The sequence below is a fragment of the Antricoccus suffuscus genome, assembly GCF_003003235.1.
GTDB lineage: Bacteria > Actinomycetota > Actinomycetes > Mycobacteriales > Antricoccaceae > Antricoccus > Antricoccus suffuscus.
Window position 1 is genome coordinate 57,672 of sequence record NZ_PVUE01000011.1, and the last position, 57,671, is coordinate 115,342.

51 protein-coding genes and 1 tRNA gene (2 of these 52 cut by a window edge) are annotated in these 57,671 nt (G+C 64.1%); 20 read left to right on the forward strand and 32 right to left on the reverse strand.

Translation table 11 applies throughout. The annotated features are described in order from the left end of the window. The 5 genes from CLV47_RS13380 to CLV47_RS13400 all read right to left on the reverse strand — a co-directional run. Positions 1–1,246, reverse strand: the 5' portion of a protein-coding gene (locus CLV47_RS13380; protein ID WP_106349555.1) for a formimidoylglutamate deiminase. Its footprint begins 77 nt before the window's first position; the window shows 1,246 of its 1,323 coding nt (coding positions 1–1,246); its start codon is at positions 1,244–1,246; its stop codon lies beyond the left edge, outside the window. Next, positions 1,243–2,469: an allantoate amidohydrolase gene (locus tag CLV47_RS13385; RefSeq protein ID WP_202862573.1), complete on the reverse strand. Its 1,227-nt coding sequence runs from the start codon at positions 2,467–2,469 to the stop codon at positions 1,243–1,245. The genes CLV47_RS13380 and CLV47_RS13385 overlap by 4 nt, the downstream gene beginning before the upstream one ends. 131 nt (positions 2,470–2,600) lie before the next feature. Next, positions 2,601–4,256, reverse strand: coding sequence for a urocanate hydratase (gene hutU, locus CLV47_RS13390; RefSeq protein WP_106349557.1), 1,656 nt, complete (start codon positions 4,254–4,256; stop codon positions 2,601–2,603). 28 nt (positions 4,257–4,284) lie between these two features. Continuing rightward, positions 4,285–5,844: a histidine ammonia-lyase gene (hutH, locus tag CLV47_RS13395; protein ID WP_106349558.1), complete on the reverse strand. Its 1,560-nt coding sequence runs from the start codon at positions 5,842–5,844 to the stop codon at positions 4,285–4,287. Positions 5,845–5,952: 108 nt separating this feature from the next. Continuing rightward, positions 5,953–6,393, reverse strand: a complete 441-nt coding sequence (locus CLV47_RS13400) for a MarR family winged helix-turn-helix transcriptional regulator (protein ID WP_106349559.1) — start codon at positions 6,391–6,393, stop codon at positions 5,953–5,955. 125 nt (positions 6,394–6,518) lie between these two features. On the opposite strand from CLV47_RS13400, the gene CLV47_RS13405 reads away from it, so the two are divergent. From CLV47_RS13405 to CLV47_RS13415, 3 genes are all read left to right on the forward strand, one after another. Beyond that, a complete protein-coding gene (locus CLV47_RS13405) occupies positions 6,519–7,127 on the forward strand; it encodes an NADPH-dependent F420 reductase (protein ID WP_146135385.1) in 609 nt (202 codons plus the stop codon). A gap of 40 nt (positions 7,128–7,167) precedes the next feature. After that, positions 7,168–8,484 (forward strand): FAD-binding oxidoreductase, encoded by a 1,317-nt coding sequence (locus CLV47_RS13410; RefSeq protein WP_202862574.1) that lies wholly within the window; start codon positions 7,168–7,170, stop codon positions 8,482–8,484. A 130-nt stretch (positions 8,485–8,614) separates the two neighbouring features. After that, the gene (locus CLV47_RS13415) at positions 8,615–9,376 is read left to right on the forward strand and encodes an IclR family transcriptional regulator (protein WP_106349631.1); all 762 of its coding nucleotides are present in this window, start codon (positions 8,615–8,617) and stop codon (positions 9,374–9,376) included. A gap of 26 nt (positions 9,377–9,402) precedes the next feature. On the opposite strand, the gene CLV47_RS13420 is transcribed toward CLV47_RS13415, so the two are convergent. Continuing rightward, a complete protein-coding gene (locus CLV47_RS13420; protein WP_202862575.1) occupies positions 9,403–10,557 on the reverse strand; it encodes an Lrp/AsnC family transcriptional regulator in 1,155 nt (384 codons plus the stop codon). Between the two features lie 51 nt (positions 10,558–10,608). Here CLV47_RS13420 and CLV47_RS13425 point away from each other — a divergent pair, with 51 nt between their 5' ends. The 5 genes from CLV47_RS13425 to CLV47_RS13445 all read left to right on the forward strand — a co-directional run bounded on the left by CLV47_RS13425 (position 10,609) and on the right by CLV47_RS13445 (position 16,986). Continuing rightward, the gene (locus CLV47_RS13425) at positions 10,609–11,817 is read left to right on the forward strand and encodes a M20 metallopeptidase family protein (protein ID WP_106349561.1); all 1,209 of its coding nucleotides are present in this window, start codon (positions 10,609–10,611) and stop codon (positions 11,815–11,817) included. Between the two features lie 64 nt (positions 11,818–11,881). Further along, entirely contained in the window at positions 11,882–13,468 is a 1,587-nt protein-coding gene (locus CLV47_RS13430; RefSeq protein ID WP_106349562.1) for an ABC transporter substrate-binding protein, read from the forward strand. A gap of 2 nt (positions 13,469–13,470) precedes the next feature. Next, complete coding sequence (locus CLV47_RS13435; RefSeq protein WP_202862576.1) at positions 13,471–14,493, forward strand: ABC transporter permease; 1,023 nt, start codon at positions 13,471–13,473, stop codon at positions 14,491–14,493. After that, positions 14,486–16,195 (forward strand): dipeptide/oligopeptide/nickel ABC transporter permease/ATP-binding protein, encoded by a 1,710-nt coding sequence (locus CLV47_RS13440; RefSeq protein ID WP_106349563.1) that lies wholly within the window; start codon positions 14,486–14,488, stop codon positions 16,193–16,195. The genes CLV47_RS13435 and CLV47_RS13440 overlap by 8 nt, the downstream gene beginning before the upstream one ends. Beyond that, a complete protein-coding gene (locus CLV47_RS13445; protein WP_202862577.1) occupies positions 16,192–16,986 on the forward strand; it encodes an ABC transporter ATP-binding protein in 795 nt (264 codons plus the stop codon). The genes CLV47_RS13440 and CLV47_RS13445 overlap by 4 nt, the downstream gene beginning before the upstream one ends. 100 nt (positions 16,987–17,086) lie before the next feature. Here CLV47_RS13445 and CLV47_RS13450 read toward each other — a convergent pair whose 3' ends face one another. The 11 genes from CLV47_RS13450 to CLV47_RS13500 all read right to left on the reverse strand — a co-directional run bounded on the left by CLV47_RS13450 (position 17,087) and on the right by CLV47_RS13500 (position 33,956). Continuing rightward, the gene (locus CLV47_RS13450; RefSeq protein WP_106349565.1) at positions 17,087–18,370 is read right to left on the reverse strand and encodes a cytochrome P450; all 1,284 of its coding nucleotides are present in this window, start codon (positions 18,368–18,370) and stop codon (positions 17,087–17,089) included. A gap of 81 nt (positions 18,371–18,451) precedes the next feature. Next, on the reverse strand, positions 18,452–19,618 hold the full coding sequence (locus CLV47_RS13455) for a CaiB/BaiF CoA transferase family protein (RefSeq protein WP_106349566.1): 1,167 nt from the start codon (positions 19,616–19,618) through the stop codon (positions 18,452–18,454). A 129-nt stretch (positions 19,619–19,747) separates the two neighbouring features. Then, positions 19,748–21,241: a sugar porter family MFS transporter gene (locus CLV47_RS13460; protein WP_106349567.1), complete on the reverse strand. Its 1,494-nt coding sequence runs from the start codon at positions 21,239–21,241 to the stop codon at positions 19,748–19,750. Between the two features lie 139 nt (positions 21,242–21,380). After that, a complete protein-coding gene (locus CLV47_RS13465; protein ID WP_106349568.1) occupies positions 21,381–22,700 on the reverse strand; it encodes a M23 family metallopeptidase in 1,320 nt (439 codons plus the stop codon). Positions 22,701–22,841: 141 nt separating this feature from the next. After that, entirely contained in the window at positions 22,842–23,363 is a 522-nt protein-coding gene (locus CLV47_RS13470; protein ID WP_106349569.1) for an O-acetyl-ADP-ribose deacetylase, read from the reverse strand. A 385-nt stretch (positions 23,364–23,748) separates the two neighbouring features. Continuing rightward, positions 23,749–23,979, reverse strand: a complete 231-nt coding sequence (locus CLV47_RS13475; protein WP_106349570.1) for a hypothetical protein — start codon at positions 23,977–23,979, stop codon at positions 23,749–23,751. Between the two features lie 44 nt (positions 23,980–24,023). Continuing rightward, positions 24,024–27,446: an ATP-binding protein gene (locus CLV47_RS13480; protein ID WP_106349571.1), complete on the reverse strand. Its 3,423-nt coding sequence runs from the start codon at positions 27,444–27,446 to the stop codon at positions 24,024–24,026. 152 nt (positions 27,447–27,598) lie between these two features. Then, on the reverse strand, positions 27,599–30,151 hold the full coding sequence (locus tag CLV47_RS13485; protein ID WP_106349572.1) for a DEAD/DEAH box helicase: 2,553 nt from the start codon (positions 30,149–30,151) through the stop codon (positions 27,599–27,601). Positions 30,152–30,198: 47 nt separating this feature from the next. After that, a complete protein-coding gene (locus tag CLV47_RS13490) occupies positions 30,199–31,146 on the reverse strand; it encodes a cyclase family protein (protein ID WP_106349634.1) in 948 nt (315 codons plus the stop codon). 85 nt (positions 31,147–31,231) lie between these two features. Next, the gene (locus CLV47_RS13495; RefSeq protein ID WP_106349635.1) at positions 31,232–32,386 is read right to left on the reverse strand and encodes a serine hydrolase domain-containing protein; all 1,155 of its coding nucleotides are present in this window, start codon (positions 32,384–32,386) and stop codon (positions 31,232–31,234) included. Between the two features lie 85 nt (positions 32,387–32,471). Then, on the reverse strand, positions 32,472–33,956 hold the full coding sequence (locus tag CLV47_RS13500) for an arylsulfotransferase family protein (protein ID WP_106349573.1): 1,485 nt from the start codon (positions 33,954–33,956) through the stop codon (positions 32,472–32,474). Positions 33,957–34,128: 172 nt separating this feature from the next. Here CLV47_RS13500 and CLV47_RS13505 point away from each other — a divergent pair, with 172 nt between their 5' ends. The 3 genes from CLV47_RS13505 to CLV47_RS22070 all read left to right on the forward strand — a co-directional run bounded on the left by CLV47_RS13505 (position 34,129) and on the right by CLV47_RS22070 (position 36,310). Further along, a complete protein-coding gene (locus tag CLV47_RS13505) occupies positions 34,129–34,845 on the forward strand; it encodes a FadR/GntR family transcriptional regulator (RefSeq protein ID WP_106349574.1) in 717 nt (238 codons plus the stop codon). Beyond that, entirely contained in the window at positions 34,845–36,053 is a 1,209-nt protein-coding gene (locus tag CLV47_RS13510) for an MFS transporter (protein WP_238145445.1), read from the forward strand. Before CLV47_RS13505 ends, CLV47_RS13510 begins: the two co-directional genes overlap by 1 nt. An 80-nt stretch (positions 36,054–36,133) precedes the next feature. Continuing rightward, on the forward strand, positions 36,134–36,310 hold the full coding sequence (locus CLV47_RS22070) for a hypothetical protein (protein WP_170111071.1): 177 nt from the start codon (positions 36,134–36,136) through the stop codon (positions 36,308–36,310). Here CLV47_RS22070 and CLV47_RS13515 read toward each other — a convergent pair. Beyond that, positions 36,275–36,841 (reverse strand): TetR/AcrR family transcriptional regulator, encoded by a 567-nt coding sequence (locus tag CLV47_RS13515; protein ID WP_202862579.1) that lies wholly within the window; start codon positions 36,839–36,841, stop codon positions 36,275–36,277. The genes CLV47_RS22070 and CLV47_RS13515 overlap by 36 nt on opposite strands. Before the next feature lie 86 nt (positions 36,842–36,927). Between CLV47_RS13515 and CLV47_RS13520 the strand changes: the two genes are divergently transcribed. After that, complete coding sequence (locus CLV47_RS13520) at positions 36,928–37,812, forward strand: aldo/keto reductase (protein WP_106349576.1); 885 nt, start codon at positions 36,928–36,930, stop codon at positions 37,810–37,812. Between the two features lies 1 nt (position 37,813). Here the strand turns inward: CLV47_RS13520 and CLV47_RS13525 are convergent, their stop codons facing one another. Both CLV47_RS13525 and CLV47_RS13530 read right to left on the reverse strand, forming a co-directional pair. Next, positions 37,814–38,989, reverse strand: coding sequence for a serine hydrolase domain-containing protein (locus CLV47_RS13525; protein ID WP_202862580.1), 1,176 nt, complete (start codon positions 38,987–38,989; stop codon positions 37,814–37,816). Positions 38,990–39,040: 51 nt separating this feature from the next. Continuing rightward, a complete protein-coding gene (locus tag CLV47_RS13530) occupies positions 39,041–40,330 on the reverse strand; it encodes an alpha/beta hydrolase family protein (protein ID WP_106349577.1) in 1,290 nt (429 codons plus the stop codon). Between the two features lie 294 nt (positions 40,331–40,624). Between CLV47_RS13530 and CLV47_RS13535 the strand changes: the two genes are divergently transcribed. Continuing rightward, the gene (locus CLV47_RS13535; RefSeq protein ID WP_106349578.1) at positions 40,625–42,382 is read left to right on the forward strand and encodes a sensor histidine kinase; all 1,758 of its coding nucleotides are present in this window, start codon (positions 40,625–40,627) and stop codon (positions 42,380–42,382) included. A gap of 31 nt (positions 42,383–42,413) precedes the next feature. Here the strand turns inward: CLV47_RS13535 and CLV47_RS13540 are convergent, their stop codons facing one another. From CLV47_RS13540 to CLV47_RS13550, 3 genes are all read right to left on the reverse strand, one after another. Next, positions 42,414–43,247, reverse strand: coding sequence for an SDR family oxidoreductase (locus CLV47_RS13540; RefSeq protein WP_106349579.1), 834 nt, complete (start codon positions 43,245–43,247; stop codon positions 42,414–42,416). 195 nt (positions 43,248–43,442) lie between these two features. Further along, positions 43,443–43,515, reverse strand: a tRNA-Arg gene (locus CLV47_RS13545). Positions 43,516–43,574: 59 nt separating this feature from the next. Further along, positions 43,575–44,597 carry a molybdopterin-dependent oxidoreductase gene (locus tag CLV47_RS13550; RefSeq protein ID WP_106349580.1) on the reverse strand — a complete coding sequence of 341 codons (1,023 nt, stop codon included), beginning with the start codon at positions 44,595–44,597 and terminating at the stop codon, positions 43,575–43,577. A gap of 263 nt (positions 44,598–44,860) precedes the next feature. Here CLV47_RS13550 and CLV47_RS13555 point away from each other — a divergent pair, with 263 nt between their 5' ends. From CLV47_RS13555 to CLV47_RS13565, 3 genes are all read left to right on the forward strand, one after another. Then, complete coding sequence (locus tag CLV47_RS13555; protein WP_106349581.1) at positions 44,861–45,649, forward strand: acyl-CoA thioesterase; 789 nt, start codon at positions 44,861–44,863, stop codon at positions 45,647–45,649. Positions 45,650–45,682: 33 nt separating this feature from the next. Continuing rightward, positions 45,683–46,057, forward strand: a complete 375-nt coding sequence (locus CLV47_RS13560) for a hypothetical protein (protein WP_106349582.1) — start codon at positions 45,683–45,685, stop codon at positions 46,055–46,057. Positions 46,058–46,296: 239 nt separating this feature from the next. After that, positions 46,297–46,770: an HNH endonuclease gene (locus CLV47_RS13565; protein WP_106349583.1), complete on the forward strand. Its 474-nt coding sequence runs from the start codon at positions 46,297–46,299 to the stop codon at positions 46,768–46,770. Positions 46,771–46,773: 3 nt separating this feature from the next. On the opposite strand, the gene CLV47_RS13570 is transcribed toward CLV47_RS13565, so the two are convergent. The 9 genes from CLV47_RS13570 to CLV47_RS13610 form a co-directional block, all read right to left on the reverse strand. After that, entirely contained in the window at positions 46,774–47,703 is a 930-nt protein-coding gene (locus tag CLV47_RS13570) for an ABC transporter substrate-binding protein (protein ID WP_106349584.1), read from the reverse strand. An 11-nt stretch (positions 47,704–47,714) separates the two neighbouring features. Beyond that, positions 47,715–48,461 (reverse strand): ABC transporter permease, encoded by a 747-nt coding sequence (locus CLV47_RS13575; RefSeq protein WP_106349585.1) that lies wholly within the window; start codon positions 48,459–48,461, stop codon positions 47,715–47,717. Further along, the gene (locus tag CLV47_RS13580; protein ID WP_106349586.1) at positions 48,458–49,141 is read right to left on the reverse strand and encodes an ABC transporter permease; all 684 of its coding nucleotides are present in this window, start codon (positions 49,139–49,141) and stop codon (positions 48,458–48,460) included. Before CLV47_RS13580 ends, CLV47_RS13575 begins: the two co-directional genes overlap by 4 nt. Before the next feature lie 5 nt (positions 49,142–49,146). After that, complete coding sequence (locus tag CLV47_RS13585; protein ID WP_106349587.1) at positions 49,147–50,238, reverse strand: ABC transporter ATP-binding protein; 1,092 nt, start codon at positions 50,236–50,238, stop codon at positions 49,147–49,149. Positions 50,239–50,426: 188 nt separating this feature from the next. Beyond that, entirely contained in the window at positions 50,427–50,690 is a 264-nt protein-coding gene (locus tag CLV47_RS13590) for an Rv0909 family putative TA system antitoxin (RefSeq protein WP_106349588.1), read from the reverse strand. Positions 50,691–51,158: 468 nt separating this feature from the next. Next, complete coding sequence (mscL, locus tag CLV47_RS13595; protein WP_106349589.1) at positions 51,159–51,536, reverse strand: large conductance mechanosensitive channel protein MscL; 378 nt, start codon at positions 51,534–51,536, stop codon at positions 51,159–51,161. A 35-nt stretch (positions 51,537–51,571) separates the two neighbouring features. After that, positions 51,572–52,312, reverse strand: a complete 741-nt coding sequence (locus CLV47_RS13600) for an SAF domain-containing protein (protein WP_106349590.1) — start codon at positions 52,310–52,312, stop codon at positions 51,572–51,574. 179 nt (positions 52,313–52,491) lie between these two features. Beyond that, entirely contained in the window at positions 52,492–52,842 is a 351-nt protein-coding gene (locus tag CLV47_RS13605) for an FmdB family zinc ribbon protein (protein WP_106349591.1), read from the reverse strand. 132 nt (positions 52,843–52,974) lie between these two features. Next, positions 52,975–53,562, reverse strand: a complete 588-nt coding sequence (locus tag CLV47_RS13610; protein WP_170111072.1) for a 5-formyltetrahydrofolate cyclo-ligase — start codon at positions 53,560–53,562, stop codon at positions 52,975–52,977. A 164-nt stretch (positions 53,563–53,726) separates the two neighbouring features. Between CLV47_RS13610 and CLV47_RS13615 the strand changes: the two genes are divergently transcribed. From CLV47_RS13615 to sepX, 4 genes are all read left to right on the forward strand, one after another. Then, the gene (locus tag CLV47_RS13615; RefSeq protein WP_106349593.1) at positions 53,727–54,692 is read left to right on the forward strand and encodes a UTP--glucose-1-phosphate uridylyltransferase; all 966 of its coding nucleotides are present in this window, start codon (positions 53,727–53,729) and stop codon (positions 54,690–54,692) included. Positions 54,693–54,757: 65 nt separating this feature from the next. Further along, positions 54,758–55,981, forward strand: coding sequence for a molybdotransferase-like divisome protein Glp (gene glp / locus CLV47_RS13620; RefSeq protein ID WP_106349594.1), 1,224 nt, complete (start codon positions 54,758–54,760; stop codon positions 55,979–55,981). A gap of 25 nt (positions 55,982–56,006) precedes the next feature. Further along, the gene (locus CLV47_RS13625; protein ID WP_106349595.1) at positions 56,007–56,609 is read left to right on the forward strand and encodes a GNAT family N-acetyltransferase; all 603 of its coding nucleotides are present in this window, start codon (positions 56,007–56,009) and stop codon (positions 56,607–56,609) included. Positions 56,610–56,830: 221 nt separating this feature from the next. Continuing rightward, positions 56,831–57,671, forward strand: the 5' portion of a protein-coding gene (gene sepX / locus CLV47_RS13630) for a divisome protein SepX/GlpR (protein ID WP_474863462.1). The gene runs 80 nt beyond the window's last position; only the first 841 of its 921 coding nucleotides appear in the window; the start codon lies at positions 56,831–56,833; its stop codon lies off the right edge, out of view.

The window sequence follows — 57,671 nt, forward strand, 5'->3', positions numbered from 1 at the left end:
TGGCCCGCCCGTCGACGAGTACGTCGGTGACATCCGCTGCGGAGGCGGCAAAGATGGCCGTCTCCAGCGCGCTGTCCGGTGCCGCGCCCGCCGTACGTACCGAGCCCAATGACAGCGCGACCAGGTCTGCGCGCGCACCGACCTCGATCGTGCCGGTGTCATGCCAACCTAGAGAGGCATGGCCGGCGCGGGTCGCGGCGCCGAGTAGTTCGGCCGCGGAGAAATGGCCGCGCTGCTGGGTGTCGAGCCGCGCGTTGAGCTCCACCGCGCGCGCCTCTTCGAGGATATCGATGACAGCGTGGCTGTCCGATCCCAGTGATAGCGGCGATCCCAGATCAAAGAGCGCCCTGGCCGGGCCGATACCATCGGCGAGGTCGCGTTCGGTGGTGGGGCAGAAGCATGCCGTCGTGTGGGTCGTGCCGAGAAGTCTGAGGTCCTCGGCTTGCAGATGTGTCGCGTGCACCGCGCTCGTGCGACTGCCGAGGGCGCCCGCTTCGTGCAGCACCTCGGTCGGAGTGTGTCCGTAGTGCGCGAGGCACTGGTCGTTTTCTGCGACCTGTTCGGACAGATGGACATGCAGCGGCGCGTCGTGGACGGTTGCCCACCGGGCGACCGTGGGGATCTGCTCGGCCGGTACGCCGCGCACGGAGTGCACAGCCGCACCAATGCGCGCGTAATCGTTGCCGCGCAGCGCATCCACGCGTAACGCCCACTGTTCGGCGTCGACATCGCTGAACCGCAGCTGAGTCCCTTCCAGTGGTACGCCGAACCCACCGGCGACGTAGCACGTGTCCAGCAGCGTGATCCGGATTCCGGCAGCGTGGGCAGCCTGAATCAGCGCCTTACCCATGGCATTCTCGTCGCCGTACGACGTGCCGTCGGGCAAATGGTGCAGATAGTGGAACTCGCCGACGCAGGTAATTCCGGCAAGCGCCATCTCCGCGAATGTCGCCGTAGCCAATGCCAAGTAGCTGTCTGGGTTGAGAGTGGCGGCGACGGCGTACATCTGCTCGCGCCAGGTCCAGAATGACCCGTGCCCGCGCTGGGTGCGCCCGCGCAACGCCCGGTGGAAGGCATGCGAATGGGCGTTGGCCAGTCCCGGTATGACCAGACCGTGGATATTCCGCGCGCCGGCGACCGTCGCGGAACCGACCGCGGTGATTGCGCCGTCGGCGTACTCGATGGTGACGTCATGAAGCACGCGGTCACCGATAACGGCGTGCTCGCAGCGCCACGCCCCGTTCACGACTGGGCCTGCGTGACGTAGTCGGTCATCACCGCGGCGAGCGCGTCGATGCCGGCGTGGCAGTCGTCGCGTTCGGCGAATTCGGCCGGATCGTGCGAGATCCCGGTGGGGTTGCGCACGTAGAGCATCCCGGTGGGTACGACGCTGCTGAGGATCCCGGCGTCGTGCCCGGCGCCGGTGCCGATGACGGGCGTGTCCGCGCCGAGCACGCTCCGCAGCCGCTGTTGTACGCCGGCGTCGAACTCGACCTTGCCGGTGTAGGACTCGCGGGTGACGCTCACCGTCACGTCATCGCGGCTGCCGCGCTCGTGCGCGCGAGTCTCGATCTCGTCGACGACGCGCAGGACCTCGGCCTCGTCGGCGCCGCGACTGTCCAACCATGCCGTCACTTCGGACGGGATCGCGTTGGTGCCGTTGGGCGTGACCGAGACGCGACCGAAGGTGGTTACCGTGCCGGCCAGCCGGGCCCGCTTGCGCGCGGACAGCACGGTTTCGGCGTACGTCAGCATGGGGTCGCGCCGGTCCTCGAGGCGCGTCGTGCCGGCGTGGTTGCCGGCGCCGTGAAAGTCGAACCTCCACCGTCCGTGCGGCCAGATCGAGGACCCGATCGCGATGGCGTGGCCCTGATCGACGAGGTTTCGGCCCTGCTCGACGTGCAGCTCGACGTAGACGCCGATCCGGGACAACACCTCGTCGTCACGGCCTAAATGCGCCGGATCGTGTCCGGCACTGCGCATCGCCTCGACGACCCCGATCCCGTCAGAGTCCTTGAGCGCCTTCGCCTTTTTGGCATCGAGCAGTCCGGCCGCCAACCGCGAACCCACGCACGCGAGCCCAAACCGGGCGCCCTCTTCATCGCCGAAGCAGGCCACTGCGACGGCCCGCTGTGGGGTGATGCCGTCGGCGCGCAGCTTGTCGACGGCGGCAAACGCGGTGATGACGCCGAGCGGCCCGTCGTACGCGCCGCCGCCGGGCACAGAGTCCAGATGCGAGCCGGTGACGAACGATCCTGGTCCCGGCGTACCCCACCATGCCCACAGGTTGCCGTTGCGGTCGATGTCGACCTCCATCGAACGGCGGGCGGCCTCGCCGGTGAACCATTCACGCAGTGTGTGGTCCTCTCGCGTCCAGGCAAAGCGGGAGTAGCCGCCGCGTGGGTCGCGTCCGACACCCTCGAGATCTGCCCACATCCGGTCGAACTCGGCGGTGTGCGATGCGGTCAAGATGCGCTCCTAGCTGTGGCGGGAGTGTTACTGACCCCGCTAACGTCCGGCAAGGTGGTCGTAATAACCACCACTTCGCCGGACGCTATCGCAAGTTGAGCGCTTGGGCGAGTGGCCATAGGCACGAATGACTAGGCCTCTCGCATTGGGATACGCACGTCGCGTTCGCGGGCGGTGTCGACGGCGAGGTCGTAGCCGGCGTCGACGTGCCGGATGACGCCGGTTCCCGGGTCGTTGGTCAGGACCCGCTCTAGTTTGGCGGCGGCGAGCTCGGTGCCGTCCGCGACGGAAACCTGGCCGGCGTGGATCGACCGGCCGATGCCGACTCCGCCCCCGTGATGAATTGACACCCAGGTGGCGCCGGAGGCCGTGTTAACCATGGCGTTGAGCAGTGGCCAGTCGGCGATCGCGTCCGAGCCGTCGATCATCGACTCGGTCTCGCGGTACGGCGAAGCGACCGAGCCGCAGTCGAGATGGTCACGGCCGATCGCGATCGGGGCGGTGATGGTGCCGTCCGCGACCAGCTCGTTGAACTTCAGACCGGCTTTGTCGCGTTCGCCGTATCCGAGCCAGCAGATGCGGGCCGGCAGCCCCTGGAAGTCGACGCGCTCGCCGGCCGCCTTGATCCAACGGCTCAAATGCTCATTCTCGGGGAACAGCTCGAGAATCGCCTTGTCGGTGGCGGCGATGTCCTTGGGGTCGCCGGACAGGGCGGCCCACCGGAAGGGGCCCTTCCCTTCGCAGAACAGCGGCCTGATGTACGCCGGAACGAACCCGGGGAACGAGAAAGCCTTGTCATAACCGCCTTTTCGGGCTTCGTCGCGGATCGAGTTGCCGTAGTCGAAGACCTCGGCGCCGGCGTCCTGGAAGCCGACCATCGCTTCGACATGGTGCGCCATCGAGGCCTGGGCGCGATCGGTGAACTCATCGGGCTTTTTGTCGGCGTAGTCGTGCCAGTCCCTGAAGTCGATGTCTTCGGGCAGGTAGGACAGTGGATCGTGGGCGGAAGTCTGGTCGGTGACGATGTCGATGGGTACGCCGCGTCGCAGCAACTCGGGGTAGACGAGTGCCGCGTTGCCGACCACACCGACCGACAGCGCCCGCTTCTTGTTTTTTGCGGCAAGGCATCGGTCCACCGCATCGTCTAGGGAGTCGGCGATCTCGTCGAGATACCGCTTGTCCACGCGGCGCTGCAGCCTGGTCCGGTCCACGTCCACAACCAGGCAGACTCCGTCGTTCATCGTGACCGCGAGCGGCTGCGCGCCACCCATTCCGCCGCAACCAGCGGTCAGGGTCAGTGTGCCCGCGAGGGTGCTATTGAACTTCTTTGCAGCTATAGCGGCAAACGTCTCGTACGTGCCTTGCAAGATGCCCTGGGTGCCGATATAGATCCACGACCCGGCCGTCATCTGCCCATACATCGTCAGGCCCAGTGACTCCAGGCGGCGGAACTCCGGCCAGGTCGCCCAGTCCGGCACTAGGTTGGAGTTGGCGATGAGCACCCGCGGCGCCCATTCGTGCGTACGCATGACTCCGACCGGGCGGCCGCTCTGCACGAGCATTGTCTCGTCCTCGCGCAGCGTGGTCAGGGTGCGGACCAGCGCATCGAAGCTGCGCCAGTCGCGAGCCGCGCGCCCGGTGCCGCCGTACACGACAAGGTCGTCTGGGCGTTCGGCGTTCTCCGGGTCGAGGTTGTTCATCAGCATCCGCATCGGTGCCTCGGTCTGCCAGGACCGTGCGGTGATCGTCGTACCTCGAGGTGATCTGACTGGGCGGGCGCCGTCCATGATGGGTTCTCCGTAACTGTCGGCGGGCTTAGTTGAGTGGGGTGATCGCGGCGGCTGCCTGGTTTGCGGCGCCGGATGCGACGTACTGCACGGCGCGCTCGATGTCGGCGCCGAGGAAACGGTCGGGTCCGGGACCTTGCACGCCGGCTTCGCGCAGGCCTTGTACGACGGCGGCGGTGGCCCCGGCAGGGGTGAGTGGTGTGCGTAGGTCGAGAGCCCGGGCCGCGGTCATCAGTTCGATGGACAGCACTCGCTGCAGGCCGTCGATCGCGCGGCGCAGCTTGCGGGCGGCGTTCCATCCCATCGAGACGTGGTCCTCTTGCATGGCGCTGCTGGGAATCGAGTCGACGCTGGCCGGCACGGCGAGTCGCTTGAGTTCGGAGACGATCGAGGCTTGCGTGTACTGCGCGATCATGAGCCCGGAGTCGACTCCAGGATCGTCGGCGAGGAACGGGTTGAGACCGTGACTGCGAGCGGTGTCCAGGAACCGGTCGGTACGCCGTTCGCTGATGCTGGCCAGATCAGCGATCGCGATCGCCAAGAAGTCGAGCACATAGCCGATCGGGGCGCCGTGGAAGTTACCGTTGGACTCGACTCGGCCATCCAGGGTGACCACGGGATTATCGACGGCGGATGCGAGCTCGGCGCCAGCGACGTTGCGCGCGTGCGACATCGTGTCGCGCACAGCCCCATGGACTTGTGGTGAGCAGCGCAGCGAGTATGCATCCTGCACGCGGGTGCACGCGCCGGGTTCGCGATGGCTCTGCATGATCGCCGATCCGTCGAGTAGGGCGCGTAAGTTGCTCGCGCTGAGCGCTTGTCCGACCTGGGGGCGCAGAGCCTGCAGGTCGGCGGCGAACACCGCATCGGTGCCGAGCTGGCCCTCGACGCTCATCGCGGCACTGATGTCGGCGGTGGTGACAAGCCGGTCCAGGTCCTTGAGCGCCAAGCACAGCATCCCGAGCATGCCGTCCGTGCCGTTGATCAACGCCAGGCCTTCCTTCTCTTGCAGGGTGATTGGCTGCACGCCCGCTTCCGCCAGCGCTTCCGCGGAGGGGCGGCGTACACCGTGCTCGTCGACGACTTCACCCTCGCCAAGTGCGGCCAAGGCGCAGTGCGCCAGCGGCGCCAGGTCACCGGAGCAGCCGAGTGATCCGTATTCATAGACCGCTGGCGTGATGTGTGCGTTGAGCATGTCGGCGTACATCTGCGCCGTCTCGCGGCGTACGCCGGTGCGCCCGGTCGCGAGCGTAGAGAGGCGCAGCAACATGAGTGCGCGCACGACCTCGGTCTCGACGAGTGCACCGGACCCCGCCGCGTGCGATCGGATCAGACCAAGCTGAAGCTGGCGTCGGCGATCAGCTGGGATGAACTTAGTCGCCAGGGCGCCAAACCCGGTCGAGACGCCGTAATGCGGCTCGGTGTCGTTAGCGAGCGACTCAATGATCCCGCGGCTGCGCTCGATCGCCTCGACGGAGGCGTCGGACAGCGACACTTTTGCGCCATCGCGGGCAACTGCCACAACTTGGTCGATGGAGAGTGGGCCGACGTCGATCGTGACGACGGAGGCGGAGGTCGAGATGTTCATAAGGACATTGCACGCCCCCGGCAAGCGCGAACGGAAGGGTGTGTGGTGATTTGTTATCTCGTATTCGAGACACACGGTGTCGGACCGGTTGCCGCCGAATAGTTACGGTCAGCGCAGGCCCGCGACGACCTTTTCGAGGGTCGTGCGAATGGTGGTGATCTCTTTCGGGCTGAGGAGGTCGAGGAACTTTTTGCGTACGAGCTCAACGTGTCCGGGAAATGTCTCGAGCACTCGGTCCCGACCACTCGAGGTTAGTCGCGCGACGACACCGCGGCTGTCGGACGGCGATGATTTCCGCGCGACGAAGCCGGCCTTCTCGAGCTGGGTTACCTGGTAGGTCAGACCGCTTCGCGACACGACGAGCGTGTCTGCGAGATCGCTCATTCGCAGCCCGTCGGGTGCATCGAGGAGTCGGGCGAGGACAGCGAACTGCAAAGGGGTCAACCCGTGCTCGGAGAACTGGGCCGACACCGCGCGTTGTACGAGGTCGCCGGCTGTGACGAGCGCGAAGTACGCATCTAGCTCGCCTCTAGTCAGTTCAGCCGCCATCTGATGCTCCTCTCCTTGACTGTCGAACAGTCTAATTTGATTCAAATTCGAACTAGTGCTATGGTCCAAGTAGTTCGAGTTTGAACGACAGTGTATCAGTGTCACATACCGATCGGAGCATCATCATGCGCATTGCAGTCCTCGGAACCGGCCACATGGCCACTACTCTTGCCAGCGGGTTCATCAGCGCGGGCCACACCGCTATTTTCGGGTCGCGCGACCCACAGGCACACCCGGAACTCGCCGCGCCGGTCATGGCAACCGCCGCGGCGATGCGCGATGCCGACCTGGTGGTGAATGCGCTCCAGGCATCGTTCTCGCTGGAGGCCCTGACGCCGCTCGCCGACGATCTCGCGGGCAAGGTGTTGCTCGACATCGGCAACGCAGTCTCGCCGGCCTTCGAGCTGCTCTACCCGAACGAGAGCCTCGGCGAACTGCTGCAGGCGGCCCTGCCGGCCACGAAGGTCGTCAAATCGCTCAACACGCTGCCGGGGACCCTGGCAGTCGCGCCGCATTCAATCTCGGAGGCGACGTCGGTGTTCCTTTCCGGCGATGACATCGAGGCCAAGGAGCTCGTCAGCGCTCTGCTCGCCGACCTCGGTTGGGGACCCGCCGCGCAGGTCGACCTGGGCGGCATCGCATCTGCCCGCGGCGCCGAACACTACTTTGTGCTCTTCGCCGCCATGATGCAGTCGTTCCGCGGAGCTCCATTCAACATTCGCGTCGTCCGCTGAACGACCCTCACGTCGATTCATAGATCGCTGAAGGAGCATCGTGATCATCTTCCCCCCGGGTTCGCCCGAATACGAGTCGGCGACGACTCCGCACAATGCCATCGCGTCGCAGCATCCCGCCGTCGTGGCGCGCCCCACGTCGACGGCCGAGGTCGCCGAGGTCGTCGCGTACGCGGCGGCTCGGGGCCTCGGCATCCTTCCCCAAGCGACCGGTCACGGCGCCGGCGGCGAGATCGGGGACGACGTTCTGATCCTCGACACCTCCGGTCTCGTCGAACTGACGATTGATCCCAAGGCGCGGACGGCCTCGGCCGGACCCGGTTTGACTTGGGGCGAGATCAATCCCCGGGTCGAGAAGTTCGGTCTCCTAGGCCTATTGGGCTCGTCGCCGTCCGTCGCAATCGGCGGTTACACATTCGGCGGCGGTTTCGGTTGGCTGACCCGACCTCACGGTGCTGCAAGCGCGGCGCTGCGCTCGGTCGAGTACGTCGACGGCACCGGACGGGTGCGGCTCGCCTCAGATGACGCCGTCGACGCCGTCGACCGGGACGCCGTCTGGGCCTTCCGCGGCGGCGGTGGAGTCGGGATCGCCACCCGGCTCGACTTCGATCTGAAACCGGCCCCTGATCTCTATGCCGGCTACTTCTTATGGCCGATCGATGACCTCGAAGCAGTGACGACCGCCTGGGCCGCAGCCCAGGCGCTCGTCGGTGAGGCGGTCGGCACGAGCATCTCCGTTTTACACACCCCGCCCGGCCCGCCGTTCCCGGACGACCTCCAGGGTGTCCCCGTGGTGCACTTGGCCGTCGCCTCCTCCCATGGAGAAGACGAAGCGCGACCTCTTCTCAACGCCGTTCGAGAGGCCGCTGCTCCCGTCGTCGACACGTGGGGGCCGGCGGATGCCGCGAAGCTGGCAACGATCCACCTCGACCCGCCGGCAGCCGTCCCCGCCCTGGGCGACGCGCGGTGGCTGTCGTCGGAAACCCCCGACAACGCAGTCGGGATCCTGGCGGTCGCAAGTGCTTCGCACTCACCGCTTGCGCTCATCGAGATACGCAGCTTTGCAAACAACGCTGCCACCCGCGACGGCGCCGCGACGATCACCTCGGGGCCGTTCGCACTGCACGCCGTAGGTGCCCTCGGCGACTCTTCGGACCGTCCCGTCATCGAAGCGGCGTTCAAGAAACTGCGTGCTGCCGCGGCCCCCGTCGATCTCGGACGGAGCATCGGGTCGTGGGTCGAGGGAGCATCCTCGGTGCCCGATGCGCTGGCTCCCGAAGTGCGCGAGCGGGTAGTGAGAATCGCGGATGCAGTGGATCCCGAAGGCAGGATCCGGCGCTCCCGCTACTTGCTTTGATCGAGCCTGGCGCCCGCTCCCGAACGAGACTCTGCGCGAGCCCTCGACGTCCGTCGCGATGACGCAACGTGAGGCGGCGGCGCCCGGCGAGCGATCAGGCTCTCTCGTATCCGAGACATATGATGCGGGGATGAGTCCGCAAGTGCCCGCTGTGTCACGAGCCGCGGCGATCCTTCGGTTTCTGTCCTCGTCGGCCGTGCCGGTCTCCGCGACCCGCATCGCTGAGGCGGTCGGTGCGCCGCGATCCTCGACGTACCACCTGTTGTCGGCGCTGCAGGCCGAAGGATTCGTGATGCACCTGCCCGACGAGCGGCGCTACCTGCTGGGACTGGGGGCAGCCGAGCTCGGGTCGACGTACTCGCAGCAGGCATCGCTGTCTCTTCAGGGGCACCCGTTGATGGCTCGGCTCGTGCGCAAGGTGCGGTATCCGGTGCATCTCGGGTTGCTGCACGGGCGTGAGGTCCTCTACATCGTGGAGCAGCGTCCGCCGCACAGCCAGCCGCTGGTCACCGAGCCGCAGGTCCAGCTGCCCGCGCACGTCACCGCGTCCGGTCGATCGATGCTCGCATTGCTGCCGCCGTCACAGGTCACCGCGCTCTTTAGCGCGCCGGCCGCGTTTGTCGGCCGGACAGGTGAGGGCCCCAAGTCGCTGCCCGCTCTGCGCCGGCTGCTCTCCGACGAACGAGCGCAGGGCTTCTCCTTCGAGCGAGAGGAAGTGACGCTCGGGATGAGCTCGATCGCCGTCGCCTGCCTCGACCGGCACGGCCGGCCGGCGGCGTCGGTCGCCATGACTTTTCCGGCCTCGCGACGTGAGTTCCCCGACGGCGCGCTGGAGGCGCTACGCCGTACGGCGTACCAGCTGTCGATCCGGATTGGTTTTCCCGGCGCCTAACGATCATGCCGCCGTCCGCCCGTGGGTTAGGTGGCCGGCGGCCAGACCGGCACGACCTCCCCGGTCGCCCGCCCGTCCGGGTCCAACTTCCACCCCATCCGCTTGCGGCACCGCAAAATCACGGACACGTCGTCGATCACGATGGACGGAACCTGCTCCTCGAGCCAACCTTGGATCCGCATGATCTCGTCCGGGGAGCGCGCCCACATCGTGACGACGAAGTTCGTCGGGCCGGTAAGCGAGGCGCATAGTCGCACCCTGGGCTGAGTGCGCAGCGCTTTGACGAGCGCGATACGCCGTTCCTCGGGCACCCGGCACCACCATGAGGCAATAATCGACCAACGGGTGCTGAGTTGGGCGACTTCGCAGCGGAAGGTGAGCGCGCGCGCTCGCAGTAGAGCCGTCAGTTGGCGTCGTACGGTCGACGCCGGGCGTCCTAGTGCGTGGGCGAGCTCCACGGCACTTGCGCGGCCATTCTTAGAAAGCTCATAGACGAGATCCATATGGCTGTCTGGGATCGCGCCGAGCAGTTGCGGTTCGCGGGTCGATCCCGGCGGCCATTCGACCCTAGAGAGTGCGCGCAGCTGGCGCCGGTCCAGCGCGTCGAGCCGCCATTTGGAGCCGTCGGTATAGAGCTGAGCGGCGATGTAGGTGCGAGTGGACACGATCCCAGGGACAGTCTGCAGGTCGTCGATCAACAGCCGGGACAGCTCAGGGAACGAGGTGGCAGCGACGGTGAGAGTCAGATCCCGGCCGCTGGCCGCCTGATCAATGATCATGACCCGGCGGTCGGCCTGCAGCGTCGTGCATACCTCGTCGAGGCGACCGCCCGCGCAGTCCACGTCGACCAGGGCGATCACCGAGTCCCCGTGCGCCGACCACGTCGGATAGGCGGTCACCCACGCGAGACCTTCGCTGGTGATGCGAGCCCACCGACGGGCGAGCGTGACCGGCGACGTACCTAGAGCTTCGGACAGTTGCGTCCAGGTTGCGCGGGGCCGGACCTGTAGCGCGTGGATGAGCGCAAAGTCCTCCTCGGCAAGCACCGGATCCTGATTTTGAGCAGAATCGCGTAGTTCTTGAGCGATTTCTACAGATTTTTCGACAGTGCGCACGTCGTCTTGATACTCGACGAACCCGTTGTCCGACAGCGGATCACGGCCAAAATGCCGATTTGGCACTCATTTCGTTACCGCCTCGACCGGGGCCGTGCCGATCAGAAAGGCTCATCTGTGAATCTCAAGGAAGACGCTCAGTCGCTGCAAGAGGATCTCGTCCAGGTCCGTCGAAGCCTGCACCGAGAACCGGAGATCGGGCTCCAGTTGCCGCGCACTCAGGAGCGCGTACTTAAGGAACTGCAGGGGCTGCCATTGGAAGTCTCCGTCGGCAAGGACACAACCTCGGTCACTGCGGTTCTACGCGGCGGCGCTCGGTCGGACGCGAACCCGACGACGGTTCTGCTTCGCGGTGACATGGACGCGCTTCCAGTAGACGAGCTGACCGGCCTCGACTTCGCCGCCGAGAACGGCGCAATGCATGCGTGCGGCCACGACCTGCACACCACCGCGCTCATCGGCGGTGCGCGGCTGCTCAGCCAGCACCGAGATGCGCTGAAGGGCGATGTGGTCTTCATGTTCCAGCCCGGTGAGGAAGGCCATGACGGTGCCGGCGTCATGATCGCTGAGGGTGTGCTGGATGCGGCCGGGAAGCGGGCCGACTTCGCATATGGGTTGCACGTGATCTCCAACCAGTCACCGCAAGGCGTGTTTGCCAGCCGCCCACAGACGGTGATGTCCGCCGCGCACAACCTGGACGTGACGGTCCTGGGCGCCGGTGGTCACGGCTCTGCACCGCATGGGGCTAAGGACCCGGTGCCAGCGGCGGCCGAGATGATTACGGCACTGCAGACAATGGTGACGCGGGTCTTCAACATCTTCGACCCCGTCGTCGTAACCGTCGGTTACCTGCGTGCCGGGTCGATCCGCAACGTTATCCCCGATACCGCGACCTTCCAGGCGACCGTGCGGGCGTTCTCGAACGACGCGTCGGAGAGGCTGCACGAAGTGATCCCGCCGCTCATCCGGGGTATCGCGGCGGCGCACGGGCTCGACGTCGACGTGCGATTCGAGGTGCAGTACCCGGCCACGATCAACGACGTAGATGAGGTCGCGTTCAGCCAGCAGCTGATTCAGGCGTTAATGGGGGAGGAGCGGTACGCCGAGCTGCCCCAGCCGGTCAGCGGCTCCGAGGACTTCTCCAGAGTCATCGCCGAGGTGCCGGGCGCGTTCATCTTCCTCGGCGCCTGCATGGCTGACGCAGATCCGCATAAAGCTGCGATGAACCACTCGCCACGTGCCCAGTTCGACGATCACGTCCTCGCCGACGCGGCGGCGGTCTACGCCGCGCTGGCCGTTGCCCGGCTGGATAAGGCCAGCCAGTAGCCCGTTTCGAGACTCACAACAGTTCACACCCGCTCAACTCGACGTACAGACAAGGAAGATACTCATGACGCTGAGACATCAACGTTTCGTTGCCGCCGGCGCCGGAGCCGTAGCGCTCGCCGTCGCGCTGGCCGGCTGCTCAGGCGGCTCCGGTAGCTCGGGCAGCGGCGGCACCGCGAAGTCCCGCACGATCTACACCGAGGCCACGACCAACCCGACGTCATTTGACCCGGCAACGGCGCACGCCGGTGATGACTACGTCGCCGACTCGCTGCTCTACGACACCGTGCTCCACCGGGACGACGACGGCTCGATCATCGGCGGCCTGGCGACCAAGTGGACGGCGGACTCGGCGTCCAAATACTCGTTCACCATCAGGAAGGACGCGACCTGTGCGGACGGTACGCCGATCACCGCGTCGGTGGTCGCCAACTCGCTGAACTACCTCGGCCAGAACAAGACCGGCGACCACGTCTTCGCGCCGCTGGTCTTCGGGGTCGGCGCGCCGACAATCACGGCTGACGACCAGACCTCTACGGTCACGATCGAGACGGCGGGGCCTTACGCGAACCTGCTGCCCGGCCTCACCGTCGCACAGTCTGCGATCGTCTGCCCGGCAGGCCTCGCCGATACCGAGGGGCTCAAGGCCGGCACGGTCAAGGGCGCCTTCTCCGGGCCCTACACGCTCGGCGAGGCGAAGCCGGGCGTGAGTTACACCTACGACCTGCGCAAGGACTACAAGTCGTGGCCCAAATACTCCAAGCCGCTCAAGGGCGTTCCTGCGTCGAAAATCGTCTTCGGCATCGCGACCGACCAGGCGACCACGGCCAACAAGCTGCTCAGCGGAGACCTCGACATCGGCAACATCGGTGGCGAGACGCTCAACCGGTTCAAGGGTAAGGACTACAACCAAGTCACGACCGTGATCGCGAACGTCTACGTGATGTTCAACGAGCGCGCCGGACACTATTTCGCCGACAAGCCCGATGCGCGGAAGGCCGTCGCGCAGGCGATCGACCGTTCGGCGTTCAACAAGGTCTTCTCGGCCGGCGTGAGCCCGCTGTTCAACTCGATCGTGCCAAAGACGTACGACTGCGCCAACACGGACAAGTCACTGATCGAGAAGTACGACAAGTCGGCGGCCGCCAAGGTCCTCACCGGCGCCAACATCAAGATGGTCGCCTCGACGGCCTTCGGAGACCAAGGTAAGGGCGCGGAGTACATCCAACAGGTGCTCAGCGACGCCGGCGCAAAGGTCGACCTGAAGAAGACCGACAACGCGACCTGGGCGACCGAGACGCAGAAGCCGGGCGGGGACTGGGATATCACGATCATGGGTGACATCAACGCCGCGAAACTGATCAGCTCGTCATTGGACCGCGTCATGGGCCCCTCGATCGAACAAGGCGGTCGCAATATCGGCGCTAATAACAATCCCGACGGTGCGGCGGCCCTGAAGGCGGCGCTCGCGACGACCGACAAGACCCAACAGTGCAAGGATTACCAGACCGCACAGAAGACCATGCTCGAGCGCGACGATGTCGTGCCACTGGGCGGGATCGTCTGGAACACGACCTCGCAGCCCGACGTGGTGGTGAAGGCGCCCGGTGGCACCTTGAACTACACCACGACGCGGATTGTCAGCAACTGATCATGACTGAGGTGACGTCGGTGTCCGACGCGCGCGCTGAGGCCGACGACCGGACTGCGACCCGCGGGATGTCCCCGTGGGCGCAGTTCGCCGTCAAACGCGCACTCGGGCTGGTAATGACGGTCGTCGTGCTGGTGCTCGTCACGTTTTTCATCGTTCGGCTGATTCCCGGCGACCCGGCGGTCAACGCCGCCGGGTCGGATGCGTCACCTCAGCAAATCGAGGTCATTCGCAGCCAGCTGGGCCTGGACGTGCCGCTGCCGCAGCAGTTCGTCAACTACGTCGGTGGACTGCTGCACGGCGACCTGGGTCAGTCCTTCTCGCTGCACGGCTCGGTCGTTTCGGTCGTCTTCGCGCGGTTGCCCTTCACTGCAGGCATTGCGTTCATCGCGATGGCCGTGGTGCTGGTCGTCGCCGTACCCGTCGGGATGGCGGTCGGCGTACTGACTCGGGGTGGCCGCAAGCGCTGGCTGGACACGGTGTTCGGGTTCGGCACGGGTCTCGTGGCCGCGATCCCGTCGTACGTCATGGCGACCTTCCTCGTGTTGATCTTCGCAGTCAGCCTGACGTTGTTTCCGCCGGCTTACTCGCGGGTGCATCCGGCCGCGTCCTTCGTGCTTCCGGTGTTAGGCCTGGCGATCGGGCCGGCGTGCATCGTTGCGCGCGTTGTACGCCGGGAGACAGCCGTCGTACTCGAGCAGGACTTCATGCGTACCGCGCGTGGGTGGCGCCTGCGAGGCGCTCGGCTCTATGGCAAGTACGCGTTGCCGGCCCTGCTGACGAGCACGCTCACCCTCAGCGGACTGATCCTGACCTCGATGCTCGGCAGCGCGATCGTGGTCGAGACCGTGTTTGGCTGGCCGGGGCTCGGGTTGGGCATCGTGCAAGCCATCGTCAACAAGGACTATCCAGTTATTCAAGGGATCATCCTGGTGCTCGGACTGCTTGCCGCGCTGCTGACCCTGTTCGTCGACATCATCCTGGGTCTGATCGACCCCCGGACCCTTGGTGGCAAACATGACTAACCCGGTCACCGTCCCCGACGAGACTCCAACGCAACGCGCGCGATCCTTCTACTGGACGTTCGGCTTGATCGCCGGGCTGGTGCTGTTCGGCATCATTTTGCTGATCGGGATCGTCGCCCCGCTGGTGATGTCGCACTCGGCGAACGCCTTGTCCTCGCACGCGAGTGCGCCGCCGTCCGCGAAACACTGGTTCGGCACGGACGAGTTCGGAAGAGACATGCTCGCGCGCTCACTGGTCGCGACCCGACTGACCCTGATCATGACCGCTGCGGCGACGGCTATCTCCGTCGTGATCGGCGTGCTGCTCGGTACCGGCATTTGGCTTGCGCCTCGTCGGGTCCGCGAGCTTGGTCTGCGCGCTGTCGAGGTCGCCGTGTCCTATCCGGGGCTGCTGGTCGCATTGATCATTACCTCGATCATCGGCGCCGGGGCGGTGGCCGTGGTGATCGGCATCGGGATCGCCGGCATACCCGCCTGGGGCCGACTTACCGCCAACCTGGCATCGGACGTGTCGCGGCGCGATTTCGTTGTCACTGCGCGGCTGCTCGGCGTACCTGGCCGTAAGGTCATCACCCGCCACCTGCTGCCCAACATGGCCGAGCCGATGCTCATCCTGGTCGCCTCCGGGTTTGCGGTTTCGCTGATTGAGCTGTCCGGACTGTCGTTTGTGGGGCTCGGCGTACAGTCGCCGAGCTACGACTACGGCAAGCTGCTGATCGATGCGCTGCCGGCGATCTACACCCGCCCGGCTCAGGTGTTCGGGCCGGCGTTGATGATCGTGCTGACGATCCTCAGCGTCATGCTGATCGGCGACGGACTGGCGGCGGCGGCCGATCCGCGCACGGCACAGCGGCGGCGCAAGCACATTCAGATCCCTTCCGCGGGCCGGGAGACGGAGGTGCGCTCGGACTCGTCGTTTGTCTCGGTCCAGGACCTTCGGGTCAGCACCGACCGTGGGACCGAACTGCTGCACGGGGTCTCGTTCACCATCGAACGTGGCGAGATCGTCGGTGTGGTGGGGGAGTCGGGCTCCGGGAAGTCCGTCACGGCGATGGCTTTGGCGAAGCTGCTCGCCGAGGGGCTCACCGCTTCCGCGTCTGAGGTACGTGTCGGCGAGATGGACATGCTCGGCAGAGTTTCCCGCCGCAAGCTGGCGACGACGGTAGCGCTGGTCTATCAAGATCCGGGTACGACGTTCAGCCCCGCGTTGCGGATGGGCAGTCAGCTCAGCGAAGTACTACGCACCCACGGCAACCAGTCGAAGAAGAAGGCCCGCGAGTTGGTGCTCGGCGCACTCACCACTGTTCACATGAGCTCGCCGGAGCGTCGCCTGCGTCAGCATCCGCACGAGTTGTCCGGTGGGATGCGTCAACGGGCGATGATCGCCGCGGCTCTCGCGGCGAAACCTGAGCTGATCATCGCGGACGAGCCGACTACGGCGCTTGACGTCACGGTGCAGGCGGAGATCCTCCGTGAATTCAAGAGGATAAACAAGGATCGGGCGGTATCGATGCTGTTCATCTCGCATGACATCGGCGTCGTGGAGGAGTTGTGCGACCGGGTACTGGTGATGAACGCCGGTGAGATTGTGGAGGAACTGTCATGGCGCCAGCTCGCCGAACGCGACGTGCGGCATCCGTACACGAAGAAGCTCATCGCGGCGACCCCGAGCCTGTCAGATCCGTTGCCGGTGCGCGCGTGAGCACCGAACGCCGGTCGTCGGCACTGACGATCGAAGACCTGACGGTTACCTTCGGACACGGCGCTAGCGCTGCAACGGTGCTGCACTCGATCAGCATGGAGTTGCCGGCCGGCCGCACGGTCGGCCTCGTGGGGGAGTCGGGGTCGGGGAAGTCCACGGTGGCCAAGGCGATTGTGGGGATTGTCGAACCGGTGGCCGGGTCGATCTCTCTCAATGGGACGGACCTCGCGACATTGTCGAAGCGCGACCGGTTGGACTTCCGCCGCAAGGTGCAGATGATTCCTCAGGACCCGTACTCGTCGCTGAACCCGCGTCGTACGGTCGGTCAGACAATGGCCGAGTCGATCGATCCGGCGCACGATGAGGTGCGTAAGCATCGGGACAGGATCGTGCACTGGCTTGAGCTAGTGCGCCTCGATGCCGACTCTATTGACCGCTACCCGCACGAGTTCTCTGGCGGACAGCGGCAGCGGATCGCTATTGCCCGTGCGTTGGTGATCGAGCCCGAGGTAATCATCGCCGACGAGATCACCTCTGCTTTGGATGTATCGGTGCAGGCGGAGATCCTGGCGTTGATCGCGCGGTTGCGCGCCGAACTGCAACTGACGATGTTGTTCATCTCGCACAACCTCGCCGTCGTACGCCACGTCAGTGACGACGTCGTCGTGCTCTATCGCGGCGATATCGTCGAACAGTCCAATAGCGAGGCGCTGTTTCGCGCGCCGCGGCACGATTACACGAAGGCGCTGTTGGCCGCCGTGCCGGGATCGCCGACCTTCAGCCTCGACTGAGGTGCCCTCTCGAGTCACGGCAGTCTCCTCCTTGTGCTGCCTATCAAGGCGTGACTGGGAGGAGGTTGCCGTGACCAGGGGTGGCGAGACGCGCAGGCGGTTACGGAATGTGTACCGGCAAGTGACGGACGCCGTGGATGAATTCGCTGCGCAGCATCTCCGGTTCGCCGATCTTCATGTCCGGGAGCTTGGTGAGGATCTGCGAGAACAGCGCGCGCAGCTGGGTCTTCGCAACACCGCTGCCAAGACAGAAGTGCACGCCTCCACCGCCGAAACCCACGTGTGGGTTACGCCCGCGATGCAGGTCGAACTTGCCGGGATTGTCGAACACCGACTCGTCTCGGTTGCCTGAGCAGTAGAAAATAACGACTTTGTCGCCGGCTTGTATGTGTTCGCCGCGAAGCTCGAGATCCTGCGTCGCGGTGCGGGCGAACTCAAGGACCGGTGATGCGTGCCGGATGAATTCGTCGATTGAACTCATGATCCGACCGTCGAAGTCTTCCATGAGCCATTCCCGCTGGTCGAGATTGTCCCAGAGCGTCATGACGGTGCGCGCGGTCGTCTGCTTCGTCGTGTCGTTGCCCGCCACGCTGAGCAGCAGCATGACCGCGCCCATCTCCGACTCGTTGAGCGGGTGACCGAAGATGTCATCGGCGTTGGCGAGCGCAGTCGCGATGTCGTCCTTGGGATCCTTCCGCCGCTGGGCTACCAGATCAAGGCCGATTCCGACGAGGGTGTTGATCTGATCCTGGACGAACTCCATTGGGTTGGCGCCGCCATTGATCTCCGGGTCGTTGGCGCCGATAAACCGATCACCCGCGAGAGCGAACGTCTCGACCAGGTGCTCCGGCACGCCGACCATGTCCGCGACCGTCATCATCGGCAGTTTGGCAGCAACCTCCTCGACGAAGTCGATATCGCCGGCGCCACGCACGCGATCGATGATTTGCTCGGCCCGGGTATTGATCTGATCCGCGAGGCGGCGGACGGCCTTGGGCGTGAACGCTGCGCTGATGGTCCGCCGGTATTTCGTGTGAAGCGGCGGGTCCATCTCCAGGAACGACGGTGACTGGATCATGTCCGGCACTCGCGGACGCAGCATGATGTTTGTTCGCTGCTGGTCAGAGCTAAAGAGCTCCTGGTTCTGGCTGACGTAGGTAATGTCCTCTGCCTTGACGACCGCCCAGAATCCCTTTTCTTTGTGGACCTCCGGTGGTACCGAGACGTCCTGAAGGGGATGGTGCCAACTCACCGGTGCGTTTTTTCGCAGCCACCCGAACGTCTTATCGCGCTCGTCGAAGGATTTCAACCAGAACTCCGGACTCGAAATGTCCTTGTCGGTGGTGAGTGGATGCTCGTGCGCGCTAGGCAAAACAATCGTCATATCGGCTCTCCGAAACCTCATCGCGTGGTTTCGGTCACTATATGGCAATCGTCGCGATTAGGGCATCGCGATCGTCGTGGGCTAGCCGAACTCGGCGCGGACTTCGTCGCTGTCCTGGCCAATGACGGCGGGCGAGGCATTCGTCTGTGCGTAGTCGAACGACGAGTAGCGCACCGGCGGCCGCACGGAGCGGACGGTCCGGTCGCCATCGCGGGACTCGAGCGCGAGGTCGTTGACCGAGAACTGCTCAGAGGCGGTGATGGCGGCGTAATCCTGCAGCCTGCCGTAGACCATCTCGCTTTCTTCGAAGATCTTGACCCACTCATCGGTCGTGTGCTGCCGCAGTATGTCCATGACGATCGGGACGAGCGTGTCTCGGTTGGCTGTGCGCAGATTCTGGGTCGCGTAGTCCTCGCCAGCCAACACTTCGGATCCGGTCACCTTGAGGAACGCGTCCCAATGTTTCACCGAATTTGCGGAGAAAACGATGTAGCCGTCTTTGGTCTGGTAGAGCCCCGACGGTGCGGACATGGCGGCCTGGTTGCCGTTTCGTGTCGGCGCGACACCGTGAGTCAGGTACTCCGAGAAATGATGTGTGTGCAGGCTGATGCCACAGTCGAATAGGCAAGTCTGGATGCACTCGCCGATGCCATGCCGCTCGCGGTTGAGCAGCGCCGCGAGGATGGCTTGAAACATGACGTGACCGGTCGTGACATCGACGACGTGCGTGCCGATCCGCTGGGGAGGGCCATCGGGCTCGCCGCAGAGCTCCAGCAGTCCGGTCTCTGCCTGTAGCGCGCCATCGAAGCCGGGCCGTGTGCGCCCCGGGCCGTCGGGACCGAACCCGCTGATCAGACCGTAGATAAGTCGCGGGTTCTCCGCGCGCAAAGCGTCATAGCCTAGGCCGAGCCGCTCCATGACCCCCGGCCGGAATGCTGAGACCACGACATCCGCCTTGCGGGCGATCTTCTTCGCGAGTGCAAGATCGTCCTCCTGGCGCAGATCGAGCACGATCGAGCGCTTCCCCCGGTTGAACGCGTCGTACACCGGGGAGGCGATGATGGAAGGATCACTGCTGCCGTAGGTGCGGCCGTTGTCGCCGGTGGGTGGTTCGACCTTGATCACCGTCGCACCGAGGTCCGCGCACATCATCGTGGACATGGGCCCGGCAATGACCTGCGTGAAATCGAGCACCAGCATGTCGTCCATCGGGCGTGGCGAAGCGGTGTGGGGGGCGGTGGTGGTCATGTGGGTCCAGGTCCTCTCATACGGCGTGCGATACGTCGGCGACCGGCGGTCTGTATCGACGTCACCGTTGCACTTTTCCACACCCCATATGGGCCGTGGCGGCCCGGTTCGGGTAGCCGTTCGACGCCGCTATGAGTGGCGAGCGCGGGACCTGCGAACAATCGGCTCGGCAAGTTTGCCGGTGCCCATCTCTTCCAGCTCAAGCCCACGAGTCTCGACCACCTTTGTCTTGACGAAGATGAACGAGAGTACGGCGCACAGCACGTAGAACCCATACGTGACGGGTAGACCTAATTTCTCACTCATGACGGGGAACGAGACCGTAATAAGGAAGTTGCATATCCACTGAGCCGCCGCAGCCACCGAAAGTGCCGCCGCGCGAATTTTGTTGGGGAACATCTCGCCGAGAAGAACCCAAACGACCGGACCCCAGGTCGCACCGAAGAAGACGACAAACATGTTCGCGCCGATGAGCGCAAGCAGGCCCCAAGGGTTCCCGAGATGGACGGCGCCCGAGGAATCAATTGAGGACTGGGTGAACGCCACGGTCGCCAGGCCGAGTGAGATCGCCATTCCGGCAGAGCCGATGAGTAGAAGCCTCTTGCGTCCGATCTTGTCGACCAGCGCGATCGCCACCAGGGTGACGAGGATATTGAGGACCGAGGTGAACACCGAGATGAGCGCCGAGTCTTCTTTGGAGAAGCCAACCGAACTCCACAATGTCGTGGAGTAGTAGAAGATGACGTTGATGCCGACCAGCTGCTGAAACGCGGACAGCGCGATGCCCACCCAGACAATCGGCATGAGTCCAAAGGCCGGGCCACGGATGTCCTTCATCGTGGGTTGGTGCTCGGTATCGAGGGTCTCCTTGATCTCGGCGGCCTTCTGTTCTGCTTCGTCGCCGACCGTCGTATGAAGGACTTTCAGGGCCTCACGCATGCGTCCTTTAGCGACGAGGAACCGCGGCGACTCCGGGATCTGGAGGGCGAGTATTCCGTAGACAATCGCGGGGATGACGCCGACGAGAAACATCCACTGCCATGCCTGCAAGCCGAGGACGATGTTCTGCGCGTTCTTCTCGCCGGTGGAGTCGGTCCCGGCAGCATTGAGGAAGAATGCATCCGACAACAGAGCTACGAAGATACCGAGCACGATCGCGAGCTGCTGCAATGATCCGAGACGCCCGCGGATCGCTGCCGGCGCGATTTCGGCGATGTACGCCGGCGCGATGACCGACGCGATACCGATACCGACGCCGCCGACTACTCGCCAAAAGGCCAGGTCCCATGCGGCAAAGGGAAACGACGATCCGACCGCGGATAGAGCAAAGAGGACGGCCCCGATGACCATGACCCTCGTGCGGCCCCACCTGTCGGCCCATCCGCCGGCCAGCCACGCGCCCACGGCCGAGCCGAGTAATGCGATGGCTACGACTAGTCCTTTAACGAATGCCGACAGCGCGAAGTGACCGGCGATCGCGTCTACGGCGCCATTAATGACGGACGAGTCGAAGCCGAATAGAAATCCGCCAACCGCCGCCGCGACGGCCAGCATGATGACCTTGCCGCGGTGGTGCGACGCGGCATCCGCTGATGAACTTCCGTACTCTTCCTCAAGTGCCATGATCGCACCTCATCCGTTCGAAAGGCTGCGTCGCGGTGTGGTCGGTCAAGGCACCAATATGTCGACGCGGCACAAAATGTGACGTGGCGATACCGTACTCGCGAAACACCTGATTTACCTAGGCGATCTGCGTGTTTGTCTAGAGGTAAATTCCCCGGGCAGCCAGCCAGGGAATTGGGCTTACCCGAGTGCCGTACATGCCTTGCGTGACCTCGAAGTGCAGATGGACACCCGTTGAGAAACCGCGCGATCCCATCCCCGCGATCACCTGTCCGGCACTGACCTGTTGGCCGACGCTGACATAGATGGCCTCGATGTGCCCGTAGACAGTGACCCAGCCGCCGGCGTGCTGGATGTAGATGGCCTGCCCGAAGCCGGTGGCCGAGCCGGCGCGTTTCACCGTGCCGCTGCCGGCGGCGTAGATCGGTGTCATGAACGGCGCCGCGATGTCGATGCCGTAGTGCATCTCGCCCCAGCGCATGCAAAAGCATGTCGTGAGGACGCCGCCTGCGGGCAGGGCCCACGCGCCATTGCTCGCTCCGGAATTCGACGGTGGGGCTGACGACCCGCCGGAAGATGGTCCGCTACTAGCCGGTTTCGCGGCGGCGGCCGCTTGAGCAGCGGCCGCTTGGGCGGCAGCCGCCTTGTCGGCGGCGGCTTTCGCGGCGGCCGCGGCGGCTGCAGCTTCTTCGGCCTGCTTCTGCGCGAGCCATTGCTGGTATGTCTGCTTCGCGCCTTCGAGTTGCATGAGCGTGCTTTGCGCGGCGGCAAGCTGCGCGTCGAGCTGCACCTTCTGCGCCTGCAGGGTCTGCATCGTCTCCTGTGCGCTCGATAACTGAGACGTGACCGTATCGAGGGTCTCTTTTGCTAGCTTTTCAGCCGCGGCCTTGTCGAGAACCGCCTGCTTGGCGGCCGAGTCTGCGTTGGCTTGAGCGATCTTGGCCAGCCTCAGTTTTTCGACCTGCTTCATCTGGATCTGCGAGACGACCGAGAGCATGCTGGAGCGCTCAATCAGGTCCTGCGGGCCTTCGGCGGTCAGCAGCATGATGTCGGTGTATATGAAGTTTCCCTGAATGTAGGAATTATGCGCGAGCGTCGCAACGCTGGCTTCTGCATTGCCGACGGCGACGCCTGCGTCCTTTACCGACTGTGCGGTCTGTAGTTGCGTCTGGTTGGCGATTTCCAGCTGGCCGACGGCTTGCTCGTGCTTGTCGGCTGCGGCGAGTGTCTGTGCTTCGAGTGCGCCAATCTGATTGGCCATAGCCGCAGAGTTGGCGGCCGCTTGGCTGACCGCGGCGCTGGCGGCGGCTTTCTCGGCGGCGGCGCCACTTATCTGCGCATCGGACGGATTCGGCGGCGGAGGCGGCAGCGCGACTGCCGCCGAGGGTACGACGAAGGCCCACAAGAGAGCCGAGACTGCAACGCCGATGGCGGTGGCGGTCGCCCTCGATCGTGACACGAAAGTGCCTCCCAATGCCGCATAAACATCATGGGAAGTCGCGTGCAACGTGCGGCTTAGTCGAGCACGCGGAACCCAAGTGTTGCACGTCGTGTCACATATTCCTCACAAGACCCACAGGTCACACCTGTAACAGTTTGCCTAAATCTCGCGGACCGCGTTACTGAATACGTCGTACGCCCGCTGGCTGAACAGCACAAAACGTACGTCGATCGGTCCAGAATCGCAGCGTCGTACCGCCTCGATCGCGAGACGTGCGCCATCCTCAACCGGCCATCGATAGACACCGGTCGAGATCGCGGGGAATGCGACACTCGCGGCGCCCAAGGCGTCTGCCACACGCAACGACTCGGTGTAACACGACGAGAGGAGGCGCGAACGGTCCTCGGTATCGCTCCAGACCGGACCTACGGTATGGATCACCCAGCGCGCGGCGAGATTACCTGCCGTTGTTGCGACTGCGCTGCCGGCAGGCAGCCCATCCTTCAGCGTCGAGGCGCGTAGCTGTTTGCAGTCGCGCAAGATCGACGGGCCGCCGGCACGATGAATCGCGCCGTCTACGCCGCCGCCGCCCAAAAGTGTTGAGTTTGCGGCGTTGACGATGGCATCAGCATCCTCTTCGGTGATATCACCGAGTACCAGACTGATTCGCGTGTTACGCATGCGCTCAGATTACGTCGTGAAGTTGCGAACATCGCGACCTCGCCGCGACTTGACTCCGCTCGATGAACGAAAAATATAGTCGACTAGACGAACGAAGTCCCGAGGCGCCGATACTGGCGGGCCGACGGCACGTTGCCGCAGGCCCGCCAGCATCCAATTGCATCCGCGAGTCGCCCGCTCTCCCCCAAGAGCGGCAAGTCGGGTCTCAATTGTCCTGGCAAGTCCGTGCTCCCCCCGGGCGCGGTCTCAACAGATCGGCACCGCGAGGTGTCACTCTCTCCCCAGCATCGACAACGTCACACGGTGCCGGTATCGATGGTCATGCGGTAGATGCTGCACCAGGTCACTAACAATCGGCTAACGGTGCTCGGCGGGCCGAGGGCCGTTAGCGAGCCCCGGTCGTGTTGTCGTTGCAGTCTTCGTTCACAAGCGCGGCATCGTCGCCCGCAGCCAGCCGAGTGAGCTTGCCGTTGGCAACTTCGAGTAGGACCGGCACGCTCTCGATCGGAATTCCCAATGCGGTAGCAATGACCTCGTGGTCCTGCCCTGCGTCGTCGAGGCGCAGCGCTGTCGCTAGCCCTTCGGGTAGTCGGTCGATGAGATGTTCGCGATCCATACATAGACATTATTAAGGTGAGGTTGAATCACCATCAGTAGTCATTACTGAGCGCGTGGAACCGGAATTTCGGGAAGGGCCGCGGCGAGGTCGGCCCGAGTCTCTACGCCGAGCTTGCCGAATGCTTGGTAGAGGTGTGACTCGACGGTGCGCACCGACAACACCAGGCGGGTAGCGATCGCGGCGTTGGACAGGCCGGTCGCGGCCAGCCGCGCGACTTCGTATTCGCGTCGGCTCAGCGTTGAATGCGTCGCGGGTGCAGCGACCAGTGGGGTGCGCGCTCCCTCGCACTGCGCGAGCAAGCTATCGGTGCGTGCTGCGATTCGTGCGGCAGCAGGAAGTGCCTTGATTTTGCGGTAGGCCGCGGCGGCCTGCGCCGCCGCTTCAGCGGCGTGCAGGGTGAGCCCGAGTGACTCGTAGCTGCCAGCCGTCGCTTCCAGCGCTTCGGCGTCGTGCTGCGCGGCCGCGTCAACATGCGACCGCAGGATGAGGGCTAGCTCGGCGTCGGTCTGCGACGCGATGGTCGCGAGTTTCTCGCGTACGGCGCTCGAAGGCGCGCCCAGCCGGAAGGCTAAGTGGAGGAGGCGCGCCTGATGCATGATCAGGTGTTCTAGCCTGGCGGCCCCGTCGAGAGCCAGCCGGATCGCGCCGGTGACGTTGCCGTCAGCCATTTCGATGAGTACGTCGGCGGCCGTGAAGTCCACCTCAGTACGGATGCTCATGGGCGTGGTGGGGCCGGCATCAGCCGCCAGCCTCGCCTTCTTGGCGGCGGATAGGTCACCGACCAATGCGTAGGCTTGGGCGAGGATTGCATGAGCCCACTGAAGTACGCCGCCGATATTCATCTGCTGAAACGCCTCGATCGCTTCAACAAGTACATCGCGAGCCGAAAGAGGCTTGCCTCTCATAAGCAGGGTGGTGCCGAGTTCGAGTCCGGTAAGTCCAAGGCCCATTTTGTCCTGGTTATCCCCGACCTTGCGCATATAAGCGGTGAGGACCGGCTCCATCACGAGTGCCCGGCCCTCGAGAATGTGGCGCATGTTCGCTTGCAGATCTGCGGTGGTCTGAGCGGCAGCCGCCTCCGGCGCTCTCGTGGCGGCGAGTAGTCGAAGCCGGTCACGTGCCGACTCGGCCAGTGCCATTTGCCCTAGGTATACCGCGGCCTCACCGGTTAGTCGGGCAGCCAGGTACGTCGCGGCAGGACTTGCGTCCGGATCGTTGAGGGCCGCTGCCGTCAAGGTCAACACGTCCGGCATGCGACCGTCGTCTAACACGATCGCGGCGCGATAGCCGTCGACAAAGTAGCGCGATTCTCGGTCAGAATGCTGTGCTGCAAATCGATCGAGCATCGACAGAGTCGGAGCGCGCTGGGCGAGGCCTTGATAGAGGGCGTTGAAGCGTTCGGTGAGGTATGAGTGTTGGAGCGCGTGATCCGGCGCGGCGAGAATCTGCGTCTCGCTCGCGGCCAGGATGGATTCCGCTGCGGTGAACTTCTGCTGCCCACTCAGGGACTGGGCGAGAGCGACGGCCGCGGCTGGCCCCCCGGCGCGATCTGCCGCAGCCTGTGCGAGTCGTTCGCCGAGGCGATAGTCGAATGCATGATTGGCGATTATCGCGGCTTGCGTCAGGTAGCCGGCGGACACATGCGCGCCGGCATCTAGCCGCCAGGTAGCGATCCGCATCCGATCTTGATCGGTTCGGCGTCCGAACTCGGTGAGAGCATCGGACAGGATGCGTAGTAGCCGGCGTCGTTCGGCCGCCCCGAGCTGCGCCAGGGTCACGTCGCCGTACAGCGGATGAGCCAGCCGGCAGTTGATTTCCCCGCCTTCGTCGTGGAGCTGTGCAAGGCCGGCCGCTTCGATGCGGGCGATCGCGGCGGGAGGGATGATCTGTTCGATAACCGTGATCGGTAGCGGTTCGCCGAGTGCGATGATCGCTAGCGCGTGGCGATCGACACTCGAGAGCCCTTCCAACCGTTCGCTGACCGCATCGACAAGCCTGGGTGGTAGGTCGGTAGGTCCGTCCCAGACCCATATCCCGTCATGCTGGCGCAAGCCACCGCTAGCGGTCGAGCCAAGGATCATCTCGCGGATATATAGCGCATTGCCGCGGCTACCCGATGCAAGGCGGAGTGACGCTTGCGCGCTGAACCGCCCGCCGAGCGCCGTCGATACGAGCGTGTCGGTCTCCTCAGGCGAGAACGGTTGCAGGTCGACGCGTAAGGCGAGCCCGTCTTTCCACAATGTGGTGATTGGGTCGGGGGTCGGCTCACCTCGACGCACACTGGCAATCACGGTCGCCGCGCCGGCGAGCGCGATATGCAAAACTAGCGCGGCACTGCCCGGGTCGAGGAGGTGAGCGTCGTCGATAGCCAACACGAATCGTCGTCGGTCGGCGCCGAGAAGAGCGGCAGCGAATGCCCGGTAGAGACCGGCCGGGTCCTCAAACGAGGCGGCCGATAGCTCGGGCGTCAGGTGCGCCAGCGCGGCGTACGGCGTTTGACGTGCCGACCGTGTCCCGATCGCCCAGGCAGTGTGCATCTGTTGATCCTGAGCCCAAGCGACGGCTTCCTGGATCAGCCGCGTTTTGCCCACGCCTGGCTGTCCGTAAACGACCGCGCCCGACGGTGCGCCCGGTCGCTCGTTGCCGCGGACAATGGCCGATTTGAGGACGCTGAACTCTTCTTCGCGTGCGGTAAACGGCCACGGTGCGCGGGCGTCTCGGAGCGCGGTGGGGGGATCGGCCCGCTCATTGGTGATCTGGCGAGTGCTCAGTAAGCTCGGGTCCTGATTGAGGATCCGCTGATGTAAGTCAACAAGTTCGGTCGACGGCTCTAGGCCGAGCTCGTCGAGCAATGCCCGACGGGTCCTGGCATATACCTCCAGGGCAGCACCCTGGCTACCGGAGCCATAGAGGGCAAGCATCTGCAGATAGCGGAATCGTTCGCGAAAGGGGTGCTCACGAGTCTCGCCCTCGAGTTCGGCGGCGGCCTCGGCGTATTTGCCTCTGCCGATCAGGGCGTCAACGCGCTGCTCGATCGCGACCAGGCGCAGCGCCGCGAGGCGCTCGATCTCCGACATTGCGAAGTCAAGACCGTCCCATTCGGCTAACGCCGGGCCTCGCCACAACTTCAGCGCTGCGCTCGCGTGACCCGACGCGAGGGTGCTGACAAAACGTTGCGAGTCCAGTTCGCGATCATCTATGCGCAGTTCGTAGCCATTCGAGGTTGTCTGCAGCCGGTCCCGGCCGAGCACTTTGCGCAACTGGCTGATGTATCGATGCAGTGACGTGCGAGCGGTCGGCGGAGCGCCGGCGGGCCACAGTTCATCGAGAAGTTGCGCGACGCTGACCGACTCGTTGCGGCGAACCGTGAGCAGGGCGAGGAGTGTCCGCTGGCGGCCTTTCCCGACAGCGAGTTCACGGCCAGCATTCCAGACTTCGAATGCGCCGAGAATCCGGAACTCCATCGTCACCCCCTCATTGGCCTGCGTGGTCCGCCCAGCCTGCGCGTATGCGCGGCTTCGGAACCCACGTCTTTTGCCATGATCGCCGAGATTGAGCCTAGTGGCCAGGGCCGACAGGATCTTTCTACGGCCGTCGTCACACGATCAAACGGAGGTCAGTCGGCGAACTGCCTGACCGGACCAACATCGCGCACTTGGAGCACAGCCGTACCGGCGTTGTCGGAGGCGTCGAGCTCGACGACGGCAGAGATCCCCCAGTCGTGATCGGAGTCAGGGTCGTCGAAGATCTGACGCAGCTCCCAGCGATCGTCGTACTCCTCGATCGTGAGCATCGCCGGCCCTCGAGCGTCCGGACCGGTCCCGATGCGGTCGTATTCGTCAAAGTACGCCGTCAGCGCTTCCTCCCACGCTTCCGCGTCCCAGCCGGCTTCGACGTCGAGCGCGCCGAGTTCGTCGTACCGGCGTAGCGCCGCCAGCTCGACCCGGCGAAACAGTGCATTGCGCACCAGCACTCGAAACGCGCGTTTGTTACCGGTAACCGGTCGTGGTTCGTCGTCGACCATCTCCGGTCGAACCTCCACCGACGTGTCCCCGGAGGCCAGCTGCTCCCATTCGTCGAGCAGGCTCGAGTCGGTCTGTCGCACAACCTCACCGAGCCATTCCGTTAGATCGGAGAGATCCTCGGTACGAGCCGTATCCGGAACCGTGTGTCGCAAAGCCTTGTAGGCGTCAGAGAGGTAGCGCAGCACCATGCCTTCGGAACGGGCGAGCTGATAGAAGGAAACATATTCGGTGAACGTCATTGCACGCTCGAACATGTCCCGTGCGACCGTTTTAGGCTGCAGCTCGTAGTCGGCGATCCACGGATGCCCTGACCGATATCGGGAGTACGCCGCCTCTAGTAGCTCGCGCAACGGCTGGGGGTGCGCGATGTCCTCAAGTAGCTCCATCCGTTCGTCGTACTCGATCCCGTCGGCTTTCATCTCCGCAACAGCCTCGCCACGGGCCTTGGAACGCTGGGCCGAGATGATCGTGCGCGGGTCCTCCAAGGTCGACTCCAGAATCGACACGACATCCAGTGCATAGGTGGGATCTTCGACGTCCAGAAGCTCGAGCGCAGCCACTGCAAATGGCGACAGCGGTTGGTTCAGAGCGAAGTTTTCCTGGAGATCAACTGTCAGTCGGACTAGGCGGCCGTCGGCGTCCGGCGTGTTGAGTTGCTCGACGACTCCGCCGGCCAACAGCGCGCGGTAGATGCTGATTGACTCGCGGACCAGCCGGTTCTGCGATCGGCGGTCCTCATCGTTGTCGCGCAACAGGTGGCGCATTGCCTCGAACGCACTGTTACGTCCGTCCTGTTGCTCCGGCGGTGGCCCGGGGCGCGCGATTACGTTGAGCAGCATGGAGTGACTGACCCGCATCCGCGATACGAGAGGTTCCGGGGCGGCGCCGATGAGGTAATCGAACGTCTTCTCACTCCACGACACGAATCCCTGTGGTGGTTTCTTGCGTACCACCTTGCGGCGCTTCTTCGGATCGTCGCCCGCTTTGGCCAGTGCCTTGTAGTTTTCGACCTCATGCTCTGGCGCCTGTACGACGACCGTGCCGACCGTGTCGTAGCCGGCTCGCCCCGCGCGGCCGGCAATCTGGTGAAACTCGCGGACGTGCAGGTGCCGCTGCCGTACGCCGTCGTACTTGCTCAACCCGCTGAACAGGACCGTGCGGATGGGTACGTTGATACCGACGCCGAGAGTGTCGGTGCCGCAAATGACTTTGAGCAGCCCCGCCTGGGTGAGTGTCTCGACGAGTCGCCGATAGCGGGGGAGCATGCCTGCGTGGTGTACGCCGATGCCCATGCGAACCAGGCGCGAGAGCGTCTTACCGAATCCCGAACGGAACCGGAAGTTTCCTATCTTTGCTGCGATCGCGTCCTTTTCTTCACGCGTACACACCTTCAAGCTGGACAACGCCTGAGCGCGCTCGAGCGCCGAAGCCTGGGTGAAATGTACGACGTACACCGGCGCCTGATGCGTGGACAAGAGTTCTTCGAGCGTTTCGTGGACCGGCGTTACGACGTACTCGAAGTTGAGCGGGACGGGTCGCTCCGCCGACGTGACTGTCGTGCTGGTGCGGCCGGTACGACGGGTGAGTTCGGACTCGAAGCGAGACGTGTCGCCAAGAGTCGCGGACATCAGCACGAACTGTGCCTGGGGTAGCTCGATGAGCGGCACTTGCCATGCCCAGCCGCGGTCTGGGTCGGAGTAGAAGTGGAACTCGTCCATGACCACGAGCCCGATGTCGGCGCCTGGTCCTTCCCGAAGTGCCTTATTGGCAAGGACTTCCGCGGTTGCGGTGATGATGGGCGCGTCCGGGTTGACCGAGGCGTCCCCGGTGAGCATGCCGACGTTTTCCGCACCGAACATGTCGCACAGCGCGAAGAACTTCTCCGAGACAAGCGCCTTGATGGGCGCAGTGTAGACACTTCGCTTACCTTGTGCGAGCGCGGCAAACTGCGCACCGGCCGCGATCAGGCTCTTGCCTGAGCCAGTCGGGGTCGCGACGATGACGTTGGATCCGGAGAGGATCTCGATCAGCGCCTCGTCCTGAGCAGGGTAGAGCTCTAGACCGGCCCGTGCGGTGGACGTCGCGAATGCGTCGTACAACGAGTCGGGGTCGGTGTTTTCGGGGAGGTGATCGATTAGCGCCATCGTTTACCCATCGTGCCCTATGCCGCTGACCGGTCATCCGCGGGAACCTATTTGATGGCGAGCGCGCTGAGGGCCGAGCCGACAGCGCCCGTGATGGGCAGGGGAGAGGCGCTGAACATGAACTCGTACCGTCCGTCGGCCGCGCAGTCCTCTGCGAGCGCTTCGAGGTCGAAGATCTCGCCGATCGGGATCCCCATGTAGGTGAGGGCGACGATGTGCAGTGGCTGGTAAACGTCGATCTCGTTGGGCTTTACTTCCATTCCCCATGTATCGGTGACGATCGCAGCGACCTCGTGCTCGTGCAGCCACGGAGCGGTGTGCAGCGACAGCCCGGGGGACGCACCGCCGGCGTAGTCCCGCCACTCATTGCGCCGTACGCCGAGATGCCCCGTCCGCACGAGTACGGCATCGCCGCTGCGAATCTCCACACCCTCGGCCGCACACGCGTCGTCGAGCATCGCAGTAGTGACCGCCTCGCCCGGATCCATAGCGGCCCGTCCGGTCAGTTTCGGGATGTCCAGCAGCACACCGCGCATCACTATCTTGCCGGTGAAGTTCTGGATTCCATTGCGGTGCGCACCGCGGGAGTCGACCTCGGAGGCGTCCCGGTTGTTATACATCTTCCCCTTGTAGAAGATGTGCGCGAATGCGTCCCACTGAGTGCCGCACTGGTTGGGCATGACGATGTAGTCATCGGCATACCCGAACCCCTTGGCGTCACCGCCACCACGGCGCAGCCGATCCTGGCGCCCCGAGGCCGCGTCCGAACCGGTCATGGTCATGAACAGTTGCGGATTGGTCCGCCCACCGCCAATCTGCGGACCGTTGGCGTCGTACGGCAGGGACAACGAGATGACCTTGCCGTCGGTCACCAGGCCGGCCGCAGACTTGATCTGGTCTGGACCAACGAAGTTGAGGGCGCCAAGTTCGTCGTCGACACCCCACCTTCCCCAGTTCGAATACTTTTCGATGTACTCGGCAAGGACATCCGACATGGCAACCATCCAGTTCTACTCGGGATCTGTCACCTGATCATTGCCGATGACGTCCAGGCCGGTAACCGGTAGTCGCAAGTTGCCGCTAGAGGGAGGCGTACAGCGCCTTCTCGAAGTCGGCGTACATCTGCATCGACGCTGGCGTCACAAAGGGCAAGAACTGGGTGTACGTCGCCCCCGTGATGCCAGTGTCGCGGTCGATCCAGAAGTGCGTGTTGCAGATGCCTGCCCACGTGCCGCTGCCGGCGGCGCGCATTCCCGGCTGCTGCTGGGTGTTGATCATGAGCCCGAGGCCCCACTTGTTGCCTGGCCCGGCGTTGAAGTCGCAACTGGAATTCGGGTCGGCGGTCTTGACCTCTGCGGGAAACTCCAGATCGCCTACCTGATTGATAAAGGCAGCGTCAACGGTCGCCGGCTCCAAGATTTTCTGGCCGCCGAATGTCCCGCCGCCGAGCAGCATCTGCTGAAACTTGAGATAGTCACGCGGCGTGGAGTACAGCCCGTGGCCGCCTGCCCACCAGTCTGGCTGCTGATTCCAGTCGACATCGGTAGCAACCCATGCGCCGTCCTCGCCAGGGACGTGGATGGGTACGGAACGGGCGCGCTGCTGTTCGTCCATCAGGAACGTCGTGTCCGACATTCCTAGCGGGCCAGCGATGTGTGCTTCGATGTAGTCCCGTAGCGACTCACCACTGGTGGCCTCGACGACCTTGCCGAGCCAGTCGATGTTGATGCCGTACTCGATCTTGGTGCCAGGGTCGGCGATCATGGGTGCGTTGAAGATTTCGTCCTTGCCGCCGAGCACGTTGCTGGTGCCCGTGACCGCTTCCCACTTGACAATGTCGGCGTTCCAGAACCAGTAAGACAGCCCGCTGGTATGTGTCGCAAGCTGCCTGACGGTCGCCTTGGTCGCCGGTGCCCGCAGCCGTGGCGTGTCTGCGTCGAAGCCGTCGAGCACTTTGACATCGGCGAATTGCGGGCAGTACTGCTCGACCGGTGCGTCCAAGTCGAGCTTGCCCTGCTCGAGCTGCTGGAGGGCGGCCACGGTGGCGACCATCTTTGTCATCGAAGCGATCCGAAACAGCGAGTCGGCGGTTACCGGCTCGCCCTGCCCGACCGTCCGCGGTCCGGCCGCGCCCTCGTAAATGGTTCCGTTGCGATCGGCCGCCATCGCCACGACATTTGGTACGGCGCCAGCATCGACTGCTCCCTGCAGCACGGCATCTATGGATGAACTCATGGGTTTCCCCTCCCGTGTGATCGCCGCCGCCAGCTTGACGGCCAGCATTGTCAATCAGAACAGAGCGCGGGAGCGAATACCAGGCTTAGGCGGGTTCGGTCTCGCCGATGACCAGCCCGTGCGCATTAAGCGCCTGGACTGCGACGTACGTCGAACCGTCCGGGACTGGCAGGCTGGTCTCGAAATGTTTCATCGGTACAGGGGATTGCGCGGATGCGTTCGCCTTGTCCGGGCCGGTGATCAGCCGCCACGACGCCACCTCGGTCGCGCCATTCCAACTGACCTTGATCGTGGCCTTGTCGTCGTCGAGGACGGCGGCGGGAGAGTCGGTCGGAGTCGCTACCCATGGCTGCTTAAAAGTGCGATAACTCTGACAGCCGCCGATGGCCATATCGGAGATCAGCGTGCCATCTGCCTTGTATTCCGAGTAGTATCCCTTCGATCCCCAGCCGACAAAGACGTTGCCGTTGTCGAGCACATCCACGCTCCCTTGGCTGCCGGACAGCCGATTCGTGGGCGGTAGGTATTCCGTGACAACCGTGGCGGTCATCGAGGCCATGTCAAGACTGAGCCGCAGGCCGCGCGAGTTTTCCGCTGTGGCCGGCAGCGCCGAGTTGTCATACAGGGTCAGAGTCCCGTCGGCCTGACGTTCCGCGTCATGCTGCCAGGCAAACGTCGTACCTTCGCCCATCTTGAAGTCGCTCGACTTACCGCCCAGGATCCAGTTCACGTCGCCGCTGTCGCGCGAAATGCTGTAGACCGAATGCGTGTTGCGAGCCGATACCAGCAGCGAGCCGTCGGTGTCTTCCGAGATCGAATTGATGTGGAAGTAGTCGAATGGCGCGTCCTTTGTGCCGGAGTCATCATCGTCCTTGTCCGGATCACCCTCGGGTTTTGACTTCGTGTCTGTGACTGGCACATGGTCGAGTGAGTGCCATTCGAAGACGACGGCGCCGGTAGCGATGTTGATTTCCTGAATCACCCCATCCAGGATCCAGCCGTCCTTTGGACCGCCCACCTTGGTGAGGTCGTGCTTGACGGGCACGTACGCGGTCACGAGCATTGTGCCGTGCGCCGTGATCCTCGCTTCGTGGGCGTCTGCGTTGCCTTTCTTGACATCGCCGCCGGTGGTCACCGTGGCAATCTTCTTGTACGACGTATCCATCACAGTGACACCGCCGTACCCGTAGCCCTTGGCCAGCTTGCCGGACCACCAGGTCAGGACCGGCTGTCCTTGATACTGCTGGACACGAAGATCGAAGACCTCGTCGCCGTTGGGACCGATCCACACCGGTTCGCCGGACGTGTCGGTGATCAGCGGACCGTCGGTTGGGCAGGTCTCGCCCTTCGGGCCAAGGAGTACGACGTGATCGGAAATGCGGGCCGGGGCGAGGCCGGGGGAGGTTGGCTCGGCGATCGGCGCGGCAAGATCCGGGCGGCTTGCGTACTGGTGGGCGGGGGCAACTTCGGGCTCCTCAGGGGAGCTGCTACACCCGGTCGCGACAAGGGCTAAGGACAGAAGGTACGCCGACCGGCGGGCTGACTTGCGGCGTTGAGGTCGCTGAATCATGCCTCTTGTCTATCCCAGGTCGAACCCCTCTCGCCTGGCGAATCTGGCTCGGTCGCTGGTTCTGTGGCCGATCGCATATCGCCGATAGTCCGGGTTCGTGGCGACGGAGACTTGTGCTCAGCGGCATGAATCACTTATCGTAAATTCATCAGACAACCTGCGAAGGGGTGCCATGGCGGTCGGACAGTTGCGGCGTGCGGTACTGGCCGAACAAGCCGTGGCGGAGTTGCAAAAGCAGCTGACCGCAGGGGAGTGGGCGGTCGGTGAGCGACTGCCTCCCGAGCAGCAGCTTGCCGAACAACTCGGCGTCGGCCGCTCGACCGTGCGCGAGGCATTGCGTGCGCTCGCCAACGCCGGTTGGGTTCAGTCGCGCCAGGGCGCAGGAACGTTTGTGCTGGCAGATCGGCCGCCGGCCACGGACCTCGCTACTACTTTGCGTAGGGCACAAATGATCGAGGTTTACGAAGTACGCCAAGGGCTCGAGCTGCAGGCCGCGCGACTGGCCGCGGTACGCCGTACACCCGCCGACCTGCAGCGCATGGATGAGGCACTCGTCCGGCGTAAGCGCGCGCTGTCGGCGCGCCGCTTGCCGGCTTACGTCGACGCCGATCTCGACTTCCATCGGGCGGTCGTGACCGCCGCGCACAACTCCGTGCTGTCTGAGGTCTTCGCCTCCTTCAGCGCGGCATTGCGCACGACACTTACCGGCCTCACGCAGGACCCCGGCCCACGGAACGCCTCGCACGCGGTGCATGTCGCTTTGGCCGAAGCGATCCGGGCGGGGGATCCCGACGCGGCGGGCGCCGCGACGTTGGACCACCTGAGCGACACACAGGCAAGACTTGAACGACTCATCGACAGTAAACAGCCAGCAGTGAGGGAGTCCTGATGGCCGCGACTGTGACCAACGCCGAGACGCGCACCGAACGCAAAGCTCGCAACCGCGTGATCGACCCGCGACAGCTCGGCATGTTGATGGCCAGTCATACCGTCGACGACATCTATCAGGGCGCGGTGCCGGCAATTATCCCGTTCCTGATCCTCGAGCGCGGCTACAGCTATACCGCCGCCGCCGGCATCACCCTCGCCGCGACGGTGCTGTCTTCGGTGATCCAGCCGGTGTTCGGGATTCTCGCGGATAAGCGGCACATGCCGTGGTTACCCGCGATCGGTCTGCTCGTTGCCGGGATCGGCATCGGCCTGGCGGGGCTTGGTTCGGCGTACTGGCAGGTGTGGTGTGCCGTCGCGCTGTCCGGCATCGGTGTGGCGGCGTACCACCCGGCAGCGGCAAAGGCCGCACGCCTCGCTGCCGGTACGTCGGCGCAGGGCATGAGCTGGTTTGCAGTGGGTGGCAACATCGGCCTCGCGCTCGGTCCAGCGCTCGCAACGCCGCTGCTGCTGGCATTCGGGCTCGTTAGTACGCCGATTTTGGTTATTCCAGCGGTGGTCATGGCGGTTGTGTTCCTGGCATTCAATCGTCGGGTCAAAGAACGCATGCGTAGTCGTGCGGGTACTAAGACCAAGGACGTCGAGCCGCAGACCGACGATTGGCGGTCCTTCCGCTGGCTCACCGCGATGGTGATCATGCGCTCGATCGTCTACTTCGGTATGTCGACCCTCGTCGCCGTGTACGTCATCAAGGAGTATTCGGCGTCGAAGGCAATCGGCGCCGCGGTATTGACGTCATTCCTAGGTCTCGGCGCGGCTTCGACGGTGTTCGGCGGTTGGCTGGCCGACCGCATTGGACGGGTCGTAACGATCCGGATCGGTTACACCGTAGCGATTCCAGCGCTCGTGTTTCTGCTGCTGGCACCCAACACGACGCTGGCCTGGATTGCGGCGGTGTGCGTTGCCTTCGGGATCTACTGCCCGTTTTCGGTGCAGACCACGCTGAGTCAGGATTACCTGCCCAACCACCTCGGTACGGCGTCCGGCGTCACCATTGGCCTTGCGGTGTCCGCCGGCGGGATTTTCGCTCCTGTTCTTGGTTTGATCGGTGACCACTTCGGCCTTCAATGGGCCATCGCAACGTTGTTGCTCGGCCCGGTGTTCGCGCTCCTTCTCAGTCTTCGGTTACGAGACCGTATCCACGTATAGCCCCTGCGATCGCTGTCCTTACGTGGGCTGGAATCGCACCGGGAGTGGCCCTCGCGTCACGACAAACGCTAGGAGGCGACATGGGCAATCCCTGGCGCGCGGCGCTCTTGGCGGCCAGCCTCGGGATCGGCATCCTGTTGACTCCTGCAGCGCCAAGCCGTCGTCCTCAGCAAGTTGCCGGTGGAACCCGCACTTCCGGTTTCTTTCCGACACGGATGCGGCTACGGGCGCAGTCCCGCTACCAGCAGGTCAAGTAATCGCTCGACCTGTGCGGGGTTGCCGACCGTGGCGGTGGAAAGGAAGATTCCGACGAGAGCAGTGGTGACGTCCTCTGCAGGGACGTCGTCGCGGAGGACGCGCTGCGTTGCTCCGGATTCGAGGAAGTCCGCCAACACCTGGGTGATCCGAGCCCGAGTGTCCGGTGTGGCGATCGTGCCGGCCGCCCAGCCGGACCGGAGGGTGTCGAGCATCCCGCGCTTGGTCGTCACGAATGCGGCGTACCGATCCATCCAGCCGCGAAGAGCGACATCGGCCGGGTGTATCCGCAGGAGTTCGGGAGCGCATCCGGTGACGTCGTCGAGTTCGGCGGCATAGACGGCGTCGACAAGTGCCTCACGCGTGGGGAAGTGGCGATACAGGGTGCCGATGCCCACGCCTGCCGCGCGAGCCACTGCCTCGAGCGAGGTGGCTGTGTCAGTGGCGACGAAGGCATCGCGTGCGACCGCGATCAGTCGTTCACGGTTGCGTTGCGCGTCGGCTCGCTTAGGGCGTCGGGTAGCTTCGGTCAAAGCGGAGGGTCCTCCGTTAATGCTAGAGTTGGCGTAGCGGATGTTCCTCCGCTTACCAAGAGTATTTCACGACCGGAGGCCAGCCCATGACAAGATCACCCAGCACCGCATTACCGGGCGGCTCCGCGCTGCTCGCCGGACATCAGGTCGCCCGTATTGGCTACGGCGCCATGCAGCTCGAGCGACTGCGCGAAGACCCGAAGGCGGCGATCGGACTCGTTCGCCGCGCTGTGGAAGCTGGAGTGAGCCACGTTGACACCGCCCAGTTCTACGGCGACGGATTCGCCAACGATGTGCTCAGTCGTGCGCTGCACGCCACTGACGAGGTTGTCGTGGTCACTAAGGTTGGCGCCGACTCTAACCCAGGTGGCCCGATTCCACTTCGGCCGGCACAGCGTCCCGGCGACCTGCGGGCCAGCGTTGAGGACAACCTGCGCGGCCTCGGGGCTGACCGGCTGGCGGTGGTCAACCTCCGGCGGCTCGGGGACGGACCTGGCATCGAGGCCGATGGTGACCAGGTCGTCCCGATCGAGGATCAACTCGCGACAATGATCGCGCTACGAGACGAAGGCAAGATCGGCGCGATCGGGCTCAGCGGCGTCACTCTCGACGACCTGCGGACCGCCCTGCCAGCGGGCATCGCATGTGTGCAGAACGCGTACAACGTGATCAGTCGTGAGCACGAAGACCTCTTGGCGCTCTGTATCGCGGAAGGCATTGCCTGGGTCCCGTTCTTCCCGCTCGGCAGCGCGTTTGCGAGGTTCCCGAACGTCGCAGACGACCCCGTCGTCAGCGACGCGGCGGCCACCCTCGGTGTCCCTCCCGTGCAGATTGGGCTCGCCTGGCTACTTGCGCACGCGCCGAATGTGCTTCTCGTACCAGGAACGGCCAGCGTGGCGCACCTGGAGGAGAATCTCGCGGCCGGTGACCTGGTGTTGCCGCCCACAATGATCGCCGCCCTCGATGGATGACTCACTTCAGCGCCGAAACCAACGCGGCGAACACCGCCGTCGCGGGACTCGTGCTGGCGCTACCGAATGGGATGTCGCTGTTGACGAGGACGATGATCGTGGTGTTCAGCTTGTCGTTGTGAAAGAGCGACGTGGTGTAGCCCGGTATGTCGCCATCGTGACCCCACCAACCGTTTCGGTCGCCAATGCCGATGCCGTATCCGGCCGTTGCGGTCATCGGTGGGATGTCGCGAATGACAGAGTTGCGTCGCAGTTTCTCAGTGGACGGCTTTAGGATTCCCTTGCCGGTGAATAGCGCGTCTCCCCATGTCTTCAGGTCCCCAAGAGTGGAAATCACCTCGCCCGCCGTGAACGCGATGGACGGACTGAACAGGGTCGCGTCAACACTTTTCCCGGGATCCTGGCCCTGGTTTGAGATGCCGTTCAGATGTGGGCTCGGGATGGCGTTGGTGCCCGTTGGAAACGACGTGTGCTTCATGCCGAGTGGATCAAAAAGGCGCTTCTTGAACACGGCAGCGATCGGCTCGTCCGTGACCTTCTCAATCACCATGCCCAGGAGTACGTAGTTGGTATTGGAATACTCCCAGCCGGCGCCTGGGGCAAAGTCGGCCGGTGTTCCGATCACGAAGTCGACGAGCTGCTGCGGCTTCCACTGCCGGTCCGGGTCGGCGAACACCTGACTCTGCCACTGCGGATTGGCGGTGTACGAAGGGATCCCGCTCGTCATATCGGCGAGTTGCCGCAACGTCGCCGTGTCACCGTTCGGGAGGTCAGGGACGTACTTTCCAATCGTGTCGTCGAGTGACAGCTTGTGCTCCTGCATGAGCTGCAGCAGAACTGTTGCTGTCATGGTCTTGGTGAGAGATCCGATCCTCGTATGGTCGGCCGGCGTCGGAGCGGCGCTCGATCCCGACCGCGCGGTGCCCGAAGCGCCGATCCAGGTGCCGCCTGGCGAGACTACTTCGGCGATCACTCCGGGGAAGTCGCCCTGAGCGCGGGTGTCATCTAGCGTCTTCTGGAACAGCGCAGCGGTCTCGGCGGGCGCAGTCGCGGCCGAGGTCGTGCTCGCTGCGCTACTCGAAGCGGCATCTGCCGCGCAGCCGGAGAGTGCTAGTGACGCGACCGCGATCAGGGCTGCAGCAGCGCAGAAGCGGCGGTTTGCCATGAAGATCGTCATCGCCCGGTGTCCAATCTCGCGTGCGGGTGCGGTGTGCTGGGGTTCCCTAGGTCAGCTTGACGACGGCGCGTCCGGCGACAACGTGTCATCGAGCCAATCGAGCACTCGCTGGTTGAGCAGGGAGCGGTTGCCCATCTCGCAGTGCTCACCGGCACCCTCGGCGGCAGTGAACCGCAGCAGCGTCTTCTCGCTCGTCAGCGCGTCGTAGAAATCGGAGGTCGCCACTGCCAGCGGATCGTGCTCCGCTGCGGTCAATAACATCGGGCAGCGGATCCTCCCGACACGGTCCTTCAGTGTGTAGCGCGCGGATTTACTGATGAACTCGCGCAGGTTTTTCGCGCCGTTGGCCCACAACCCGCGCTGCACGATGGCCCAGCGAAGTTGCCTGTCGGCCTGAATTGCGCTCCACATGCCTTCGATCGTCGCGTCGGGCAGGTTGTCGAGGTCGGCCACATCCTCGGCGCTGGCGCCGAACCTCATCGCAAAGCCTCGAATCGATTCGGCGATATCCCACTGGCCCGGATCTGCGATGCACGCGGCAAGACGCGGTTCGGCTGAGGCTGCGCGAGGAGCGAGGTAGCCACCAAGACTCCAGCCGCTGAGCGCGATTTTCGCGCGATCGACGATCTTGACCGTCTCGGCGTAGTCGACAACGGCGGCGATCACGACCTCCCAGTCCGGCCGAAGTGATACGCCTCGCTCATACAACATCGCCCCTTGACCGGGCCCGTCGAACATCAGGACGTGATATCCGCGCCGCAACGCGGCGATCCCTGAGGCGAAGTAGAGATCGGTGATCGTGGCGTCGTATCCGTTGTTGAGGATCAGCAGTGGGCGTACCTCGGTCTCGCGACCGAAGGCGGGCACGAGGTACGCCGGGAGTTCGGTGTTCTCGTATGGGATGGCGACCGGATGCACGGGTACCGTCGACAACTCCATGCCGCGCCGAAAGGCGTTCATCTGCTTATTGAAGGCACTCAACAGCCTCGGGTCGACCGGTGTGCCGTACAGCGGGTGGTACGCCGCCGCGTACAGGCAACTCGATCGCAGGAACAGATCGCGCGCGCTCTGCGGATGTCCCGCCGCGAGCACTGCCTCGGCTTCGGAGTACTTCGTCGCCGCCGCATCCACCCAGGCGTCGTAGAACGCCGAGTCGTCACCGTCAGCGACAACGTTTGCAACTGCCACGATGTCGCCCATATCGGCGCCGCCCACAGGGATGTAGCCGACCGGCCATTGCCCGAACCCATCATGGAACGCACTATCGAAGAGGGCACCGCGGCGCTTGACAGCAGTGGGCTTCGTCGTCGACCGGGCGGCCCGCGTACTCGTGCTACTCATGATTTGGACTCCATGACGCGTGCCTCCCGTTTTTACGCTGCTGACTGATCCGCGCTGTTCACTAATTTGCGCTGACGACTCACTCAGCGTGCGCGGCTGAGCGACCCGCACCGCCGCGCACGCTTCCCCCGGTCAAGGATGCCGCGATCGGCATCCAGGGCGCCATAGACCTAGGTCGGTGTTCGGACGTCGTCAGGCACGCGGCGCGCCACTGGCCACCCTGGCCTATCGTGGGCCACCGACTGTCGATGCCGCTCGTCGATCGCGCGACGATGCAAGTCATACGATCAGTGGATGGTTGCCTTGGGCACAGCGCGCCTACCGCGTTCACGATCCCTTGGCCGCGCATCTTCAATGCTCGCCGCGGCAGCCCTCGGCCTGGGCTGTATTCAACTCGGTGTTGTGCTGCCGGGTTCGGGTGACGTGTGGTGGGCCCATGTGCTGTTTGCCGCGGTTTTCTGGGTTTACGTCGCCGCCGGCATCTTGGCGTGGCTCAGACGACCGAGCAACCGGATCGGTGCGCTTCTCGTGTTCGGCGGATTCATGGTGTTTGCCGCAAGTCTGGCCAATACGGATATTCCTGGGATCGCCGCGTTCGGCACGGTATGCGCCACTGCCGTATTCGCCGTGACTATTCATCTGCTGCTGGCGTTTCCGGCTGGCCGGCTGCGCACACGCGCTTCGAGGGCAACGGTAGTTGCCGCGTACGTCGTCTCTTTCGTCCTGCAGGCGCCGCTATATCTGTTTGATAAGTCGGCGCCATCGCCGTTGAGTGTCGCCGATCGTGCAGATCTGCTGCTGGTCGGAGAGTGGGTTCAGCGCGCAGCCGGGGCGCTCGTTGTCGTGGCGACCGCGGTGATCCTTGCGCAGAGACTGAAGCGTGCCGACGCCGCACACTTCCGCGTGCTCGGGCCGCTTTTCGCCTACGGCATGCTCGCGGTGCTCACGATTTCGCTTCGGTCGTTCTTGCTTGAGAATATTTTCGGCCTGTCCCCGCTAGCCGGCGCCACGGTGCAGCTGGTCGTGTTCGGAGGGATCCCGATCGCATTCACCCTTGGTGTTCTGCGCGGCGGGTTCGCGCGCACTGGAGCGCTCGACGAGTTGGGGACTTGGCTCGGTGCTACCGGTGCCGCTCGCCTGAGCCTGGTCGACGCGCTCGCTCAGGCTCTTGGAGACAACTCTGTTCAAATCGTGTTTTGGGTGCCCGAGCAGAAGGCTTGGGTCGATTCGTCCGGCACGCAAATTGAACTGCCCGGACCACAGGCCGAGCGAGCGAGTGTCGAGCTGGAACTGGCAGGGGCGCGTATTGGCGCAATTGTTTACGACGCTGCGCTGAACGACGATCCGGACGTTGTCCGCGCCGCGGGTCGGGTGATAGCGATTGCGGCCGAACACGAACGGCTACTCGCCGAACTGCGCGCGAGCCAGGACGCGCTGTGGCGCTCTCGTGCGCGTCTGGTCGCCGCGGCCGATCGCGAGAGACGGCGAATAGCTCGCGATCTCCACGATGGAATCCAGGTGCGGCTTGTGTTGCTTGCGCTGGAAGCTCAGCAGATCGCGAATGCGCCCGAGTCGGCGCTCGCGACGGCCCGACAGGCGACGGCCCTCCGCGTCGGCATCGATGCGGCCGCTGCCGAACTGCGCCGACTCGTGCACGATGTCATGCCATCGACACTCATCGAGCGCGGCTTGGCCGCTGCAACGGAAGACCTTGTCGACCGGATGCCCGTGCCGACCAGCCTGTACCTGAATATCACCGACGGCCGGTTATCCGAGCGTGTCGAAAGCACGGCGTACTTCGTGATCGCCGAGGGACTGGCGAACGCGCTGAAGCATGCGAAGGCGCAGAAGCTGGATGTGCGCGTCGAACGCGCCGGTGACCGTCTGTTCGTGGAGGTCGCCGACGACGGCACCGGCGGGGCGGCGCTGAGTGTGGGCAACGGCCTGCGTGGGCTGGCGGACCGGGTTGATGTTCTCGGCGGCCGTTTCCACCTCGATAGCGAACTCGGGGTCGGGACTCGGCTGGCCGCGGACTTGCCATGCGCATCCTGATTGGCGACGGCCAGATGCCGGGGTCCGCGTATTAAGGCTGAAGCAGGGCGCCGGTACCGGCCAGGATGCTCCGCCCGGTGGTGTCGACGAGCTTCTGGGCGGCGATGGCCTGTGCGTCGGTCGACGGTTGGTAACGCAGCGCCGGAGACGGATCCGCGGCGATCTCGCGGATCACGTCGGCGACCGATTCCGCCGACTGGCCACTCGAACCCATCGCCGTTATCCGTTCGTTGAATCGATTGATGAGCTCGCGGTAGGGGTCCTCGGCATCGATGTTGCTCGCATGCCCACCTACGTTGGCGAAAAACGCCGTACGCACGGGCCCGGGTTCCAGCAAGGAAAGGTGTACGCCGAACTCCCGCATGACTGTCGCCAGGCTTTCCATGAGACCCTCGACGGCGAATTTGGCCGCGTTGTATGCGTCGCTGAACGGCAACGCAACGAGACCGTTGAGACTCGTCACGGTGATGACTCGTCCCGAGCGCGCCGCCCGCATCGCGGGTAGGACGGCCTTGGTCACGCGAGCCACGCCAAAGAAGTTGAGCTCCATCGACTGGGATATTTCCTGCAGTGAGAGTTGCTCCAGTGTGCCGCGGTGTCCGGCGCCAGCGTTGTTGACGAGCAGCTCGATGCTGCCCCGATCGGCATAGACCGAGCCGATGCACGAGTCGACGGACTGGTCGTCTGTGACATCGAGCGTTCGCAGCTCCACGTTGGGTAGCTCGTCAGCAATGTCCCGTAGCGACTGCGCTGATTCTGGGTGGCGTGCCGTTGCTACGACGTGCCACCCGGCGCCCGCCAACGCCCGTGTCGTTGCCAGCCCAATGCCGCTGCTGGCCCCGGTGATTACTGCTGTTGACCCCATGATTTGCCCGCTCCCCGTTGCGCTTACGCGTCGGCCTAGTGACGAATCCACAAATGCGGTCCGGCGTAAAGCGACTTCAGCGTAACCCTCGATATTGCGCCAGATAGCCGATGACGGCGATGATCTTCGGACAACCGGTATGCCTTGGGCATCGCAGATGCGCGAACTGCGGCCTTCTCGGTTACCAGCAGTTTGTGCCCCCAGCAGGATTCGAACCTGCGACACACGGTTTAGGAAACCGATGCTCTATCCCCTGAGCTATGGAGGCCACGCGCCGCTTACGCAACTTGGTCATGCTACCGGCTGTCCCGAACTGGCCATCGGGTGCTAGGTCAGAACGACACCGATCCGGTGGGCCGTGTTACGGGCGTCTTCCAGTGGCTGGCGCGTGCCGTGTATGTCCGTTGCGCGGACGATGACTACGGTCTTGCCGACCAACTCGCTCGATCCTAAGAACTCGAACCGCTGCCACGAGTGCTGGACCCGGCCCGCGACGTCAGCCCGCTGCCAACTGCGGCCGTCGTCGAGGCTGACCTCGACTGTCGCGATCTCGTCCGCGGCCCACGTCCAGCCCCAGACGGATACGGAGGTGTGGGTGATCCGTTCGTGCTGTCGCGGCGAGACAATGATCGAGTCCGGCGCGACCGCCCAGACCGGCTTCCGCTGCGGCATGCCGCCGCTAGGGGAGGGAATCGGGTCGTTGTAGAGCTCGGTCGAGAACAATCCGGGTGCGCGATGGTCGGCCGCCGCGATGCGGCACAGCCATTTCACCGAGTTCGTGCCATAAAAACCGGGCACTAACAGCCGCAGCGGAAATCCATGTTCCGGCGTTAGCGGTTCGCCGTTGACCTCGTAGGCAAGCAGTACGCCGCCCTCGCGAACTCGTTCGATCGGCAGGTCCTTCACGTAGTAGTCCGCCGACCAGCTCGCGTAGGTGCCGTGGTCCGGCGCGAAAGACCAGATAAACGACGTACGCCGGTCCAAGCCAACGCTATCGAGTACTTCGGCGAGGTCGGCGCCGGCCCAGATCGCGTTCGAGGCGTTGTGCGTATTTATCCGCGGGTCGTCCGGAAAACCGCCGCATTGCAGGACTGACTGCACCTCGTGTCGGGGGAAGCTGCGTACGTCCTCGAGTGTCAATCTCGCGTCTCGATCGACGAGGCCATCGACTTCCAGCCGCCAGTCGGCGAGATTGATACGCGCGTTGCCGAAGTGCGACAGGACGAAGTGATCGTCGGTGGGGGTGATCGTTGTGATCAGGTCGTGCACCGGCCGTCGATGCCGAAACGTCGTGTCCGGGTCCATGTAGCTGGTCGGTTGCCACGGTTCGGCGAGGTGATCGCTGCTCACGGCCTACGCCCAATCGTCGTCGGATCTTCACCTATCTGCATCGTCAACCCAATCGGGGTGCGGGTCAATACAGCCGGACCGCCAAGTGTCCGCGGCGCAGCTTTCTCGCGGATCGAGCCGCGACTTGCCGCAGATGGCGAGACATTCGTGACGGATCGGCCAACGGGTGTCGCGCTGAGCGGCGTAACGGGGCGCACGCGGATGCAGCCCCGGGCGTTGGCTAAGTTAGTCGGCAATGATCAACGCGTCGATAAGGGGTGTCAATGAGCGAGAATGACAAGTTGCTGGAGATTCTCACTCTGGAGACACTTGAGGAGCGACTATTTCGCTCGACCTACCTGTTTCCGGAGCGCTGGCCGTTGTATGGCGGTCAGGTCGCGGCCCAGGCCTTGTACGCCGCGGGTAACACGGTGCCGGCAGGACGCGATCCGCACTCGATCCACTGCTATTTCCTGCGTGGCGGCGACCCGTCCATCCCCGTGGTGTTCAAGGTCGAGGTCGACTTTGACGGTGGCTCGTTCTCCTCGCGGCGGGTGGTCGCGGTACAAAAGGGTGAGGTCATCTTCAACGCATCCGTGTCGTTTCACTCGAAACACGACGGGCCGGACGCGCAGATGGTCGACGCGAAGGAGATCGGCGACCCAGACGCCTTGTATGCATGGCCCTCTGGCCGCCTGCATTCGGTTGAAATGCGTGCTGACCGCGAGCCCAAGGGCCGAGAACACATGCCAATGAACTTCCTCGCCCGCGTCTCCACGAAGCTTCCAGACGACCGGATCGTGCACGCCGCCGCGCTGACGTACCTGACTGATGCAGGCACCGGGCTGCGCGATGCAATGACGCCCGAGATCGGGTTCCTGGCGAGCATCGACCACGTGATTTGGCTGCACCAGCTTCCGGACATGAACGAGTGGCACTTGTTCAACTTGCTGCCGCGGCGTACCGGCGGTGGGCGAGGGCTATTCAACGGCGCGGTATTCGACCGGGCGGGTGAACTGATCGCGTCGTTCGCGCAAGAGTCACTCTTTCGCTATAAGAAACCGGCTCCCTAGCCCGAGCCCGCCGGTCGTGGGAGACTCGGTCGCATGAGCGTCAAGGTGCAACTTGAGGGTCTGGCGTCCGCCCTCGTCGACTACACGTACGCCTACCTGCTGACCACCGGCAATGATCAGCGGCCGCACGCCGTCGCCGTCACACCGCGGCTCACCGACACCGATTTTCGGGTAGACGAGCCGGGACGGCGTACGCAAACCAACATCGAAGACCGGCCGGACGTATCGCTGGTCTTCCCGCCGGCCCAACAAGGCGGCTACTCGCTCATCGTCGACGGGCGAGCCTCCGCAGCCGACGGCCAGCTCGTCGTCGTACCGGCCTCGGCCGTTCTCCATCGGGCCGCCACACCGGATACGACGCCTGCCGAGCCGGGGTGTACGGCGGACTGCCAGCGCATTCCCGTCTAAGTCGCAACCTCACGGTCCGCGTGACCGATACACCTCGACATGTGACCACGCGCGCGGCCGCCTCACTAGTTACGCGAGACTCGTACTCGTCGCCCGGCGTTCGAAAAGAATTTACTCGCGAAGCTCCGTGGGCGGGTTTATCCTGTGTCTCAAGCCGCGACATCCTCGCGCGTGCGACAACGCATGCGCATTTCTACGATTACGGCGGCTACTCACCTCTGAGACGGGAGTGTCGAGGTATGACTGCCGCCGTGGCGACGCACGACCCCATCACCTTGCTCAACGCAAGCCACGAGCTGCTGTCCAACGACGTTACCCTCAAGCGCGCCGCGCGGCTGCTGGTGAAAGGCAAAGCCGTGGTTCACGAAGGTCATGACGGTCGGTTTCTGCGGCACTGGCCCTGGCCTAAGGTCTTGATCCTCGTCAAGTACGTCAAAATCGCCGCCGACGTTCTCTATCGTCCACCGACGGTCTCGCGCAAGGGAGTACTGCGCCGTGACGGTCACCGGTGTGCCTACTGCGGCAGACAGGCCAACACGATTGACCACGTCGTCCCCCGAAGCCGAGGCGGAGCCATGTCGTGGAAGAACCTCGTCGCGGCCTGTCGGACATGCAACGGCGCCAAGGGCAACCGGACCCCCGACGAGGCCCGGATGCCACTTCTGCGCCAGCCCTATACGCCGAAACGATTCCAGCTAAATTTCGCTGGCTAAGGCCTAGTTGTCTTTGAGGTACTTCTTCGCGACCGTGTCGATGTCGGCCTTGTCGATCGAGATCTCCTTCATCATCGACTTGAGCTTGTCGGTCGTCAGAGACTTGGATACGGCGTTCAGCGCGTCGACAGCCTTGCCCTTCAGCTTGGCCTTCGTGCCGAGCGGTACGACGTTCTGAGGCGTGAATACGTTCTTCGGGTCGGTGAGCGTCACGAAGTGATTTTCCTCGATCGCCGGGTCGGTGGAGAAGATGTCGCCAACATCGACCGAACCGTCCTTCACTGCATTGACAGTCAGGGGGCCGCCGGCATCAAGTGTGGTCATCGACTTGAACACGATGCCGTAGATGTCCTTCAGCCCAACCAGCCCAGCCTTACGCGTCTCGAACTCCGGTCCCGCGCCCATTATCAGGTCGCCCGCGACCGGTTTCAGGTCCTCGATCGACTTGAGTTTGTACTTGTCGGCGGTTTCCTTGGTGACGACCAGCGAATCCTTGTCCTCGGCGGCGGACTTATCGAGCACCGTGAGCTCTTTAGGCAGGTTCTTCTTGAGGTCCGCGTAGATCTGGTCAGGATCTGTGGCGTCGCTCGTCGTACCGTTTTGCGCGACGTAGTAGTTGAGCGTATTGCCGGTATATTCGGGAATCAGGTCGATCGAGCCGTCCTTCAGCGCCTTGAGGTAGACCTCTCGTGAGCCGATATTGAAGTTACGGGTGACCTTGTAGCCCTTGCCTTCCAAGGCTTGGGCGTAGATCTCCGCGAGCAACTGGCTCTCCGGGAAGTTCGCCGAGCCGATCGTGATCGACCCCGAGGAGCCGCTGGACTTATTGTTGCTTCCGGACACGTCACCGCTGCTTGCGCAGGCGGTGAGGCCCAGCGCGGTAACCGCGAGTAAGGCGACAGCGGTCAGGCTGCGGCGTAAGGACTTCTTCATCAGTTCCCCATCTATCGTGCGGACGATCGGTCCACGTTGGTTACTTCGCTTGCGTCATCAGAGATCGCGTCGCCGGGCTTGCCCCGCACGGAGGCGGTACGGCGTAGCCCGCGCGAGATCGTCAGCCGGGCGATCCCGGCGATCAATAGGTCGAGCACGATGGCCAGCAGCGCGACGAGTAGGGCGCCACCGGCCATTTTGCCGAAGTCCTGTTGCGGCGCGCCGTCAAGGATGTAGCGACCGAGACCGCCGAGGCCGACGTACGCCGCCACGGTGGCCGTCGAGACCAGCTGCAACACGCCGCTGCGTAGCCCGCCGAACATGACCGGCAACGCCATCGGCAACTTCGTCTTGAACAGCGCCTCGCGCGGCGTCATGCCCACACCGATCGCCGCGTCGACGACGAGCTTGTCGACGTTTTGGATACCGGCGTACGTCGAGGTGAGGATGGGCGGAATCGCCAGCAGGGCCAGCACCAGCACCACTGGCCAGAGGCTACGCGAGATGAGTAGTACGACGAGCGTCAACAGACCGATCGTCGGCAGTGCGCGACTGGCGTTGCCGATGTTGATCGCGAGAAATGCGAATCTGCCGGTGTGCCCGATGTACATGCCAACCGGAACCGCGACGATCATCGCGACAAGCAGCGACAGGAAGGTGTAGCCCAGATGTTCCAGGATCCGGGTGGGGATGCCGCCGGCGCCCGTCCAGTTGCTCCCCGCGGACAAGAAGTTCCAGGTGAGCTGGAAGATGCTCATGTCGTCACCGTCGCAGTCTCACCGACGCGGTTCCATCGGGTGAGGTAGCGCTGGACGGCGACAATGAGGAAGTCGGCGACCAGTGCGAGGAGAACCGACAAAATGATGCTGATGATGATGGGCTGCACAAAGTCCCGGGTGAAGCCGTCGGTCATCAGCTCACCGAGCCCGCCCACGCCGATCAGCGCGCCGACGTTGACCAGGCTGATGTTGGAGACCGTCGCGACGCGTAGACCGGCCGCGATGACTGGTACGGCGATCGGCAACTCGACTTTGATAAACCGGGAGAACGCCGTGAAACCCATCGCGGTGGCCGCTTGGACGGTCTCGGTGCTCACCGAGTCCAGGCCGTCGGCAACCGTACGGACCAGCAGTGCCGTTGTGTAGATCGTCAGCGCGATAACGATGTTGATCGGGTCGAGGATCTGTGTGCCGAGGATCGTTGGTAGCGCGACGAAAAGCGCCAACGATGGAATCGTGTAAAGGATGCCGGCCGTACCCATCATCGGCGGGTATAGCCACCGGTAATGCTGCGCGAGATAACCGAGCGGCAGGGCGATGATCAGTCCGAGTACGACCGGCAGCAGTGAGAGCCAGACGTGCTCACCAAGCGCCGAGAGAATTCTCTCGGTGTTGCCAGAGAGGTAGGTGCCGAACAGCTCCCAGAATCCAGGTCGCATCAGGGCTAGACCGTCACGCCCACGGTGGCACTGGAACCGTTGCTGCGCACCGACTCGACGATGTCACCGGCCGCGACAGTGCCAAGCAAGACGCCCTCATCGTCGACCGATATGGCCGATCCTGAGGGCGCGAGTATGGCGATGTCGAGCGCGCGGCGTACTGAGTCGTCGGGGGAGAACACCCCTTCGGCGAGTGGCTGCGACTCGTCTGTGGTCGTCGCTTCCGGTGGAAGCCAACCGAGAGGTCGACGCTTGTCGTCGACCATCAGAGTCCACGCAGAGGTGGACTTTTCAAGCGCGTCACCACGCAGGATGACGGGCGGCTTGGCGAGAGTGAGACCGTTGGCCGCCACGAACGACAGCCCGCGGAACCCGCGATCCTTACCCACGAATGATGACACGAATTCGTTCGCGGGGTTTTCCAACAGTTCTTTAGGACTCGCTGCTTGCTCAAGCACACCGCCGACGTTGAGCACGCAGATCAGCTCGCCGATCGTGATGGCCTCGTCGATGTCGTGGGTGACGAACACAATTGTTTTGTCGAGCTGGGATTGCAGGCGCAGCAGCTCTTCTTGCAGGTTGTGCCGAACGACGGGATCGACAGCGCTAAACGGCTCGTCCATGAGCAGGATCGGCGGATCGGCGGCGAGCGCGCGCGCGACGCCAACGCGCTGCTGCTGGCCTCCAGAGAGCTGCGTGGGGTAGCGCCGTGCCATTGCCGGGTCGAGGCCCACCACCTCGAGCAAGTCCAGCGCGGTTCGGCGTGACTTCGCCTTTGACTCTCCGTTGAGCATCGGCACGGTTGCGATGTTGTCGACGATCGTGCGATGCGGGAATAGCCCGGCGTTTTGGATGACATATCCGATCCCGCGGCGCAACTTGGCCGGGTTGGTGCCGGCCACATCGGCGCCGTCGATCAGAACCCGTCCCGAAGTAGGGTCGATCATCCGGTTGATCATGCGGAGCGACGTGGTCTTGCCGCAGCCGGATGGCCCCACTAACACGGTGATTTTGCCGGGCGGGATTTCTAGGTCGAGACCACTGACCGCGGACGTGCCATCGGGATATTCCTTGGTGACCGATTCAAAGGTGATCATAGTGACCTGCCTGCAGTCGAGGTTGAGGTTGATGGTCGCGGCGGACGCTGACCTTGTACGGCGTGCATCGAGCGACCAGTCGCGTGAAGGCTCTCGCCTCTATTGAGCATGAAAGGCGGGGGTGCCAGTATAGGCACCCCCGCCGTCACGACGACATGAGTCAAGGTGTTGAGATGCGCGGGGCCGACTTAGGCCTCGTCTTTAGGCGCCTGGGCCGGCGGCGCCGCGTCGGTGGCCGTCCCTTGAGTGCCAGCCGAACCGTCGCGATCGACGGTCCCCTCGAGCTTGTCGCTCACCGAGTCGATCTTGTCGGAGTATTTACCTCCGGTCGCCTTGTCCGCTGCTGCCGAGGCCTTGTCGATGCCCTGGGCGACGGTGTCGCCGACCTTGCCGTCGATGCCATGGTCCTTGATCTCGTTGAGCTTGTCTTTGGCTTTGTCTAGGAATCCCACGGTGTTCTCCGTTAGACCTTGTTGGGCATCGGCGATGCCACGCGAGTATGTCGTTTTCCACCCTAGCGCGCCTCGTGTGGTGCCGAACGTGGTTCCTAGGAAATTCCCAAATGGCAGGTACCTGCCGAACGCGGCACACTGGTGACGTGATTATCGATGGCGGTAGCGAGTCGGACGGCGCTGACGCCGAAGCCACGGGAGAGGCATCTGCTGGCACAGCCGGCGAATCTGGCGAGGAGCGGCCGCTCGTCATACGTCACCGGGACCCATCCCAACTGAGCTCAGAGGAACGGGCACTACTGGATCGTTACTCCCGAGATCGCCCGCCGCATTGGGGTTAGGCGCCATGCTTACGTCGCGCGGGCTTCCCCGAGGGTCCCACAAACACGGCAGAACGCCGGTCGCGCCAAAACGAAATGAGGGGTACGCCGTGTCGGCGTACCCCTCATTTGTCGAGCGTCGGTGCTGCTACGGGCGCGGCGCGCGCAGCGAGTCGCGAATCTCGGTGAGAAGCTCGATGTCGGTCGGTTCGGCTGGACCCTCCTCGATGCCTGCCTTACGACGATCCTGGATCTTCTTCATCGGCAGCACGATGACGAAGTAGACGACGGCCGCGACGAGCAGGAACGTGATGATCGCGGTGATGAATGCGCCATAGGTGAAGTGCTGACCGTTAACGACGAATTCGCCGCCGACCTTGCCGCCGCCACCGATAAGGCCGATTAGTGGATTGATGAACGAGTCGGTAAATGATGTGACAAGCGCGGTGAACGCGGTGCCGATGACGACCGCAACAGCGAGGTCAACAACATTGCCCCGCATGATGAAGTCTTTGAAGCCCTTCATGGCTACACTCCCTGATTCTTCGGCAGCAATTGCTGTCATTGATTGACTACGTCGGCGCAAACGGTAGCAAACATCAGGCTCAATGACGTTGAACTCGCGACATTATTTGTCGAGCCGGACGGCACGCCGAGCACGACATATCTCATATTCTGAGAAGCCGAATTGCCGCTGCCGCCGGTCGCGGTCGTGGTATTCGACGCCGACGGGTCATCGAGAATCGCGGCCAGATAGAGGCCGCTCGCGACTAGGTCCAGTGGCGCGCCAGGCTCGCCCGCATAGAGATCGAGGCACATCCCGATAGTCATCGTCGAAATGACATTGGGGTCCGTAATGTGCACGACGACCGGCACCAGGCCGAGTGGCAGTCCATGCGCCGGGCCGCCGCTGAGCGCGAGCTCGGCGATCCGCGCGTCGGTGATGACCTCACCCGACCGAACCGCGCCCAACGTATGCGCGCCGATCAGGTCACCGGCCGATACGTCGGCGCCCGTCGGGGCGAGGGCCGCCGGCATCTTCTTTTGAGTGAGCATGTCCGGCTCGATAGAAGCCCCCGCCTCAAGATCGCGGGCGGCCACGACGACGGCGACCTCCGTCGTGGCCGCGCCCGCAGCATCGCGCGCGGTCGCCGGCCGGATGAACAACAGGGTGGCGGTGATCAGCAGCGCGACGGCAGCAAATCGCCTCAGCAGGAGCGCGGGCGCCGTACCGCGGGGACGCCGACCGCGAATGTGCCGCGATCGGCGCCTGCCGGACCGCGACATTCGTGCGAAACCCATGACAGGCCGTCGCGACCGTCCGGATGCATGCGGCTGGGACACGAGCACTCTCCTCGCCTAGAGCGTGCCGTGCGGCAACGCTTGGAACTCGGACGAGACGAGTGTGGGTTAGGTGGGCGCGGTGGCGAGGCGTAGCGGGCGTGGATTGTGGAAACCCGCCGTGCTGTGGATAACCAGAGCTACGCGGGTGCGGCAGCCTTCGCCGGCTCGGTCTTCTTGGCCGATGCGGTGGAGTCGCTCTTTTTGGTGGAGTCGCCCTTCGACGCGCTGCTTGAGGATTCCTTCGAGTCGGATGAGCCGCTGTCGCTGGATTCTTTGGTGCTGCTTGGCAGTGTGGCCTTGCCGTTTGAGTCGCTCCGCGAGTCGGTGCGATAGAAGCCGGAACCCTTGAACACGACGCCGACGGAGTTGAACACCTTGCGCAGGTTGCCGTGACACTGCGGGCATTCAGTCAGTGTTGCGTCGCTAAACGCTTGCACAGTCTCGAAGGCGTTATCGCAGTCCTTACAAGCGTATTGGTACGTCGGCATTGGTGTCCTCCACGGCAAAACTCGGTTTCGGCCGTCGCGCTTTTGCGGCGAACCGAGAAGTAACTCAAGCATTGTATTAGCACTCGTGATGTGAGACTGCTAATACCTGTCTAACGTCACTCCAAACGGCGTTCATTCCCGGCGTACGACGCGACGCAGATCACTCGGCGTGCACACCCAGCCGACTTCGATGTCGTGTGGTTCGGTCGGCACATCATCGAGCAGTTCGTCGTCGTACACGAGGCCGAGAGTGCGCGCGCGTGCTATACCGACCAGCGCCCGGTCGTAGAAGCCGCCGCCGCGACCCAACCGGGCGCCGGTTGGGCTCAATGCAAGTGCCGGAACAATCACGAGGTCGGCATCGTGCGGCGTGTAGTCCGTCGCTGCGGTCGCCGGTTGCAACAGCCCGAAGGGCCCGGCGACCAGGGATTCCGGCCCGTCGTACCAGCCCCAACTCAACGCCCCGTGCCGGCCGTGCACGATCGGTAGTAGGACACGAGCGCCGCGGGACCTCAGCAATGTCAGGTGTTCTACGAGCCCGGGCTCGTCGGTGACCGGTACGTACGCCGCGACCAGTAGCCCGGCAAAACGGGCGGTGATCCGCTTGGCGAGTAGCCGGTTGGCGGCGGCGCGCTCGACAGCCGGTCGACCCGCCCGATGGGCAAGCAATTGACGACGCAACGCACGTTTCGCTGCAGGGGCGCCGGATCCTGTTTCCACCCGCTGACCATACGTCTTACCAGACAATCATCCTGCGATAGTTGGCGCCCGCCCATAGTCAACGGGCGGGTCAAGCGCCTAGAGTGAACCCGTCGGGGGCGACGGAGTTTTGCGCGATCTTTGTTGGGGCACCCGAAATCGGTCAACTGGTTGGACGGAGTGTCATGCGAGAGCTACCGCGTACGCGTAACCCGCGCTCGAATTCACACAAAGTGGTCATTCCGGCCGCCGGTTTAGGGACCCGCTTCCTGCCCGCGACCAAAGCGGTGCCCAAGGAGTTGCTGCCGATCGTCGACACGCCTGCTTTGCAGTACATCGTCGAAGAGGCCGTCGAGGCCGGTCTGGACGAGGTCCTGGTCATCGTCGGCCGCGGCAAGGAAGCAATCATCGACCACTTCGACCATGCGCCGGAACTCGAGGCGGCGCTCGAGGCCAAGGGCGATCAAGACCGGCTCGACTCGGTGCTCAAGCCGGCCGAACTCGCCGACCTGCACTTTGTGCGCCAGGGAGCGCCCCGCGGACTCGGCCATGCGGTGCTGTGCGCGGCGCCGTACGTCGGGGACCAAGTCTTCGCGGTCATGCTCGGCGACGACATCATCGACCCGCGCGACCCGCTGCTCGACCCGATGCTCGAGGTGCAAAAGGCTTATGGCGGTGCCGTGGTCGCGCTGATGGAGGTGCCGCGCTCGCAGATCTCTATGTACGGCTCCGTCGCGACCGGGATTCTCGACCCCGCGGCCCAGGTCACGCTCGGGCAGTCGGTCAGCGACGTCGTACGAATCACCGATCTGGTGGAGAAGCCTAATCCCGCCGAAGCGCCGAGCAACTTGGCGATCATTGGTCGATATGTGCTGCCGCCGGAAATCTTCGACGAGCTGCGCCAGACCGAGCCCGGACGCGGCGGGGAAGTGCAGCTGACCGATGCGATGCACCGGCTGGTCGATAAACACATTCCCGTGCACGGCGTGGTGTTCTCGGGCCGTCGCTACGACACCGGTGACCGCGGCGACTACCTGCGTGCCGTCGTACGCCTTGCGGCCGAGCGTAAGGACCTCGGGCCGAGTTTTGTCGAGTGGTTGGGCACATTCCTCAAGGAATTCCATGCCGAAAGCGACTCATCTCCGGCATAAACACGGCCCGGTGAAGCATGATGAGCGGAGAACCTTGCCCGTAACATCCCCGGAGGCTCCACCAAGTGCGCACCGTAGAAGAGCACGTCGACACGATTCTCTCTAGTCTGCCGACGCTAGAAAGCATCGAGCTGGCAGTTCTGGATGCCCAAGGGTTGCTGTGCGGCGAAGAGGTTGTCTCATCGACGATGTTGCCGGCATTCGACCATTCCTCGATCGACGGGTACGCCGTACGCCGAGCCGATCTAAAGAATGCCTCGCCGGACGAACCGGCGCATCTGCCGGTAGTCGCCGAAGCCGAGCCAGGTAGCCGTGAGCAGCGCAACGTCTCCCCAGGTTCGGCTATCCGCATCTTTCCGGGGGCGCTGCTGCCGGGCGGCGCCGACGCCATCGTGCCCCTGGCCTGGACCGACCGCGGCGTCGCGCGAGTCAATGTCGTACGCTGCCCGCCTGCTGGCGCCTACATCCGTCGGGCCGGCGAAGACGTACAGCCCGGCGACACAGCCGTAAACGTCGGTACGCCGATTGGCCCGGCTCAGGTCGGTCTGCTGGCGGCCGTAGGCCGAGTGCGAGTCCAGGCACGGCCACGGCCCCGGGTAACAGTGCTCTCGATCGGTAGCGAGCTCGTCGATGTCGGTACAACGCCCGAGCCGGGCGAGCTCGTCGACGTCAACTCCTTTGCGCTGTCCGCGGCCGCCCGGGACGCCGGCGGCGCGGTGTATCGGGCCGGCTCGGTGCCGGCCAACCGCGACCGGCTGATGTCCACTCTGGAAGCACAACTACTACGCACCGACCTGCTGATCCTGTCCGGCGGCTTCGCGTCGGGTTCCTTCGACGTAGTCAGTGAGTGCCTGTCCGAGCTTGGCCAGGTCGAGTACAGCCGGGTGGCGATGCAGCCCGGGATGCCGCAAGGGTTCGGGGTGATCGGCGAGCGCGAGGTGCCGGTGATCTGCCTGCCCAACGACCCGGTGAGCGCGCTGGTGTCCTTTGAGGTTTTCGCGCGTCCGGCGATCCGGCACATGTTGGGCAAGAAGCGGTTGTTCCGGCCGATGACCAAGGCCGCTGCGACCGAACATCTCAACAGCCCCGCGGGGCGCAAACAGTTTCGCCGCGGTCTGCTGATGCGTCACCCAGACGGCGGCTACGTCGTCTCGCCGGTCGGTGGCGCCGGGGCACACCTGCTGTTCTCCATGGCGCAGGCCAACTGCCTGATCGTGATCCCCGAAGATGTCACTGAGGTGACCGAGGGCGCCAACGTCTCGGTCATGCCTCTCGTTCTCGGCTCTTAGATCCCTCACGCAGCGGGATTCAGCCATGTCCGGACTACACCCTGGATGGCCGGCCACTCTCACTAGTGGATCGGTGTGCTTGCGCCCTATCAAGGCGCGCGACTTCGCCGCGTGGCGCGAGGTGCGGCTGCGCAATGAAGCGTGGCTGGCGCGGTGGGAGCCGACCTCGGCGCAGAGCTGGACCGACCGGCACACGTTCTCGTCGTTCATGTGGCAGCGCGGCGAGATGCGCCGGGCTGCTCGCGACGGCATGGCGATGCCGTTCGTGATGTGTGTCGACGGCAAGCTCGCCGGACAGGTCAATGTCGGGCCGATCTTGCGCGGACCACTGTGCTCGGGCGACATCGGCTACTGGATCGATGAGAAGTACGCCGGACGCGGGTTGATGCCGCAGGCCGTCGCGATGGCGACGTTGCACGCGCTCGGCGAGGGCCGGCTGCACCGGGTGGCCGCCGTCGTACGTCCGGAAAACGCCGCGTCATTGAGGGTGGTGGAGAAGGTCGGGTTTCGTCGCGAAGGAGAATTGAAAAACTACCTGGACATCGACGGGGCGTGGCGTGACCATGTCGCGTTCGCGTTCACTGTCGAAGACGATCGTGCGGCTCTCACTGCCATCGCCGCTGGCTAGGGCCGTCCGTCACGAATGTCGGGCCGTCCGTCACGAATGTCCGCTCGTCCGTCACGAATGTCGGGCCGTCCGTCACGAATGTCCGCTCGTCCGTCACGAATGTCGGGCCGTCCGTCACGAATGTCCGTCGATCCGCGGCGCGTCCGGCGCGCCTGACAGCCGCGCCCTGACCACACCGTTAACTTAGTTACTGGCGTGACAGATGTGACGGGAGGTGACTCATGGGATCCGGTGTATTTCTTGCCGTGGTAGTGGTGATGTGGTTCGTCGTCCTCGTTCCCATGGTCCTGACCCGGCGTGATGCTGCGATGGAGAAAGCCGCAGGAGACAACCTTTCACCTTCCGCCCGCGTACTTACGCGGCGTACCGGCTCCGTGAGCGCGAGCCGGGTATCTAGGAGGAAATCCACCATGAGTCTTAGCGAGTCTTCCCCCTCGCTGGCAGCCGAGCAGGACGGTGCCGAGGATGCGTACGACGGTGCCCCTGAGGTGGCCGAGTACTTCGATGACATGGTCGATACCGGCGTACACGAGCGGTACGTCGACGACGTGGATGGGGCCGACGTACACGCGTCGGATGTGCAGGTCGTGCGTGATCATGCACGCACCGACAGTGCGCGCGAGAAAATGCTTGAGCGACGTCGGCGCACTCTGATCACGCTCGCGGTTGTCGTAGTCCTTTGCCTCGTGCTTGCTGTAGTTGTCTCGCCATGGCTATGGGTGCCGACCGCGGTCTTCGGCGCCATGAGTGCCGGCTATCTGTGGCACCTGCGCGGCGAGGCTCGCCGCGAAGAGGAACGCCGACTGACCCGCGCGGCGCGTGCCAACCGGTCGCGTCGTACCACCGGCTTCGAGACTCGCCACTCCGACGGCATCCGGACCTCGTACGCCGCGGGTGCCTACACGGCTCCCGAGTCCATCGATCAGGACGTCGTCAGCCTCGATGACGAGGACGTCGCATTCTACGATCTGGCCAATGCGCCAGTCGCCGACAACGTGGACCTGAGCGGACACGAGTACTACGCCGACGGTGCCGTCGATCCCGAATACGACTACGACGATG

Bases quoted from the DNA above. Each gene is read 5' to 3' on its own strand.
- CLV47_RS13615 (WP_106349593.1), top strand. From the start codon at position 53,727: ATGCGAGAGCTACCGCGTACGCGTAACCCGCGCTCGAATTCACACAAA.
- CLV47_RS13530 (WP_106349577.1), bottom strand. From the start codon at position 40,330: ATGAGTAGCACGAGTACGCGGGCCGCCCGGTCGACGACGAAGCCCACT.
- CLV47_RS13575 (WP_106349585.1), bottom strand. From the start codon at position 48,461: ATGAGCATCTTCCAGCTCACCTGGAACTTCTTGTCCGCGGGGAGCAAC.
- CLV47_RS13565 (WP_106349583.1), top strand. From the start codon at position 46,297: ATGACTGCCGCCGTGGCGACGCACGACCCCATCACCTTGCTCAACGCA.
- CLV47_RS13570 (WP_106349584.1), bottom strand. From the start codon at position 47,703: ATGAAGAAGTCCTTACGCCGCAGCCTGACCGCTGTCGCCTTACTCGCG.
- CLV47_RS13535 (WP_106349578.1), top strand. From the start codon at position 40,625: ATGGTTGCCTTGGGCACAGCGCGCCTACCGCGTTCACGATCCCTTGGC.
- CLV47_RS13415 (WP_106349631.1), top strand. From the start codon at position 8,615: ATGAGTCCGCAAGTGCCCGCTGTGTCACGAGCCGCGGCGATCCTTCGG.
- CLV47_RS13480 (WP_106349571.1), bottom strand. From the start codon at position 27,446: ATGGAGTTCCGGATTCTCGGCGCATTCGAAGTCTGGAATGCTGGCCGT.
- CLV47_RS13505 (WP_106349574.1), top strand. From the start codon at position 34,129: ATGGCGGTCGGACAGTTGCGGCGTGCGGTACTGGCCGAACAAGCCGTG.
- CLV47_RS13455 (WP_106349566.1), bottom strand. From the start codon at position 19,618: ATGACCACCACCGCCCCCCACACCGCTTCGCCACGCCCGATGGACGAC.
- CLV47_RS13525 (WP_202862580.1), bottom strand. From the start codon at position 38,989: ATGACGATCTTCATGGCAAACCGCCGCTTCTGCGCTGCTGCAGCCCTG.
- CLV47_RS13605 (WP_106349591.1), bottom strand. From the start codon at position 52,842: ATGCCGACGTACCAATACGCTTGTAAGGACTGCGATAACGCCTTCGAG.
- CLV47_RS13485 (WP_106349572.1), bottom strand. From the start codon at position 30,151: ATGGCGCTAATCGATCACCTCCCCGAAAACACCGACCCCGACTCGTTG.
- CLV47_RS13460 (WP_106349567.1), bottom strand. From the start codon at position 21,241: ATGGCACTTGAGGAAGAGTACGGAAGTTCATCAGCGGATGCCGCGTCG.
- CLV47_RS13475 (WP_106349570.1), bottom strand. From the start codon at position 23,979: ATGGATCGCGAACATCTCATCGACCGACTACCCGAAGGGCTAGCGACA.
- CLV47_RS13560 (WP_106349582.1), top strand. From the start codon at position 45,683: ATGAGCGTCAAGGTGCAACTTGAGGGTCTGGCGTCCGCCCTCGTCGAC.
- CLV47_RS13555 (WP_106349581.1), top strand. From the start codon at position 44,861: ATGAGCGAGAATGACAAGTTGCTGGAGATTCTCACTCTGGAGACACTT.
- CLV47_RS13490 (WP_106349634.1), bottom strand. From the start codon at position 31,146: ATGTCGGATGTCCTTGCCGAGTACATCGAAAAGTATTCGAACTGGGGA.
- hutU (WP_106349557.1), bottom strand. From the start codon at position 4,256: ATGGACGGCGCCCGCCCAGTCAGATCACCTCGAGGTACGACGATCACC.
- CLV47_RS13500 (WP_106349573.1), bottom strand. From the start codon at position 33,956: ATGATTCAGCGACCTCAACGCCGCAAGTCAGCCCGCCGGTCGGCGTAC.
- hutH (WP_106349558.1), bottom strand. From the start codon at position 5,844: ATGAACATCTCGACCTCCGCCTCCGTCGTCACGATCGACGTCGGCCCA.
- CLV47_RS13430 (WP_106349562.1), top strand. From the start codon at position 11,882: ATGACGCTGAGACATCAACGTTTCGTTGCCGCCGGCGCCGGAGCCGTA.
- CLV47_RS13450 (WP_106349565.1), bottom strand. From the start codon at position 18,370: ATGACGATTGTTTTGCCTAGCGCGCACGAGCATCCACTCACCACCGAC.
- CLV47_RS13510 (WP_238145445.1), top strand. From the start codon at position 34,845: ATGGCCGCGACTGTGACCAACGCCGAGACGCGCACCGAACGCAAAGCT.
- CLV47_RS13495 (WP_106349635.1), bottom strand. From the start codon at position 32,386: ATGAGTTCATCCATAGATGCCGTGCTGCAGGGAGCAGTCGATGCTGGC.
- CLV47_RS13435 (WP_202862576.1), top strand. From the start codon at position 13,471: ATGACTGAGGTGACGTCGGTGTCCGACGCGCGCGCTGAGGCCGACGAC.
- CLV47_RS13520 (WP_106349576.1), top strand. From the start codon at position 36,928: ATGACAAGATCACCCAGCACCGCATTACCGGGCGGCTCCGCGCTGCTC.
- CLV47_RS13625 (WP_106349595.1), top strand. From the start codon at position 56,007: ATGTCCGGACTACACCCTGGATGGCCGGCCACTCTCACTAGTGGATCG.
- CLV47_RS13540 (WP_106349579.1), bottom strand. From the start codon at position 43,247: ATGGGGTCAACAGCAGTAATCACCGGGGCCAGCAGCGGCATTGGGCTG.
- CLV47_RS13585 (WP_106349587.1), bottom strand. From the start codon at position 50,238: ATGATCACCTTTGAATCGGTCACCAAGGAATATCCCGATGGCACGTCC.
- CLV47_RS13405 (WP_146135385.1), top strand. From the start codon at position 6,519: ATGCGCATTGCAGTCCTCGGAACCGGCCACATGGCCACTACTCTTGCC.
- CLV47_RS22070 (WP_170111071.1), top strand. From the start codon at position 36,134: ATGGGCAATCCCTGGCGCGCGGCGCTCTTGGCGGCCAGCCTCGGGATC.
- CLV47_RS13470 (WP_106349569.1), bottom strand. From the start codon at position 23,363: ATGCGTAACACGCGAATCAGTCTGGTACTCGGTGATATCACCGAAGAG.
- CLV47_RS13600 (WP_106349590.1), bottom strand. From the start codon at position 52,312: ATGGGTTTCGCACGAATGTCGCGGTCCGGCAGGCGCCGATCGCGGCAC.
- CLV47_RS13400 (WP_106349559.1), bottom strand. From the start codon at position 6,393: ATGGCGGCTGAACTGACTAGAGGCGAGCTAGATGCGTACTTCGCGCTC.
- CLV47_RS13440 (WP_106349563.1), top strand. From the start codon at position 14,486: ATGACTAACCCGGTCACCGTCCCCGACGAGACTCCAACGCAACGCGCG.
- mscL (WP_106349589.1), bottom strand. From the start codon at position 51,536: ATGAAGGGCTTCAAAGACTTCATCATGCGGGGCAATGTTGTTGACCTC.
- CLV47_RS13580 (WP_106349586.1), bottom strand. From the start codon at position 49,141: ATGCGACCTGGATTCTGGGAGCTGTTCGGCACCTACCTCTCTGGCAAC.